The organism is Pseudomonas sp. B19(2017), from assembly GCF_002113165.1.
GTDB lineage: Bacteria > Pseudomonadota > Gammaproteobacteria > Pseudomonadales > Pseudomonadaceae > Aquipseudomonas.
Genome location: NZ_NEJR01000008.1, coordinates 171,037 through 213,860, shown reverse-complemented (window position 1 = coordinate 213,860; position 42,824 = coordinate 171,037). Strand labels below are relative to the sequence as shown.

39 protein-coding genes, 1 tRNA gene and 1 pseudogene (1 of these 41 running past the window's edge) are annotated in these 42,824 nt (G+C 63.4%); 32 read left to right on the top strand and 9 right to left on the bottom strand.

Features of this window, described 5'->3' with window-relative positions; translation table 11 throughout:
* Positions 1-441 precede the first annotated feature (441 nt).
* Positions 442-2,889, bottom strand: coding sequence for an acyl-CoA dehydrogenase (locus tag CAF70_RS14045; protein WP_085625339.1), 2,448 nt, complete (start codon positions 2,887-2,889; stop codon positions 442-444).
* Between the two features lie 132 nt (positions 2,890-3,021).
* Positions 3,022-4,536 carry a hypothetical protein gene (locus CAF70_RS14040; protein ID WP_143491602.1) on the bottom strand — a complete coding sequence of 505 codons (1,515 nt, stop codon included), beginning with the start codon at positions 4,534-4,536 and terminating at the stop codon, positions 3,022-3,024.
* Between the two features lie 171 nt (positions 4,537-4,707).
* Between CAF70_RS14040 and CAF70_RS14035 the strand changes: the two genes are divergently transcribed.
* The 3 genes from CAF70_RS14035 (at position 4,708) to CAF70_RS14025 (ending at position 7,185) form a co-directional block, all read left to right on the top strand.
* Positions 4,708-5,331, top strand: coding sequence for a glutathione S-transferase (locus tag CAF70_RS14035; protein ID WP_085625337.1), 624 nt, complete (start codon positions 4,708-4,710; stop codon positions 5,329-5,331).
* Between the two features lie 145 nt (positions 5,332-5,476).
* Positions 5,477-6,409 carry an ABC transporter ATP-binding protein gene (locus tag CAF70_RS14030; protein ID WP_085625336.1) on the top strand — a complete coding sequence of 311 codons (933 nt, stop codon included), beginning with the start codon at positions 5,477-5,479 and terminating at the stop codon, positions 6,407-6,409.
* Complete coding sequence (locus tag CAF70_RS14025; RefSeq protein WP_085625335.1) at positions 6,406-7,185, top strand: ABC transporter permease; 780 nt, start codon at positions 6,406-6,408, stop codon at positions 7,183-7,185. Before CAF70_RS14030 ends, CAF70_RS14025 begins: the two co-directional genes overlap by 4 nt.
* A 9-nt stretch (positions 7,186-7,194) precedes the next feature.
* Here CAF70_RS14025 and CAF70_RS14020 read toward each other — a convergent pair.
* A pseudogene (locus tag CAF70_RS14020) lies at positions 7,195-7,701 on the bottom strand (DUF2062 domain-containing protein); the annotation flags it as partial.
* A gap of 142 nt (positions 7,702-7,843) precedes the next feature.
* Here CAF70_RS14020 and CAF70_RS14015 point away from each other — a divergent pair.
* From CAF70_RS14015 to murB, 8 genes are all read left to right on the top strand, one after another.
* Positions 7,844-10,060 carry a DNA internalization-related competence protein ComEC/Rec2 gene (locus CAF70_RS14015; protein ID WP_085625334.1) on the top strand — a complete coding sequence of 739 codons (2,217 nt, stop codon included), beginning with the start codon at positions 7,844-7,846 and terminating at the stop codon, positions 10,058-10,060.
* 198 nt (positions 10,061-10,258) lie between these two features.
* On the top strand, positions 10,259-10,894 hold the full coding sequence (locus CAF70_RS14010) for a MotA/TolQ/ExbB proton channel family protein (protein WP_085625333.1): 636 nt from the start codon (positions 10,259-10,261) through the stop codon (positions 10,892-10,894).
* On the top strand, positions 10,891-11,325 hold the full coding sequence (locus tag CAF70_RS14005; protein WP_085625332.1) for a biopolymer transporter ExbD: 435 nt from the start codon (positions 10,891-10,893) through the stop codon (positions 11,323-11,325). The genes CAF70_RS14010 and CAF70_RS14005 overlap by 4 nt, the downstream gene beginning before the upstream one ends.
* Positions 11,325-12,326 (top strand): tetraacyldisaccharide 4'-kinase, encoded by a 1,002-nt coding sequence (gene lpxK, locus CAF70_RS14000; protein ID WP_085625331.1) that lies wholly within the window; start codon positions 11,325-11,327, stop codon positions 12,324-12,326. Before CAF70_RS14005 ends, lpxK begins: the two co-directional genes overlap by 1 nt.
* A 44-nt stretch (positions 12,327-12,370) precedes the next feature.
* Positions 12,371-12,556, top strand: coding sequence for a Trm112 family protein (locus tag CAF70_RS13995; RefSeq protein WP_003247142.1), 186 nt, complete (start codon positions 12,371-12,373; stop codon positions 12,554-12,556).
* Entirely contained in the window at positions 12,553-13,317 is a 765-nt protein-coding gene (kdsB, locus tag CAF70_RS13990) for a 3-deoxy-manno-octulosonate cytidylyltransferase (protein ID WP_085625330.1), read from the top strand. Before CAF70_RS13995 ends, kdsB begins: the two co-directional genes overlap by 4 nt.
* Entirely contained in the window at positions 13,317-13,781 is a 465-nt protein-coding gene (locus CAF70_RS13985; RefSeq protein WP_085625329.1) for a low molecular weight protein-tyrosine-phosphatase, read from the top strand. The genes kdsB and CAF70_RS13985 overlap by 1 nt, the downstream gene beginning before the upstream one ends.
* Positions 13,778-14,797: a UDP-N-acetylmuramate dehydrogenase gene (gene murB / locus CAF70_RS13980; protein ID WP_085625328.1), complete on the top strand. Its 1,020-nt coding sequence runs from the start codon at positions 13,778-13,780 to the stop codon at positions 14,795-14,797. Before CAF70_RS13985 ends, murB begins: the two co-directional genes overlap by 4 nt.
* A gap of 213 nt (positions 14,798-15,010) precedes the next feature.
* On the opposite strand, the gene rne is transcribed toward murB, so the two are convergent.
* A complete protein-coding gene (rne, locus tag CAF70_RS13975; RefSeq protein ID WP_178076384.1) occupies positions 15,011-18,295 on the bottom strand; it encodes a ribonuclease E in 3,285 nt (1,094 codons plus the stop codon).
* A 799-nt stretch (positions 18,296-19,094) separates the two neighbouring features.
* On the opposite strand from rne, the gene rluC reads away from it, so the two are divergent.
* Genes rluC through sppA form a run of 3 tightly spaced genes read left to right on the top strand, consistent with a single transcriptional unit; the run spans position 19,095 to position 21,725 of the window.
* Positions 19,095-20,051, top strand: coding sequence for a 23S rRNA pseudouridine(955/2504/2580) synthase RluC (rluC, locus tag CAF70_RS13965; RefSeq protein WP_013971570.1), 957 nt, complete (start codon positions 19,095-19,097; stop codon positions 20,049-20,051).
* A gap of 3 nt (positions 20,052-20,054) precedes the next feature.
* Positions 20,055-20,729, top strand: coding sequence for an HAD family hydrolase (locus CAF70_RS13960; RefSeq protein WP_085625326.1), 675 nt, complete (start codon positions 20,055-20,057; stop codon positions 20,727-20,729).
* 6 nt (positions 20,730-20,735) lie between these two features.
* Complete coding sequence (sppA, locus tag CAF70_RS13955; protein ID WP_085625325.1) at positions 20,736-21,725, top strand: signal peptide peptidase SppA; 990 nt, start codon at positions 20,736-20,738, stop codon at positions 21,723-21,725.
* A gap of 73 nt (positions 21,726-21,798) precedes the next feature.
* Here the strand turns inward: sppA and CAF70_RS13950 are convergent, their stop codons facing one another.
* Entirely contained in the window at positions 21,799-22,377 is a 579-nt protein-coding gene (locus CAF70_RS13950) for a nucleoside triphosphate pyrophosphatase (protein ID WP_085625324.1), read from the bottom strand.
* Positions 22,378-22,472: 95 nt separating this feature from the next.
* Between CAF70_RS13950 and CAF70_RS13945 the strand changes: the two genes are divergently transcribed.
* The 17 genes from CAF70_RS13945 (at position 22,473) to CAF70_RS13865 (ending at position 36,560) form a co-directional block, all read left to right on the top strand.
* Positions 22,473-23,000 (top strand): YceD family protein, encoded by a 528-nt coding sequence (locus tag CAF70_RS13945; RefSeq protein ID WP_012313431.1) that lies wholly within the window; start codon positions 22,473-22,475, stop codon positions 22,998-23,000.
* A gap of 13 nt (positions 23,001-23,013) precedes the next feature.
* The gene (gene rpmF / locus CAF70_RS13940) at positions 23,014-23,196 is read left to right on the top strand and encodes a 50S ribosomal protein L32 (RefSeq protein WP_003247154.1); all 183 of its coding nucleotides are present in this window, start codon (positions 23,014-23,016) and stop codon (positions 23,194-23,196) included.
* A 3-nt stretch (positions 23,197-23,199) separates the two neighbouring features.
* Positions 23,200-24,210 carry a phosphate acyltransferase PlsX gene (plsX, locus tag CAF70_RS13935; protein WP_085625323.1) on the top strand — a complete coding sequence of 337 codons (1,011 nt, stop codon included), beginning with the start codon at positions 23,200-23,202 and terminating at the stop codon, positions 24,208-24,210.
* A gap of 251 nt (positions 24,211-24,461) precedes the next feature.
* Positions 24,462-25,400, top strand: coding sequence for an ACP S-malonyltransferase (fabD, locus tag CAF70_RS13930; protein WP_085625322.1), 939 nt, complete (start codon positions 24,462-24,464; stop codon positions 25,398-25,400).
* A 15-nt stretch (positions 25,401-25,415) separates the two neighbouring features.
* Positions 25,416-26,156: a 3-oxoacyl-ACP reductase FabG gene (fabG, locus tag CAF70_RS13925; protein ID WP_003247160.1), complete on the top strand. Its 741-nt coding sequence runs from the start codon at positions 25,416-25,418 to the stop codon at positions 26,154-26,156.
* A gap of 202 nt (positions 26,157-26,358) precedes the next feature.
* On the top strand, positions 26,359-26,595 hold the full coding sequence (acpP, locus tag CAF70_RS13920) for an acyl carrier protein (RefSeq protein WP_016715141.1): 237 nt from the start codon (positions 26,359-26,361) through the stop codon (positions 26,593-26,595).
* A gap of 189 nt (positions 26,596-26,784) precedes the next feature.
* Positions 26,785-28,029: a beta-ketoacyl-ACP synthase II gene (gene fabF / locus CAF70_RS13915; protein ID WP_015269411.1), complete on the top strand. Its 1,245-nt coding sequence runs from the start codon at positions 26,785-26,787 to the stop codon at positions 28,027-28,029.
* Positions 28,029-28,844, top strand: a complete 816-nt coding sequence (gene pabC / locus CAF70_RS13910) for an aminodeoxychorismate lyase (RefSeq protein ID WP_085625321.1) — start codon at positions 28,029-28,031, stop codon at positions 28,842-28,844. Before fabF ends, pabC begins: the two co-directional genes overlap by 1 nt.
* A gap of 4 nt (positions 28,845-28,848) precedes the next feature.
* Positions 28,849-30,051: an endolytic transglycosylase MltG gene (mltG, locus tag CAF70_RS13905; protein WP_085625320.1), complete on the top strand. Its 1,203-nt coding sequence runs from the start codon at positions 28,849-28,851 to the stop codon at positions 30,049-30,051.
* A gap of 9 nt (positions 30,052-30,060) precedes the next feature.
* Positions 30,061-30,693, top strand: coding sequence for a dTMP kinase (gene tmk, locus CAF70_RS13900; protein WP_085625319.1), 633 nt, complete (start codon positions 30,061-30,063; stop codon positions 30,691-30,693).
* The gene (locus CAF70_RS13895) at positions 30,686-31,672 is read left to right on the top strand and encodes a DNA polymerase III subunit delta' (RefSeq protein ID WP_085625318.1); all 987 of its coding nucleotides are present in this window, start codon (positions 30,686-30,688) and stop codon (positions 31,670-31,672) included. Before tmk ends, CAF70_RS13895 begins: the two co-directional genes overlap by 8 nt.
* A 30-nt stretch (positions 31,673-31,702) precedes the next feature.
* Entirely contained in the window at positions 31,703-32,485 is a 783-nt protein-coding gene (locus CAF70_RS13890) for a TatD family hydrolase (protein ID WP_085625317.1), read from the top strand.
* Between the two features lie 399 nt (positions 32,486-32,884).
* Positions 32,885-33,520, top strand: coding sequence for a TetR/AcrR family transcriptional regulator (locus CAF70_RS13885; protein ID WP_003260720.1), 636 nt, complete (start codon positions 32,885-32,887; stop codon positions 33,518-33,520).
* Positions 33,521-33,728: 208 nt separating this feature from the next.
* Entirely contained in the window at positions 33,729-34,697 is a 969-nt protein-coding gene (locus tag CAF70_RS13880; protein WP_085625316.1) for a GTP 3',8-cyclase MoaA, read from the top strand.
* Between the two features lie 66 nt (positions 34,698-34,763).
* Positions 34,764-35,369, top strand: coding sequence for a DUF4823 domain-containing protein (locus CAF70_RS13875; protein ID WP_085625315.1), 606 nt, complete (start codon positions 34,764-34,766; stop codon positions 35,367-35,369).
* Positions 35,370-35,379: 10 nt separating this feature from the next.
* Positions 35,380-35,940, top strand: coding sequence for a DUF1285 domain-containing protein (locus tag CAF70_RS13870; RefSeq protein ID WP_085625314.1), 561 nt, complete (start codon positions 35,380-35,382; stop codon positions 35,938-35,940).
* A gap of 218 nt (positions 35,941-36,158) precedes the next feature.
* A complete protein-coding gene (locus CAF70_RS13865) occupies positions 36,159-36,560 on the top strand; it encodes a cupin domain-containing protein (protein ID WP_085625313.1) in 402 nt (133 codons plus the stop codon).
* Between the two features lie 58 nt (positions 36,561-36,618).
* Here CAF70_RS13865 and CAF70_RS13860 read toward each other — a convergent pair.
* Positions 36,619-36,694, bottom strand: a tRNA-Asn gene (locus tag CAF70_RS13860).
* Between the two features lie 62 nt (positions 36,695-36,756).
* Positions 36,757-37,953, bottom strand: coding sequence for an amino acid aminotransferase (locus CAF70_RS13855; protein ID WP_085625312.1), 1,197 nt, complete (start codon positions 37,951-37,953; stop codon positions 36,757-36,759).
* 287 nt (positions 37,954-38,240) lie between these two features.
* On the opposite strand from CAF70_RS13855, the gene uvrB reads away from it, so the two are divergent.
* Positions 38,241-40,256: an excinuclease ABC subunit UvrB gene (gene uvrB / locus CAF70_RS13850; protein ID WP_085625311.1), complete on the top strand. Its 2,016-nt coding sequence runs from the start codon at positions 38,241-38,243 to the stop codon at positions 40,254-40,256.
* A gap of 127 nt (positions 40,257-40,383) precedes the next feature.
* On the opposite strand, the gene CAF70_RS13845 is transcribed toward uvrB, so the two are convergent.
* Complete coding sequence (locus CAF70_RS13845) at positions 40,384-41,934, bottom strand: MDR family MFS transporter (protein ID WP_085625310.1); 1,551 nt, start codon at positions 41,932-41,934, stop codon at positions 40,384-40,386.
* Positions 41,924-42,824 carry the 3' portion of an HlyD family secretion protein gene (locus tag CAF70_RS13840; RefSeq protein WP_085625309.1) on the bottom strand. 155 nt of this gene lie beyond the right edge of the window, so only the last 901 of its 1,056 coding nucleotides appear in the window; its start codon lies beyond the right edge, outside the window; it ends in the stop codon at positions 41,924-41,926. The genes CAF70_RS13845 and CAF70_RS13840 overlap by 11 nt, the downstream gene beginning before the upstream one ends.

Genomic DNA, 42,824 nt, shown 5'->3' with positions numbered 1-42,824 from the left:
GGGTGGTTGGAACAGGGGCGGAGTATACGCCGGTTGGGGGCGGGTTGGGGAACGCCATACACCGTGCCGGCCTCTTCGCGGGCTCGCCCGCTCCCACAGGGATAGCACCAGCGCCAGGCCTGTGCGATACCTGTGGGAGATCACCCAGCCCTTCGGGCTGCGCTGTCGCGCAGAGAGCTGAGTAGGCAGGCGCTCCGCTTACCCTGTGGGAGCGGGCGCGCCCGCGAAGAATCCAACGCGATGCATGGCACCGGCTGCGCCGGTGTTCGCGGGCACGCCCGCTCCCACAGGGTCCCTGCTAAATCAGCAAGTTATGTGAAGTTCTATGGGAGCTGGCTTGCCTGCGATGGGCCGCGAAGCGGCCCCGGCGATCTCGGATCAGAACCCCTGAACACTCTTGGCCTGCGCTGCAGCACCAAGTCGCGCATGGCAATCAGCGGATCAGCGCACCTTGCCTTGTTCTGGCAGTAACTGTTCCTTGTCGAAGGCATCTACATCGATCACTGCCCGACGCGCTTGTTCCGCGGCATGCAGCCGTTGCCCTTCATCAGGCTGCAATACGCCGCTTTCGATTGCCGCAGCAATGGCCGACTGCCCGGGGGCCGGCTGCACCTTGCCCTCCTTGATCGCCTGGTGCAGGGCCTTGTGCAGCGGCGCTGCCTCGTTCAGCAGGTCGCAGGCCCGCTGCAGTGCCGCCACCGGGTCACCGTCAGCCTGTGGCCTGAAGCAACCGGCAAGCAGCTCTTCCAGTGCCGGGTCACCCTTGCAGCGGCCGATAAGCCCCGCCACCTCGGCATCGAGTTCGTCGCTTGGCCCGCTATGGCGGCGGCCGAAGGGGAATACCAGCACCCGCAATACGCACCCGACAAAGCGGTTGGGGAAGTTGTCGAGCAGTTGGTCCAGGGCCTTTTCCGCCTCACCCAGGCTTTCTTCCATCGCCCAGCGCAGCAAGGGCTGCATGTGCTCTGGTGAACCCAGATCGTGGTAGCGCTTCAGCGCGGCACTGGCCAGGTACAGGTAGCTCAGCACATCCCCCAGCCTTGCGCTGAGGCGCTCGCGGCGCTTGAGCGCACCACCCAGCAGCATCATCGACAGGTCAGCCAGCAGGGCGAAGGCGGCGACCTGGCGGTTGAGGGCGCGGAAGTAGCCTTGGCTCAGGGCATCGCCCGGCACGCTTTCCAGGTGGCCCAGCCCGAGGTTGAATACCAATGTGCTGGCCGCGTTGCCGGCGGCGAACATGATGTGCTTCATCAGCAGATCGTCGAACTCGCGCAGCGCCTGGTCGCGGTCCTCGCGACCGGCCAGGGCCATTTCCTTGAGCACGAACGGGTGGCAGCGAATGGCGCCCTGGCCGAAGATCATCAGGTTGCGCGTAAGGATATTGGCACCTTCCACCGTGATGAAGATTGGCGCCCCCTGCCAATTACGCCCCAAATAGTTGTTCGGGCCCATGATGATGCCCTTGCCGCCATGCACATCCATGGCGTGCTGGATGCACTCGCGGCCGCGCTCCGTGAGGTGGTACTTGAGGATCGCCGACAGCACCGAAGGCTTCTCGCCCAGGTCGACGGCCTTGGCCGTCAGCAGGCGGGCACTGTCCATCAGCCAGGCATTGCCGCCGATGCGCGCCAGTGACTGCTGGATGCCTTCGAAGGCCGCCAGCGGCACATTGAACTGTTCGCGGATATTGGCGTACTGGCCGGTGACCAGGCTGGTGTACTTGGCGGCGCCGGTGCCCACGGCAGGCAGGGAGATGGAGCGGCCCACCGACAGGCAGTTCATCAGCATCATCCAGCCCTTGCCGAGCATGGCCTGGCCGCCGATGAGGAAACTCAGCGGGACGAATACGTCCTTGCCGCTGTTGGGGCCATTCATGAAGGCTGCACCCAGCGGCAGGTGGCGCTTGCCGATGTCCACGCCGGGGGTGTCGGTGGGGATCAGCGCCAGGCTGATGCCCAGTTCTTCCTGCTCGCCCAGCAGCTGGTCCGGGTCGTAGGCCTTGAATGCCAGGCCCAGCAGGGTAGCGACCGGGCCCAGGGTGATGTAGCGCTTTTCCCAGTTCAGGCGCAGACCGATGACTTCCTCGCCTTGCCACTGACCCTTGCACACCACGCCGGTGTCGGGCATGGCACCCGCATCCGAGCCAGCAAGTGGGCCAGTAAGTGCGAAACAAGGGATCTCCTCGCCGCGGGCCAGGCGTGGCAAGTAGTGGTCACGTTGTTCATCGGTGCCGTAGTGCAGCAACAGTTCGGCTGGCCCAAGTGAGTTTGGCACCATCACTGTGGAGGCCAGGTCGCCACTCCGGGTGGCCAGCTTCATCGCTACCTGGGAATGGGCGTAGGCAGAGAAGCCCTTGCCGCCATATTGCTTTGGAATGATCAGGGCAAAGAAACCATTTTGCTTGATATGCGCCCAGGCTTCGGGCGGCAGGTCCATGTCCTGGCCGATCTGCCAGTCGCTGACCATGGCGCATAGCTCTTCGGTAGGGCCGTCGATGAATGCCTGCTCTTCTTCGGTCAGCTTCGCTGCCGGGTAGGCCAGCAAGGTGCGCCAGTCGGGCCGGCCGCTGAACAACTCACCGTCCCACCACACCGTGCCCGCATCGATTGCCTCGCGCTCGGTTTGCGACATGGGTGGCAAGGTGCGAAGGAACCAGTTGAACACTGGGTCGGTGAATACCTTGCGCCGCCAGTCAGGCAACGCCACCAGGGCGATTTTCAGCGCCAGTACCCCCCATATCAGCGTCAGCAGCCAGCCGGGGACATGGCTGAATATGCCCATCAGCAGCACATAGGCCGCCATCATGCCCAGTATCTGCAAAGGTGCCAGGCGTTGATGCGTCAGGTACGCCGCGCCAATCACCAAACCCACCAACCACAACAGCCACATAGTCTTTCCTCCATGGAACCGGTGTTCGAAACCTTTGCCAAGAGCTTAGACGGCGGCTTGGCAAAGGCTTGACCTGAACAGTGACAAGGTGTGGCTGGAGGAGTTCGCTGCAAGGTGCCCGGCCCCGGGCAGTCAACCCTTGTTCCAGTGGGCCACGAAGGTTTCGGCGGTCATCAACGGCACGGGCACGATGATGTAGGCCCAGTACCATTTGATCGGGTCGTCCATCACGGCCTGGATTACGGTGAAGCGGCTGAGCAGGCCGGGTGTAAAGATACCGGTCTGGTCGACTTTGCCGTCCCCTGCCAGTACTTTCCATTCCGTCTTGCTGGCCGGTGCTTCTGTTTCTTTCCCGGTTTCAGAGTCGATATAACAGAAACGTAATTTCAATCGGCCCTGAACCAGTTCGGTCTTGAAGAAAAAGTTGGGGGCGGTGTTCAGTACCACGAAGGTTGAAATAAGGGGTACCAAGGCAAAACCGGTAATTACCCGGTCTATTCGCACCGGCTCTTCAAATGATGTTCTGGTTGCTGTTGGCTCTTGGGTCAGGCTGTTGTCGGCCAGGCAAACTTCCGGTTTGGCTGGCGCTGAGTATTCGCATGTGTAGCCATTGGGTTTCAATGAGCCGTGACCGCCACCATCCAGTTCCCAGCGAGGAGTAGCAGTACCTTGCGGCTTCACCTCTACCTTGTGGGCAGTGCTGCCGGCGCTGACCGCTGCGACCAGTGGGTCGGCATGGAAGCTCAGCGGTGCCTGGGGTTGTGCCTGCTGCGCATTGGCGTACAGGAACTTGTACGACATTTTGTGAACATGGTTTTCAATTACGTCAATTTTGTCACACAGCACATAGGATGGCGGTAGCAAGAGGTGCGCCAGGTCGGTGAAGTCGTTGTAGTAAATCGGGTCTGGCATTTCGGCATAGGGCATGTAGACCGCCAATTTATCCCAAGGCGTGCTGTCTTGCGCGGGGAAGCTCCCTTTGTCGCTGCTCCCGTTCACGATGTACAGAACGTGAGCGCCTGAAGTCGGGTGCTTGCGCAGGTAGAAACGCAACTGGGACAACAGCCAGCTGCTTTGTGCAGCGGCTTCAACGTTGTAGGGCTGAATGATGCGTTGCTCGTCTGATAACCCATCGAAACGTTGGCGAAAAATGTCTGCCAGTTCTACGTCAGGCTGCTCCGAACCCGTGGCCTGTATATAGAAGCTGGATTTTTTTTTATCCACTTTCAGCGTCAACTTTGCGCCAGGCCCTGCACAGTGGCCCACAAAACCATCCAGAGGGAATTCCTGGTAGAGGAACTGTGGTTCGTTCTTGGTAAACGCAACCACCCGGTCGAGGCTTGCCCTGGGCTTGCCACCAAATGTCGGTGCGGACCAGATGAAGTTGATATAGAACATCATGCGTGAGGTGACGCGCACACGGTCCTGAAGATACTGCACAAATGGCGTCGCAAGGTCGCAGATGACCTGCTCTCTGTTTGTGCTCCTGAGCCGCTCGTACTGAATGGTCTCGTGAAGCACGGGTGGCTTCGATCCGATCAGTCGCTCGCGCGCGGTATTGATTGTGGCCGCGTCGAATATGACGTGAATGCGCCAGCCGCGCATGTCGTGATCGGGTTGTATGGGGACCTGAGTATCCTCTTCCATGGTGAGGCCTCGCTGCGCAGATAAGTGAGGTAAGTGCAACACATGTAAAGCACCCTCACTACTGGCAGATTTGTCAGGTAGGCGGTGCCCGGTTGTAGCTGCGCGGTTTCGGCTGCAACCTGGAAGCTGTAGGGGTAGACTCTCCCTTCGTGTTCATTCAGGGATGTCGACATGCTGAAGATCTGGGGCCGCAAGAATTCGAGCAATGTGCGCAAGGCGCTGTGGATCGCCCACGAACTGGGCCTGGACTTCGAGTCGATCGACGCCGGCGGCGCCTTCGGAGTGGTCAACGAGCCGCACTACCGCGCCCGCAACCCTAACGGCCTGGTGCCAATGCTCGAAGACGGTGAACTTACCCTGTGGGAATCCAACACCATCGTCCGCTACCTGTGCGCCGAATACGGTGCAGAGCAGGGCTGGTACCAGGAAGACCCACGCCAGCGCGCCCTGGCCGACAAGTGGATGGACTGGACCACCTCATCTTTCGCTGCGCCATTCCGCCCGCTGTTCTGGGGCCTGCTGCGCACCCCGGAAGACCAGCGCGACTGGGTGGCGATCAACGCTGCGCACAAGCAGTGCGCGCAGTTGCTGGCCATCGCCGACGAAACCCTGGCCAGGCAACCGTACCTTTCCGGTGACCAGATCGGCATGGGCGACATCCCACTGGGTAGCTTCATCTATGCCTGGTTCGAAATGCCCATCGAGCGCCCGGCCATGCACCACCTGGAAGCCTGGTACGAGCGCCTCAAGGCGCGCCCGGCCTACCAGGCTGCAGTGATGACGGCGCTGACCTGATCGAACACCACGGCTGTTTCGATAGTCACTATCAATACACATGACTGTACTTGTGTGGCCGGGCCTTGCACCATTGGCCGCACTCACTGCGCCAGTGACGTTATCTGGCGTGTCCTGCACCTTATTCTTCGGTAAGTGACCCGCTATGAGTTCTGCCCTGTCCATCCGACAGCTGACCAAAACCTACGGCAACGGCTTCCAGGCCCTCAAGGGCATCGACCTCGATGTTGCCGAAGGCGACTTCTTCGCCTTGCTCGGCCCCAACGGCGCCGGCAAGTCCACCACTATCGGCATCCTCTCCACCCTGGTGAACAAGACCAGCGGCACGGTGAACGTGTTCGGTCATGACCTGGACCGCGAGCCTTCGGCACTCAAACGTTGCCTGGGCGTGGTACCGCAGGAATTCAACTTCAACCAGTTCGAGAAAACCTTCGACATCGTCGTGACCCAGGCCGGCTACTACGGTATCCCACCCAAGCTGGCCAAGGAACGCGCCGAGCAGTACCTGACCCAGCTGGGCCTGTGGGACAAGCGTGATGTGCAGTCGCGTTCGCTGTCCGGCGGCATGAAGCGCCGTTTGATGATTGCCCGCGCGCTGATCCACGAGCCGCGTCTGCTGATCCTCGACGAACCCACCGCAGGTGTGGACATCGAACTGCGCCGCTCGATGTGGAGCTTTCTCACCGAGCTGAACCAGAAAGGCATCACCATCATCCTCACCACCCACTACCTGGAAGAGGCTGAGCAGCTGTGCCGCAACATCGGCATCATCGACCACGGCACCATCGTCGAGAACACCAGCATGCGCCAGCTGCTGGGCAAGCTGCATGTCGAAACCTTTGTCCTCGATATCAAGCAGGACCTGGCCGCTGCACCGGTGTTGCAGGGCTACCCGTGCCGGCTGCTGACCCCGCACACCCTGGAAGTTCAGGTGGAGAAGGACATCGGCATCACCGCGCTGTTTGGCCAGCTGGCGCTGCAGAACATCGAGGTGCAGAGCCTGCGCAACAAGACCAACCGACTCGAGGAGCTGTTCGTGTCCCTGGTGGAAAAAAACCTGTCGAAGGTGGCCGTATGAGTGTGGAACTGCGCACCAACTGGGTCGCCCTGAACACCATCGTCTACCGCGAAGTGCGGCGCTTCTTGCGCATCTGGCCGCAGACCCTGCTGCCGCCGGCGATCACCATGGTCCTGTACTTCGTCATTTTCGGTAACCTGATCGGCCGGCAGATCGGCGACATGGGTGGCTTCACCTACATGGAATACATCGTGCCGGGGCTGATCATGATGTCGGTGATCACCAACTCCTACGGCAACGTGGTATCGAGCTTCTTCGGCAGCAAGTTCCAGCGTTCGATCGAGGAACTGATGGTGTCGCCGGTATCGCCGCACACCATCCTCGTCGGCTATGTGCTGGGCGGCGTGCTGCGGGGCCTGGCGGTGGGCGTGATCGTGACCTTCCTGTCGCTGTTCTTCACCCACTTGCAGGTGCACCACCTGGGCGTGACCGTGGCCGTGGTGCTGCTGACCGCCACCATCTTCTCGTTGCTGGGCTTCGTCAATGCGGTGTTCGCGCGCAACTTCGACGACATTTCGATCATTCCGACCTTCGTCCTGACGCCACTGACCTACCTGGGCGGGGTGTTCTACTCGATCAACCTGCTGCCGCCGTTCTGGCAGACCGTGTCGCTGGCCAACCCGGTGCTGCACATGGTCAACTCGTTCCGCTACGGCATCCTAGGGGTGTCGGATATCAGCATTGGCACGGCGATCACCTTCATGCTGGTCGCCACCGCGGTGCTCTACCTGGTGTGCGTGCGGCTGCTGGTCAGTGGCCGCGGCATGCGCGCCTGAGGCCTTGCACCGGCATTGGCGGCGACGCCATTGCCGGCCCACCCACCAGCGCCAATAAAGCATGGTGACGAAGTAGCCAAGAAGGCCCAGCACCACGCCGCACACCACCGAGCCGAGCAGGAAGGGTTGCCACAGCGTCGACAGCTGGTCGGTGATCCACTGGAAGGTCAGTTCGTCGGGCAGGGTACGCGGCGGCACTTGCATCAGCCAGGCGCCGGTCATGTAGGTGACGAAGAACACGGGTGGCATGGTCAGTGGGTTGGTCAGCCATACCAGGCTGACCGCAATTGGCAGGTTGCCGCGCACCGGAATGGCCAGCGCGGCGGCCAGCAACATCTGCGCCGGCATCGGGATCAACGCCGCGAACAGGCCCACACCCATGGCCCGCGCCACCGAATGGCGGTTCAGGTGCCAGAGGTTCGGGTCGTGCAGCAGCTTGCCGAAAAAGCGTAAGGACTTGTGTTCCCGAATAGTGGTCGGGTCCGGCATGTAGCGTTTGAACATTCGGCGCGGCATGTAGGCTCCCGGAGCGTTGATCCGGGCAGTATGCCCTTATTCCCGCTCAGCCTCGTTTAGAGTTTGTGACAATTGTTGAGCAAGCGCTGCCGGCAATTGGGCTATGCCTCAGAAGGTAATTCGCCTTCTGGAGCTCTACCTCATGCGCACAAGGATGTTTGCGCTCGCGCTCGGGCTGTTGTGCCTGGTTTTTCTCCCCGCATTGCCATCGGTCGGATGGCTGATTCTGCTGGCTGTAGTTGCTGTTTGTGGCCTGTTCGCCCGGGTGTGGCCGCTGGGTTGGTTTCTGCTGGGCCTGTGTTGGGCTTGCTGGTCTGCGCAGCAGGCGCTGGATGATCGCCTGGCCCCTGCGCTGGATGGCCGCACGGTGTGGCTGGAAGGCCGGGTGGTTGGACTGCCGACTCGCACGGCGCAGGGTGTGCGTTTCGAGCTGGAAGGCGCCCGCTCGCGGCGGGCCGAACTGCCGCAACGTCTGCAACTGAGCTGGTTTGACGGGCCACCACTGCGGGCGGGCGAGCAGTGGCGGCTGGCGGTGACCTTGCAGCGCCCGGCCGGGCTGCTCAACCCGCATGGGCCGGATCGTGAGGCGCAATTGCTGGCGCGACGGGTGGGCGCTGCCGGCACGGTCAAGGCCGGACAGATGCTGGCGCCGGTTGCCGGTGGATGGCGCGACACGCTGCGCCAGCGTCTGCTGGCTGTCGAGGCCAATGACCGGCAAGCAGCGCTGGTGGCACTGGTGCTTGGCGACGGGGCTGGCCTGGCCAGGGAGGACTGGCAGACCTTGCAGGCTACCGGCACGGTGCACCTGCTGGTGATTTCTGGCCAGCACATTGGCCTGGTCGCCGGCTTGTTGTATGGCTTGGTCGCCGGGTTGGCGCGCTGGGGGGTGTGGCCCGTGCGGCTACCGTGGTTGCCATGGGCGTGTGGGCTGGCCATGGCGGCGGCGCTGGCTTATGGCTGGCTGGCCGGTGCTGGTGTACCGGTGCAGCGGGCCTGCCTGATGCTGGCGGTGGTGTTGCTCTGGCGCCTGCGTTATCGCCATCTTGGGGCTTTTCTACCGTTGCTGCTGGCGTTGGTTGCCGTATTGCTGGTCGAACCGTTGGCGGCACTGCTACCCGGGTTCTGGCTGTCGTTTGCCGCTGTGGCCACGCTCATCTATTGCTTCAGCGCCCGGCTGGGCGGCTGGCGGCCCTGGCAGGCCTGGACGCGGGCGCAATGGGTGATCGCCATCGGCTTGCTGCCGGTGCTGCTGGCTACCGGCCTGCCGGTGAGCCTGAGTGCGCCGCTGGCGAACCTTGTTGCGGTGCCCTGGATCAGCCTGGCGGTGCTGCCGTTGGCGCTGTTGGGCACGTTGCTGCTGCCGCTGGGCGGGGCAGGTGAGGCGCTGTTGTGGTTGGCGGGTGGGCTGCTGGACGTGCTGTTCCGTGGGCTGGCGCTGGTGGCGCAGCAGCGCCCGGCCTGGGTACCGCCAGCCTTGCCGTTGTGGGCCTGGTTGCTGGTCTGCCTGGGAGCTTTGCTGCTGTTGCTGCCCCGTGGCGTGCCGCTGCGTGGGTTGGGTGGAGTAATGCTTCTGGCGCTGTGGATACCCCGGGAGACGGTGCCGTTCGGCCAGGTCGAGGTCTGGCAGCTGGACGTCGGCCAAGGATTGGCGGTGCTGTTGCGCACCCGCCATCACAACATGCTGTACGACGCCGGGCCGGTCAAGGGCGAGAGCGACCTGGGCGAGCGGGTGGTGTTGCCGACCTTGCGCAAGCTGGGGGTGAGCAGCCTGGACCTGATGCTGATCAGCCACGCCCATGCCGACCATGCCGGTGGCGCTGGAGCGATCCAGCGTGGTCTGCCGGTCAAACGGATGATCGGCGGCGAAGTGCTGGATGACGTGCAACTGCAACCTTGTGCCAGTGGCGAGCAATGGGTGTGGGATGGCGTGCGCTTTTCGCTGTGGCGCTGGGCTGATGGACAGAGCAGCAATGACCGCTCTTGTGTGTTGCTGGTGGAGGCGCAGGGTGAGCGATTGTTGCTGGCGGGGGACATAGAGGCCGGTGCCGAGCGGGCCTGGTTGTCTGCCACCGAGGCGCCGCGTATCGACTGGTTGCAGGCGCCGCACCATGGCAGCCGCAGCTCGTCCAGCGAGGCCTTCATCCGCGCCACGGCGCCGCGCGGGGTTTTGATTTCGAGGGGGCGCTACAACAGCTTCGAGCACCCGCATTTGCAGGTTGTGGAGCGTTATCGGCGGCATGGGGTGGTGATGCATGATACGGCGGTCGAGGGGGCGTTGCGGTTGGTGCTGGGTGGGGGCGGGGAGGTTGAGAGTGTGCGCCGACAGAGGAGGTTCTGGCGTGATGTCGCGGGTGGCTGAGCTGGCCTTTTCGCGGGTAAACCCGCTCCCACAGAGCGGCGCAATACCTTTGGGAGCGGGTATACCCGCGAAGAGGCCAGCCCAGACACCCCAAAGCCCAAGCTGGAAACTGGCCCGGTCAATTCCCTGACCTCCGGCAGATGAGCCCCCGGCGCGCCTATGGTAGAGTGGCGGCCTTTTTCCGAAGGGGCGTTTACTGTGTGGGAATTGGTCAAGTCCGGTGGTTGGATGATGCTGCCGATCATTCTGAGTTCCATCGCTGCCATGGCTATCGTTGTCGAGCGCCTGTGGACCCTGCGCGTCAGCCGCGTGACCCCGCCGCACCTGTTGGGCCAGGTGTGGATGTGGATCAAGGACAAGCAACTGACCAGTGACAAGCTCAAGGCCCTGCGCGCCGATTCGCCACTGGGCGAGATCCTCGCTGCCGGCCTGGCCAATTCGCGCCATGGCCGCGAAATCATGAAGGAATGCATCGAGGAGGCCGCCTCGCGCGTCATCCACGAGCTGGAGCGCTATATCAGTACCCTTGGCACCATCGCCGCCATGGCCCCGCTGCTGGGCCTGCTGGGTACCGTGCTGGGCATGATCGACATCTTCAGCGCCTTCATGGGCTCGCAGATGACCGCCAACGCCGCAGTGCTGGCCGGTGGTATCTCCAAGGCCCTGGTTACCACGGCGGCCGGCCTGATGGTCGGTATTCCGGCGGTGTTCTTCCACCGTTTCCTGCTGCGCCGCATCGATGAGCTGGTGGTGGGCATGGAGCAGGAAGCAATCAAGCTGGTGGAAGTGCTGCAGGGCGACCGTGAAGTGGAAGTGGCCGGAGGCAAGGCGTGAAGTTCCGGCGCAATCGCCAGCGGGAGAACGTCGACATCAACCTGGCGTCGCTGATCGACGTGGTGTTCGTCCTGCTGTTGTTCTTTGTGGTTACCACCACCTTCACCCGCGAAACCCAGCTGCGTGTGGAACTACCCGAGGCCGCCAGCGCCGAACAGGTGCCGGCCGACCAGGGCAAGCTGGTGGAGATTACCATCAGCGCCGAAGGTGTGTACTCGGTGAACAACCACCTGCTGCCCAAGAGCGACCTGGCCACCCTGAGCGAAGCGATCGAGCGTGAGTCGGGCGGCGACAACAAGCTGCCGCTGGCCATCAGCGCCGACGGCAAGACCCCGCACCAGGCTGTGGTCACTGCAATGGATGCCGCCGGCAAGCTCGGTTTCAGCCAGTTGCGCATGACCACCGTCGAGGCGGCCCAGGGCACGCCTTGATGGCCTTCGCCGACCGCTTGCTCGCCGCCTGGTACGCCGGGCACCCGGCGCTGGCGCTGCTGCGCCCGCTGGAGGCGTTGTACCGCCGCGTGGTCATGCGCAAGCGGGCGCGTTTTCTCAGTGGCGAAAGCGCCAGCTACCGGGCCCCGGTGCCAATCATCGTGGTGGGTAACATCACCGTGGGTGGTACCGGCAAGACGCCGATGATCCTCTGGCTGATCGAGCATTGCCGCCAGCAGGGGCTGAAGGTGGGCGTGGTCAGCCGTGGCTATGGCGCCAAGCCGCCGCAGCTACCCTGGCGCGTGCAGGCCGACCAGGCTGCCGGGCAGGCCGGCGACGAACCGCTGCTGATCGTGCAGCGCACTGGCGTGCCGCTGATGATCGACCCCGACCGCTCCCGCGCCGTGCAGGCACTGCTGGCCAGCGAACCCCTCGACCTGATCCTGTGCGACGACGGCATGCAGCACTACCGCCTGGCACGTGACCTGGAGCTGGTGCTGATCGATGCCGCCCGCGGCCTGGGCAATGGCCGCTGCCTGCCGGCGGGGCCACTGCGTGAGCCGGCCGAGCGCCTGCATGAGGCTGACGCGGTGCTGTACAACGGCGCCAGCGCAGACCGCGCCGATGGCTTCGGCTTCCGCCTGCAGCCGTCCGCCCTGGTCAATTTGCGCAGTGGCGAGCGCCGAGCGCTTGAGCATTTCCCCGCTGGCCAGCGCCTGCATGCGGTGGCCGGTATCGGCAACCCGCAACGTTTCTTCAACACCCTGCTGGGGCTAAACTGGCAGCCGGTGCCGCATCCTTTTGCCGACCATGCACAGTTCAACGCCCGGAGCCTGGCCTTCAGCCCGCCGCTGCCGCTGGTCATGACCGAAAAGGATGCGGTGAAATGCCGGGCCTTCGCCGCTGACGACTGGTGGTACCTGGCCGTCGAGGCGCAGCCCACGCCGGCCTTCAGCGCCTGGTTCGACAACCAGCTGAACCGGCTGCTGCGCAAGCCCTGAGCCCTTTTTCAATTCCCGGCCACCTGGCCTAAAGGAAGCCTCCAATGGACACCAAACTGCTCGATATCCTGGCCTGCCCGATCACCAAGGGCCCGCTCAAGCTCAGTGCCGACAAGACCGAGCTGATCAGCAAGGGCGCTGGCCTGGCCTACCCGATCCGCGACGGCATCCCGGTCATGCTGGAAAGCGAAGCGCGCACCCTGACTGACGATGAGCGCCTGGACAAATGAGCCTGGATTTCACCGTGGTAATCCCCGCCCGGCTGCGCTCCACGCGCCTGCCAGGCAAACCATTGCTGCCGATCGCCGGCAAGCCGATGGTGCAGCATGTGTGGGAACAGGCCCGCAAGAGCGGCGCCAGCCGTGTGGTCATCGCCACCGACGACGCCAGCATTGTCGAGGCCTGCCAGGCCTTCGGCGGCGAAGTGCTGCTGACCCGTGCCGACCATGAATCAGGCACCGACCGCCTGGCCGAAGTGGCCGCGCACCTGGGGCTGCCGGCCGACGCCATCGTGGTCAACGTGCAGGGGGATGAACCGCTGATCCCGCCGGTGATCATCGACCAGGTGGCCGCCAACCTGGCGTCGCATCCGGAAGCCGGCATCGCCACCCTGGCAGAGCGGATCCATGCGCCGGAAACCCTGTTCAACCCCAATGCGGTCAAGGTGGTCAGCGACAAGAACGGCCTGGCCCTGACCTTCAGCCGTGCGCCGCTGCCCTGGGCCCGCGATGCATTTGCCAAGGACCGCAACGTGTTGCCCGAAGGCGTGCCGTATCGCCGCCACATCGGCATGTACGCCTACCGCGTCGGCTTCCTGCAGGACTTCGTCAGCTGGGGCCCGTGCTGGCTCGAGCAGACCGAGGCGCTGGAGCAGCTGCGTGCCCTGTGGCATGGCGTACGCATCCACGTCGAAGACGCCATCGAGGCGCCTGCCGTGGGCGTGGACACCCCTGAAGACCTGGCGCGCGTACGGCGCTTGCTGGAGGCTTGATGCGCGTTCTGTTCGTCTGCCTTGGCAATATCTGTCGCTCGCCCACCGCCGAAGGCGTGCTGCGCCATCAATTGCAGGCTGCAGGGCTTGCCGACCGGGTACATGTGGCCTCGGCCGGCACCGGCGACTGGCACGTCGGCAAGGCGCCTGACAGCCGTACCTGCAAGGCAGCGCTGGCGCGTGGCTATGACCTGTCGCAGCAACGCGCCCAGCAGGTCAAGGCGGCGCACTTTGCCGAATATGACCTGATCCTGGCCATGGACGAGAGCAACCTTGGCCACTTGCGAGCGATGCGCCCGAACACGGCAGTGGCGGAGCTCGACCTGTTCCTGCGCCGCTATGGCGCAGCGCTGGATGAAGTGCCAGACCCGTACTACGGTGGCGCCGACGGCTTCGAGCAGGTGCTTGATCTGGTTGAAGCAGCGTGCCAGGCGCTGGTGGTGGAAATCAAGGGGCGGCTATGACAGTGCAGTGGCAGGAGCAGGTATCGCTCAAGCCTTACAACACCTTTGGCATCGACGTGAAGGCGCGGTATTTCACCCAGGCACACGATGACCAGGAGGTGCGCCAGGCGCTGGCCCAGGCGCAGCAAGGCGGCTTACCGGTGCTAGTGATCGGCGGTGGCAGCAACCTGCTGCTGACCCGCGATATCGATGCGCTGGTGCTGCATATGGCCAGCCGTGGGCGGCGCGTGCTCAGCGACGATGGCGAACGTATCGTGGTCGAGGGCGAGGCCGGCGAGCCATGGCACCCGTTTGTGCAGTGGACACTGGCGCAGGGATATTGCGGCCTGGAGAACCTCAGCCTGATCCCCGGGACCGTGGGCGCCGCGCCAATGCAGAACGTGGGCGCCTATGGCGTGGAAATCAAGGACGTGTTCGTCGGCCTGACCGCCCTGGACCGCGAGACCGGCGAGTTGCATGACTTTGGCCTGGCGGAATGTGCCTTCGGGTATCGCGACAGCCTGTTCAAGCGCAACCCCAGGCGCTGGTTGATCCTGCGTGTGCGCTTTGCCTTGAGCCGCACGCTGCAGGCCCGCCTGGACTATGGCCCGGTGCGCCAGCGCCTGGCAGAGCAGGGCGTGACCGAGCCGACTGCGCAGGCGATCAGCGAGGCAATCTGCAGCATTCGTCGCGAGAAGCTGCCAGACCCGGCAGAGCTGGGTAACGCCGGGAGTTTCTTCAAGAACCCCGTGGTCTCGGCGGAGCAGGTCGAGCGTATCCGTGCGCAGCACCCGGGGGTGGTGGCTTATCCGCAGGCCGACGGCCAGGTGAAGCTGGCGGCAGGCTGGTTGATCGAGCAGGCAGGCTGGAAGGGCCATCGCGAAGGGGATGCCGGGGTGCATCGTTTGCAGTCGTTGGTGCTGGTCAATTACGGCCAGGCGAGCGGGGCGCAGATGCATGCGCTGGCGCGACGGATCCAGGCCGACATCCTGGAGCGGTTCGGGGTGGCACTGGAGATGGAGCCTAACCTCTACTGATTCATTGCCTGTACGCAGGTATCAGGCTCATGCGGTACCTGTGGGAGCGGGCGTGCCCGCGAAGAACCCAACGCGGTAGCTGGCACCGGCTGCGCCGGTGTTCGCGGGCACGCCCGCTCCCACAAGAGCAACAGCGCTGCCAATATTTCACAGCAACCAAGAAAAAGCCCCGCCAGTTCGCACTGGCGGGGCTTTTTCATTCAGCCTTGGCTATCAACCGTGATGAGGCTTTTGCTCATCGGTGGCTTCCAGGGCTGGTTCCTCGGCGGCTGCAGCAGCTTCCTGCGCGGCTTTGGCGGCAGCCTCGGCCTCACGCTTGCGGCGACGCACTTCACGCGGGTCGTTCGGCGCACGGCCGTTGGCCAGCATGACAGTGGCAGGTTCCACCGCCGCAGGGGCTTCGACCGGTGCAGGCTCGACGGCCACTGGGGCTGGCTCGGCCACCACTTCTGGTTGGGCTTCGACAACCGGGGCAGGTTGCTCGGCAACCGGAGCGGTTTCGATCTCGGCCGGGGCCTGCTCGATTTCACCAGCCTCCACGGCAGGCGCTTCTACCGGTGCCTCGGCAACCACTACCGGTTCGGCGGCAGGTGCTTCATCGACCACTGGCTGCGGGGCGACTTCGACCACGGGCTCGGCAGTTGCCTCGACCACGGCTACAGGCTCGCTGACCGGCTGCTCGACGACTGGGGCCACGGCTACTTCTTCAGCCTTGGCGGCAGCTTCGACCTGCTCGGCCTTCTCAGCCTGCTCGACCGGCTGGGCGACTTCGCTGTTGTCGGTTTCGACAGCGGCGACTTCCGCGGTGGCAAGCTCGGCCTGCTGGTTGGCCTGGGCTTCGGCGTCGGCACTGATGTTGCTGCTGGCGACAGCGGCAGTCACGGCCAGGCCAGCGGCCAGTTCGGCACCCAGTTCGGTGGCCTGGTGCGGTTGTGGCTGCTCTTCGCTGCCTTCTTCCTCGCTGCCATCGATCAGCTCGCCGTTGGCATTGCGCTGACGCTCACGACGGTTGCTGCGGCGACGCTGGCCACGAGAACGGCGGCGTGGGCGCTCGCCATCGGTGCCTTCCTGCTCGTCCTGCAGCAACTCTTCGTTCGGCAGTTGTTCTTCGGCCAGTTCGGCTGCCTGCTCAGCGGCTTCCTCGGCTACGCGTGGCTGACGTTCTTCGCGTGGTGGGCGTGGGGCACGCTCTTCACGAGGAGCACGTTCTTCGCGAGGTGCGCGCTCTTCACGCGGAGCACGTTCTTCGCGCGGAGCACGTTCCTCACGCGGGGCACGTTCTTCACGAGGTGCGCGCTCTTCACGCGGAGCACGTTCTTCGCGCGGTGCGCGCTCTTCACGCGGGGTACGTTCTTCGCGTGGAGCGCGTTCTTCACGTGCGACACGTTCTTCACGCGGCTGGCGTTCCTCACGCTCGGCAGGGGTAGCGTCCAGTGGCTCACGCAGTTCGCGCACGCGCTCTTCGCCACGGTTGCCGCGGCGGTCTTCGCGTGGCTGGCGCGGTGCGCGTTCTTCACGCGGTGCGCGCTCTTCGCGTGGGGCGCGTTCCTCACGTGGCGCACGCTCTTCGCGCGGCGCACGTTCCTCACGTGGAGCACGTTCTTCACGCGGTGCGCGCTCGGCACGCTCTTCACGCGGTTTGCGTTCTTCGTCGCGGCGGCCGTTGCGGTTGCGGCTCTGCTGGCGGCCGTTGCGGCGTTCTTCGTTGCGTGGGCTGCGCTCGGCGGCCGGTTTCTCGGCGGCAGTGACAACTGGCGCTGCGGCAGGCTCTTCCTTGCCGGCGAACAGGCTTACCAGCGACTTCACCAGGCCCTTGAACAGGCTTGGCTCCGGAGCGACCGGGGCAGGGGCGACCGGTGCGGCAGGCTGTGGCTCTTCGGCAGTGGCCGGTACTGGCGCGTTGGCGCGGGCCGGTGCGGTCTTGACCGCGGCTTCCTGGCGAACCAGGGTGCGGGTGGCGGTCGGCTGCGGCGCTTCTTCGGTTTCGGCGGCGGCGATCTCGTAGCTGGACTGGTTGTTCAGCACTTCCGGGTTGTCGTCGCGCAGGCGCTGGACTTCGAAGTGCGGGGTTTCCAGGTGATCGTTCGGCAGGATGATGATGCGCGCACGGGTGCGCAGTTCGATCTTGGTGATCGAGTTGCGCTTCTCGTTGAGCAGGAAGGCAGCCACCGGGATCGGCACCTGGGCGCGAACTTCGGCGGTGCGGTCCTTCAGGGCTTCTTCTTCGATCAGGCGCAGGATGGCCAGCGACAGCGATTCGACGTCACGGATGATGCCGGTGCCGGAGCAGCGTGGGCAAACGATGCCGCTGCTTTCGCCCAGCGACGGACGCAGGCGCTGACGGGACATTTCCAGCAGGCCGAAGCGCGAGATGCGGCCGACCTGAACGCGGGCGCGGTCGGCTTCCAGGCACTCGCGAACACGTTCTTCAACGGCGCGCTGGTTTTTTGCCGGGGTCATGTCGATGAAGTCGATGACGATCAGGCCGCCGATGTCGCGCAGGCGCAGCTGGCGGGCGATTTCCTCGGCCGCTTCCAGGTTGGTCTGCAGGGCGGTTTCTTCGATGTCGCTGCCTTTGGTGGCCCGCGCCGAGTTGATGTCGATGGACACCAGGGCTTCGGTCGGGTCGATCACGATCGAGCCGCCGGAGGGCAGGTCGACCACGCGCTGGAAGGCGGTTTCGATCTGGCTTTCGATCTGGAAGCGGTTAAACAGCGGCACGCTGTCTTCGTACAGCTTGACCTTGCTGGCGTACTGCGGCATCACCTGGCGGATGAAGGTCAGGGCTTCTTCCTGGGCATCGATGCTGTCGATCAGCACTTCGCCGATGTCCTGGCGCAGGTAGTCGCGGATGGCACGGATGATGACGTTGCTTTCCTGGTAGATCAGGAAGGGCGCGGCGCGGTCCTGGGACGCTTCCTTGATGGCGGTCCACAGTTGCAGCAGGTAGTCGAGGTCCCACTGCATTTCTTCGCTGCTGCGGCCCAGGCCGGCAGTGCGCACGATCAGGCCCATGTCGCCTGGCACGGTCAGGCCGTTCAGGGCTTCACGCAGTTCGTTGCGTTCTTCGCCTTCGATACGGCGAGAGATGCCACCGGCGCGCGGGTTGTTCGGCATCAGCACCAGGTAGCGGCCGGCCAGGCTGATGAAGGTGGTGAGGGCGGCGCCCTTGTTGCCGCGCTCTTCCTTCTCGACCTGGACGATGACTTCCTGGCCTTCGCTCAGCACTTCCTTGATATTGACCCGCCCTTCGGGGGTTTTCTTGAAGTATTCGCGGGAGATTTCTTTCAGCGGCAGAAAGCCGTGACGTTCGGAACCGAAGTCGACGAAGGCGGCTTCGAGGCTGGGTTCGATGCGGGTGATCTTGCCTTTGTAGATGTTGGCCTTTTTCTGCTCACGTGCGCCGGACTCGATGTCCAGGTCGTAGAGACGTTGGCCGTCCACCAGGGCTACACGCAACTCTTCGGGTTGAGTCGCGTTAATCAGCATTCTTTTCATGTTGTACCGTCGGTTTCCGGGCTGCCGGAAACGGCGTTCGGCACACACGACGTCTCATGGTCGGTGCCAAGGTGCGCAAAGGGTGGCCAGGCCACCCCCGTGTCGAGCGACGTTCGGCACCAGCCGGTTGCCCAGCCTGCCGTTGTCGCGACGACGCGTCCTGTTTGCTGCGGTGCCAACAAGGCCCCGGTGGCTTCGAATTGGAATCCGAATCAACCAAGCGGGCCTTGTGCACTCAGTCAGGAGGAGGAATCAACCGTCAGCCGTGGACGCCCGGGGGCATCTGTTCAGGACCTTATCCGCTCGCCAGCCGTTCAGTGGGCTGGTGGGCCGGACGCGGTGCTACACGGTCCGAGGGCTGTGCATCTCCACCCTGCACGTATCCCTGATAATTCGGGTGCTGCCGCGCGCTGAATCCGCAACGGGTTGCATTTTTCGCCAGCGCAGATTCTGCGCTGGCGCCATTCATGTCCAAGGCAGGTATTTCCGAAGCATTCGCCGGGCGTTGCGTGGAAGCGACGGGGCGGGCAGAGGTGCAGCGAAAAGAATCGGGTAAGCAGGTGAAACACCGCACTTGTCGTTTTTTTTCGGTCTTCTCTACACGGCGCTGGTGGCGATTCCAGGCAATTCGGTAAACTGGCGAACACCCCGTAGGACGGCCTCGCGTCCTGGAGAATTGCGTTGGTCAGGGGCCGGCTAGGAGCCTGGTGCCGCTGGCCTGCCGCTTTTGGCGGCGTTCGCGACTATAGCAGCAATGATTAAGTGCTTCAATTCCATAAAAAATTGTTATGATCCCGCCATGACGACCAATACCCCTCCGACTTCCGGCGTTCAGCTGATCGAAGTCGCGCCGGAGCTTGCCGGCCAACGCATCGACAATTTCCTTATCACGGCCCTCAAGGGCGTGCCCAAGACCTTGGTCTACCGCATCCTGCGCAAGGGTGAAGTACGGGTCAACAAGGGGCGCGTCAAGCCAGAGTACAAGATCCAGGCCGGCGATATCGTGCGGGTCCCGCCCGTTCGTCTGCCGGAACGTGACGAACCGGCACCGGTGGCCCAGGGCCTGCTGCAGCGTCTGGAAGCGGCCATCGTCTACGAAGACAAGGCGCTGATCGTGATGAACAAGCCGGCCGGCATCGCCGTGCATGGCGGCAGCGGCCTGAGCTTCGGCGTGATCGAGGCGCTGCGCCAGTTGCGCCCGGACGCCAAGGAGCTGGAGCTGGTGCACCGCCTGGACCGTGACACCTCTGGCCTGCTGATGATCGCCAAGAAGCGCAGCATGCTGCGCCACCTGCACGCCGCGCTGCGCGGTGATGGTGTCGACAAGCGCTACATGGCGCTGGTTCGCGGCCACTGGCCGACTTCGAAGAAGCAGGTCAGCGCGCCGTTGCTCAAGAGCAACCTGCGCTCCGGCGAGCGCATGGTCGAGGTGAATGACGAGGGCAAGGAGGCGCTGACCCTGTTCCGCGTGCTGCGCCGCTTTGGCGAGTTCGCCACCATTGTCGAGGCGCGCCCGATCACCGGTCGCACCCACCAGATCCGAGTGCACACCTTGCATGCCGGGCACATGATTGCCGGCGACAGCAAGTATGGCGACGAAGATTTCAGCCGCGAAATCCGCGACCTGGGCGGCAAGCGCCTGTTCCTGCATGCCTACGCGCTTACCGTGCCGCTGCCGGACGGTGGCGAGCTGAAGCTCGAGGCGCCGGTGGATGAAGTGTGGGCGAAAACCGTTGAACGGCTGAGTGCGTCCTGACCTATGAAAAAAGGCTATGAGCTACTGATCTTCGACTGGGACGGCACCTTGGCCGACTCGATCGGGCGTATCGTCGAGGCCATGAACGCCGCCGCCGAGCGTGCCGGTGAGGCGCAAAGCAGCGAGGGTGCGATCAAGGGCATCATCGGCCTGGCCCTGGGCGAGGCGATCCACACCCTGTACCCGCACCTGGCGCCTGCGCAGGTCGACAGCTTTCGTCAGCACTATGCCGATATCTATATGGCCCTGGACCAGCAGCCCTCACCGTTGTTCGAGGGTGTGGTCGAGTCGCTGGATGCGTTCCGTGCCGAGGGGTACCGCCTGGCGGTGGCCACCGGCAAGGCGCGCCGGGGGCTGGACCGGGTGCTCAAGGCCAATGGCTGGGAGCAGTTCTTCGACATCACTCGCGCCGCTGACGAGACCCGCGGCAAGCCGCACCCGCGGATGCTAGAGGAAATCCTTGGCCATTGCGGTGTCGAACCAGGGCGTGCGCTGATGGTTGGCGATTCGGCATTCGACTTGCAAATGGCCAGCAATGCCGGCATGCATTCGGTGGCCGTGGGCTATGGTGCCATGTCGCTACAGGCGTTGGCCGAATTTGGTCCACAGGTGTGCATCGATCATTTTTCCCAGTTGCGTGAGTGGCTGGGTGGTTCCGCAATTCCATTTCCAAGGTAGGTAAGCATGGCAGACGAATGGAAAGCCCCCGAGGCCGAACCCGAGGAGCGCGAAGAGCGCAAAAGCTGGAAGCTGCTGGAAAAGACCCTGCTGGCGGGTGTACAGGAGCAGCGCCGGGCGCGGCGCTGGGGGATCTTCTTCAAGTTGCTGACCTTCGTCTACCTGTTCGGCATCCTGGCCTTGTTCACACCCTTGATGGACATGGACAAGGCCGCATCGCGCAGTGTCAGCCATACCGCACTGGTCGAGGTGCGCGGAATGATTGCCGACCAGGAGCCCGCCAGCGCCGACAATATCATCAAGAGCTTGCGTGAGGCGTTCAAGGACAGCAAGACCAAGGCTGTGGTGATGCGCATCAACAGCCCGGGTGGCAGCCCGGTGCAGTCGGGTTACGTGTATGACGAAATCCGCCGCCTGCGCGCCGAATACCCGGCGATCAAGCTGTATGCGGTGATTGCTGACCTGGGTGCTTCCGGTGCCTATTACATCGCCAGTGCGGCGGACGAGATCTATGCCGACAAGGCCAGCCTGGTGGGCTCGATTGGCGTGACAGCGGCTGGTTATGGCTTTGTCGGTACCATGGAAAAGCTGGGTGTGGAGCGGCGTACCTACACTGCCGGCGAGCACAAGGCCTTCCTCGATCCGTTCTCGCCGCAGAAGCCGGAAGAGACGGCGTTCTGGCAGGGCGTACTGAATACCACGCACCAGCAGTTCATTGCCATGGTCAAGCAGGGGCGGGGCGAGCGCCTGAAGGACAAGGAGCACCCGGAACTGTTCAGTGGCCTGGTGTGGTCGGGTGAGCAGGCCAAGGAATTAGGCCTGGTGGATGGGTTGGGCAGTGCCAGCTACGTGGCGCGTGAAATTGTGGGCGAGAAGGACTTGGTGGACTTCACCGTGCAAGAGTCGGCACTGGATCGCTTCTCCAAGCGCGTAGGGGCCAGCGTGGCCGAGCGCCTGGCGATGTGGATGGGGTTCCAGGGGCCGCAGTTGCGCTGATCCGGGATTGCCGGGGGCGCTTTGCGCCCCTTCGCGGGCGTGCCCGCGAAGGGCCGCTGCGCGGTCCCAAAACTCACGGAATCACCACCCCTTCCTTAGTCAACATATCCACCAGTCTAATCAGCGGCAGCCCGATCAGGCTGGTCGCATCGCACCCATGCGTGCTCTGGAACAAACTCACCCCCAGTCCCTCCGCCTTGAAGCTGCCGGCGCAGTCCAGCGGCTGTTCTGCCGTCACATAGCGCTCCACTCGCTCCCGATCCAGCTCGCGCAAGGTCACGGTAAACGGCACGCAGTCCACCTGGCACTGCCCGGTGGCGCTGTTCAGCAATGCCAGCCCGGTCAGGAAGCTCACCTGCTGCCCGCTGCACTCCAGCAGCTGCTCGCAGGCCCGCTCGAAGGTGTGAGGCTTGCCCAGTACCTGCTCGCCCAGTACCGCAACCTGGTCCGAGCCGATAATCAGGTACCCGGCGTGGCTGCCCGCCAGGGCCTCGGCTTTTTGCCTGGCCAGCCGGCGCACCAGGTCCACCGCCGGTTCGTCATCCAGGCGCCGCTCGTCTATGTCGGGGCTTGCCCAGGTGAAGGGCAGGCGCAGGCGCGCGAGCAGTTCGCGGCGATAGGCAGAGCTGGAAGCCAGTAACAGAGGAAGCATGGTAGACTCCTGAATCAGTTGAACAAATTCTATCACGCACGATGCTGCCAATTTCCTTTGACAGGGGCGGGGGGCATCCCTAGAATGCTGCGCCTATGTTGAATGACCCGATTCCACCTCACGTTGACCCGCGCAAATTAGCCGATCGTGGCGTAACCCTTAACGGTTCGCTGCAACTCGCTGATTTGGAAAGACTCTGCGACCCGCTTTCCGACAATGTCGGTACGGTGCAGGCGAAGTTCGATTTTGAACGAGATGAACAGCACGTGGTGGTTATCCACAGCGAGCTGGACGTCGAGGTCAAGATGGTTTGCCAGCGTTGTCTTGAGCTGGTCACCCTGCCGATCCACAGCGAATGTACATACGCGGTGGTGAAGGAGGGTGCGAATACCCAGTCGTTGCCGAAAGGCTATGACGTGCTGGAACTGGGCGAAGATCCTTTGGATCTGCAGGCATTGATCGAGGAGGAGCTTCTGCTCGCCTTGCCAATCGTGCCTGCTCACCATCCGGAAGAATGCCAGCAGCCGGCGGGCGCAGACGAGCCCGAATCGAGCAAGGACGAGGTATCGCGGTCCAACCCGTTCAGTGTTTTGGCGCAGTTAAAGCGTGACCCAAACGTTTAGGAGTTAATCAATTATGGCTGTTCAGCAGAACAAAAAATCCCGCTCTGCCCGTGACATGCGCCGTTCGCACGACGCCCTGTCGGAAAACGCGCTGTCGGTAGAGAAAACCACCGGTGAAGTACACCTGCGCCACCACGTTTCGCCAGAAGGCGTATATCGTGGTCGCAAAGTGGTCGACAAGGGCGCTGACGAGTAATCCTTGTCCGCTCAGATCATCGCGATCGACGCAATGGGCGGGGACTTCGGTCCCCGCAGCATTGTTCAGGCTAGCATTGCCTGCCTTTCGGCTACCCCCTCGCTGCACCTGACCCTCGTCGGTCAACCCTCCCTCCTTGAAGATCTGGTCAGTGGCCTTGCAGCTGCGGATCGCGCGCGCCTGCAAATCGTGGCCGCCAGCGAGGTGGTCGGCATGGACGAGCGGCCATCCCAGGCGCTGCGCGGCAAGCCGGACTCGTCGATGCGCATCGCCCTCGAACTGGTACGCGACGGCAAGGCCCAGGCCTGCGTCAGTGCCGGCAATACCGGGGCCTTGATGGCGCTGTCGCGTTTCGTGCTGAAGACGCTGCCGGGTATCGACCGGCCGGCGATGGTGGCGGCGATCCCGACCCAGACCGGCTACTGCCAGTTGCTCGACCTGGGTGCCAATGTCGACTGCAGCGCCGAGAACCTCTACCAGTTCGCCGTGATGGGCTCGGTGGCCGCTCAGGCCCTGGGTGTGCAGCGGCCGCGTGTGGCGCTGTTGAATATCGGTACCGAAGACATCAAGGGCAACCAGCAGGTCAAGCTGGCGGCCAGCCTGTTGCAGAGCGCTCGCGGGCTCAACTACATAGGCTTCGTCGAAGGTGACGGGTTGTATCGCGGCGAAGCCGATGTGGTGGTGTGCGACGGGTTCGTCGGCAACATCCTGCTCAAGTCCAGCGAGGGGCTGGCGACCATGATCGGCGTGCGCATCGAGCAGTTGTTCAAGGGCGGCGTGTTGTCGCGGGTAGCCGGGGCCGTGGCCATGCCACTGCTCAAGCGCCTGCAGGCCGACCTGGCGCCGGCGCGGCACAATGGTGCGAGCTTCCTGGGGTTGCAGGGCATCGTCATCAAAAGCCATGGCTCGGCGGGGGTGCAGGGCTTCCAGAGTGCCATCCAGCGGGCGTTGATCGAGATTCAGGAGAACCTGCCGCAGCGTTTGCATGGGCGGTTGGAGGATTTGCTCCTGTAGCTGTGTCGGCCCCTTCGCGGGCTTGCCCGCTCCCACAGGATTGCCACAGGGCTGAAGATTGTGGGGTATCTGTGGGAGCGGGCAAGCCCGCGAAGGGGTCGGTACAGGTAAACAAAGACCTTAGGCATATCGCCGATGAAGTGCTTAAATGTGACCGCTTAGGTTCCGTCTCCATCCAAGCTTTCAGATTCCGCGCCTGGCTCAGGGCCTGGCGCACCCTATCCGACGACAAGATCATAAGGGCTTGTTCAATGTCTGCATCTCTCGCATTCGTCTTTCCCGGTCAAGGTTCCCAGTCGCTGGGCATGCTCGCCGAGCTCGGCGCCGAGAAGCCAGTGATCATCGAAACCTTCAAGGAAGCGTCCGAGGCGCTCGGTTACGACCTGTGGAAGCTGGTCCAGGAAGGCCCGGAAGAGCAACTCAACCAGACCGACAAGACCCAGCCGGCCATCCTCACCGCGTCCATCGCGCTGTGGCGCCTGTGGCTGGAAGAGGGTGGCGCCACGCCGGCCTTCGTGTCCGGTCACAGCCTGGGCGAATACAGCGCCCTGGTCGCTGCCGGCAGCATCAGCCTGAAGGACGCCGTCCGCCTGGTCGAGCGCCGCGGGCAACTGATGCAGGAGGCGGTCCCGGCAGGCCATGGCGCCATGGCTGCCATTCTCGGCCTGGACGACGCCGTAGTCGTTGAGATTTGCGCCGAAGCGGCTGAAGACCAGGTGGTCAGCGCCGTCAACTTCAACTCGCCTGGCCAGGTGGTCATCGCCGGCAACAAGGCTGCGGTAGACCGCGCCATCGAGCTGTGCAAGGCCAAGGGTGCCAAGCGCGCCCTGCCGCTGGCGGTCAGTGTGCCGTCGCACTGCGCGCTGATGAAGCCGGCTGCCGAGCGCTTTGCCGAGTCGGTCAATGCCATCGAATGGCACGCCCCGCAAATTCCTGTGGTGCAGAACGTCACCGCTGCCGTTGCCGCTGGCCTCGATGCCCTCAAGCACGACTTGCTGGCGCAGCTGTATCAGCCTGTGCGCTGGGTCGAATGCGTGCAGACCCTGGCCGCCAACGGTGCCGTCAACCTGGTCGAGTGCGGCCCGGGCAAGGTGCTGGCTGGCCTGAACAAGCGTTGCGCCGATGGCGTGACCACCTACAACCTCAATACCCCTGACGCCGTCGCCGCCGCCCGTGCGGCACTGGCCTGATTTGGAGAAGCTTGCATGAGCCTGCAAGGTAAAGTTGCACTGGTCACCGGCGCCAGCCGTGGCATTGGCCAGGCCATCGCCCTCGAACTGGGCCGCCAGGGCGCGACCGTGATCGGCACCGCCACTTCGGCTTCCGGCGCCGAGCGCATTGCTGCAACCCTGAAAGAACACGGCATCACTGGCACCGGCATGGAGCTGAACGTGACCAGCGCCGAATCGGTTGAAGCTGTACTGGCCGCCATCGGCGAGCAGTTCGGCGCGCCGGCCATCCTGGTCAACAACGCCGGTATCACCCGCGACAACCTCATGCTGCGCATGAAGGATGACGAGTGGTTCGATGTGATCGATACCAACCTGAACAGCCTCTACCGTCTGTCCAAGGGCGTGCTGCGTGGCATGACCAAGGCACGTTGGGGTCGTATCATCAGCATCGGCTCGGTCGTCGGCGCCATGGGTAACGCCGGCCAGGCCAACTACGCGGCCGCCAAGGCCGGCCTGGAAGGCTTCAGCCGCGCCCTGGCGCGTGAAGTTGGCTCGCGTGGCATCACCGTCAACTCGGTGACCCCGGGCTTCATCGACACCGATATGACCCGCGAGCTGCCGGAAGCGCAGCGCGAAGCCCTGCAGACCCAGATCCCGCTGGGCCGCCTGGGCCAGGCTGACGAAATCGCCAAGGTGGTTTCGTTCCTGGCATCCGACGGCGCAGCCTACGTAACCGGCGCCACCGTGCCGGTCAACGGCGGGATGTACATGTAACATTGCAACTCAATGTGACGGATTTCGTAAAAAAAGAGTCATACTGCGAGCCTAAAATCCGTTATAAAGCTGCAACCAGATTCCAGGCAGCGGGTGTGGTGACTGGTGGGAAGGTGCGTTTAGCTTGAAAAGCGAACGTCTTTCTATAAAATTAGCCACCGGCCAGCTGCCTGACATATATCCATTAGGAGTAAACCTAGGTATGAGCAACATCGAAGAACGCGTCAAGAAAATCGTCGCCGAGCAACTGGGCGTCAAGGAAGAGGAAGTGACTCTCGAGAAGTCCTTCGTCGATGACCTGGGTGCCGATTCGCTTGACACCGTTGAGCTGGTGATGGCTCTGGAAGAGGAATTCGAGACCGAAATCCCTGACGAAGAAGCCGAGAAGATCACTACCGTTCAAGCTGCCGTAGACTACGTCAAAGCCCACCAGGCCTAAGACGCTTTAGTCGACGCTTCTTGTCGGGAAAAACCGCACTGCCTTTGCCGGCGTGCGGTTTTTTCTTTGCGAGCGCCCTGTGTTTTGCAGTCGGCTCGTTGACCCGAGCTCCAAGAGCTTGTTGCCATTTCATTCCATTGCTTGTAATGCAATGGCAAGAAACTCTGTGATTAGAAAAAGGAGAGTACTGTGTCGCGTAGACGCGTCGTGGTCACCGGTATGGGTATGCTGTCGCCACTGGGTACCGATGTACCGAGCACCTGGCAGGGCATTCTGGCTGGCCGCAGTGGCATCGGTCCGATCGAACATACGGACCTGTCTGCCTACTCCACCCGTTTTGGCGGCTCGGTGAAAGGCTTCGAGGTCGAGCAATACCTGTCGGCCAAAGAGGCCCGCAAGCTCGACCTGTTCATCCAGTACGGCCTGGCGGCCGGTTTCCAGGCAGTGCGTAATGCCGGCCTGGAAGTTACCGACGCCAACCGCCAGCGTATTGGCGTGGCCATGGGCTCGGGTATCGGTGGCCTGACCAACATCGAAGAAACCAGCCGCACCCTGCACGATTCGGGGCCGCGTCGTATTTCGCCGTTCTTCGTGCCAGGCTCGATCATCAACATGATCTCCGGCTTCCTGTCGATCCACTTGGGGCTGCAAGGGCCGAACTACGCCATCGCCACTGCCTGCACCACGGGTACCCACTGCATCGGCATGGCCGCGCGCAACATCGCCTACGGTGAAGCCGATGTGATGATCGCTGGCGGCGCTGAAATGGCCGCCTGCGGCCTGGGCATGGGCGGCTTCGGTGCTTCTCGCGCCCTGTCCACCCGCAACGACGAGCCTACCCGGGCCAGCCGCCCGTGGGACAAGGGCCGCGACGGCTTCGTGCTGTCCGACGGTGCCGGTGCCCTGGTGCTCGAAGAGCTGGAGCATGCCAAGGCCCGCGGCGCAACCATCTATGCCGAGCTGGTCGGCTTCGGCATGAGCGGTGATGCCTATCATATGACCTCGCCACCGGACACCGGCGAAGGCGCTGCCCGCTGCATGGCCAACGCCCTGCGCGATGCCGGCATCCAGCCGGAAGAGGTCAGCTACATCAACGCCCACGGCACCTCGACCCCGGCGGGCGATGTGGCCGAAGTGGCCGCGATCAAGCGCGTATTCGGTGAGCATGCCTACAAGCTGGCGGTCAGCTCGACCAAGTCGATGACTGGCCACCTGCTGGGCGCCGCCGGTGCCGTGGAAGCGATCTTCAGCGTGCTGGCGATCAACAGCCAGATGGCGCCGCCCACCATCAACCTGGATGAGCCGGACGAAGGCTGCGACCTCGACTTCGTCCCGCACCAGGCTCGCAGCATGCCGATCGACGTGGTGCTGTCCAACTCGTTCGGCTTTGGCGGCACCAACGGTTCGCTGGTATTCCGCCGGTTCGCCGGTTGATGCACAGCTGGATCGATGGCCAGCCGGCGGCTGCAATCAACCTGCAGAACCGCGGGCTGGCCTACGGCGATGGCCTGTTCGAGACCATCGCCGTGCGCGGCGGCCGGCCCAGCCTGCTGGACGGCCATCTCGCACGCCTGGCGCTAGGGTGCCAGCGCCTGGCGATCAGCGCCGACCTGGCGCTGGTGCGCGACGAACTCCTGCGCTATGCCAGCCAGCTCGGTGATGGCGTAGCCAAACTCATCATTACCCGTGGCGACAGCCAGCGCGGTTACGCGCCGGTTGTCGGTGCCGCGCCGCGGCGTATCCTGCAGGGCAGCCCATTGCCCAGCTATCCTGTCGAACATGCCGAGCACGGTGTACGTCTGTTCCCTTGCCAGACGCGGCTTGGGGAACAACCGCTGTTGGCTGGCCTCAAACACCTCAACCGCCTGGAGCAGGTACTGGCCCGTGCCGAATGGCAGGACAGCGAACATGCCGAAGGCCTGATGCGTGACGGGCAGGGCAGGGTGATCGAAGGGGTGTACAGCAATCTGTTCCTGGTGCGCGATGGCGTGTTGTTCACGGCCGACCTCAGCCGCTGTGGCGTCGCTGGCGTGATGCGGGCTGCGTTGCTGGAACAGGCAGCGCTGCAGGGCATCCCGGTGCAGGTCGGCGACCTGCCGTTCGACGCGCTGGAGCAGGCAGATGAAGTATTTGTTTGCAATAGCGTCTACGGTGTCTGGCCCGTGCGTGGCGTTGCCGCGCTAAACTGGTCGGCGGGCCCGCTCACCCGTAAACTGCAGGCCGTTGCCCGTACGCTACTGGAAACCTGAATTCGTGAGACGTAAATTCCTGCTGCTGCTGGAAATGGGCTTGATCCTCGCCGGCCTTGCCGTGGGCTGGTCGGCCTGGAAGGTCAACTCGGTCCTGGAGCAGCCCCTGCACGTGACGCAGGAGCGCCTGCTCGACGTGCCCAATGGCACTACCCCCAACCGCATGTTCTATCGCATGCAGAGCGAAGGGCTGCTCGACGACGCCGTCTGGTTGCGCCTTTACTGGCGCTTCAACATGGCCGGCACCCCCCTGCACACCGGCGAGTACCGCCTGACCCCCGGCATGACCGTGGAGCAGCTGTTCGATGCCTGGCGTCGGGCCGATGTGGTGCAGTACAACCTGACCCTGGTCGAAGGCTGGACCTTCCGCCAGGTGCGCTCGGTCGTGGCCAAGCATGAAAAGATCAAGCACACCCTGGATGGCCTGTCCGATTCGGAAGTGATGGACAAGCTCGGCCATACCGGCGTGTTCCCTGAGGGCCGCTTTTTCCCGGACACCTACCGCTTCGTGCGCGGCATGAGCGACGTCGAGTTGCTGCAGCAGGCCTACATGCGCCTGGATGAAGTGCTGGCCAAGGAGTGGGCCGAGCGCACCACCGACCTGCCTTACCGTGACCCGTACCAGGCGTTGATCATGGCCTCGCTGGTGGAGAAGGAGACTGGCATTCCCCAGGAGCGTGGGCAGATTGCAGGCGTTTTCGTAAGGCGCCTGCGCCTGGGCATGATGCTGCAGACCGACCCGACGGTAATCTATGGCATGGGTGAGCGTTACAACGGCAGGATCACCCGCGCCGACCTGCGCGAACCGACGCCGTACAACACCTACACCATGACCGGTCTGCCGCCGACCCCGATTGCCATGGTCGGCCGCGAGGCGATTCACGCGGCGCTCAACCCGTCCGATGGCACCAGCCTGTATTTCGTCGCCCGTGGCGATGGCAGCCATGTGTTTTCCGACGACCTCGACGACCATAACTCTGCAGTGCGAGAGTTCCAGCTCAAGCGCCGTGCGGACTACCGCTCCAGCCCCGCGCCGCAATCGCAGCCAGAGACACAGCCACAACCAGATGCCGACGAGGCCGAGCAGCGCGAGGCGCCTGCCGATGAGTCTACTGCGCAGCCAGCGCCCGACCAGCCGCCTGTGCAGGACGCCCCTGCCGGCGGCGCGCAAGCGGCCGAGCGGCCGATGCCTGACGAACAACATTAAGGACTGCCTGTGAGCGGCTTGTTTATTACTTTGGAAGGCCCCGAAGGCGCGGGCAAGAGCACCAACCGCGACTACCTGGCTGCGCGCCTGCGCGAGCAGGGGCTGGACGTGGTGCTCACCCGAGAGCCCGGCGGTACGCCGCTGGCCGAGAAGGTGCGTGAGCTGCTGCTGGCGCCCAGCGATGAAAGCATGGCGGCCGACACCGAGCTGTTGCTGGTGTTCGCTGCGCGTGCCCAGCACCTGGCGCAGGTGATCCGGCCGGCGCTGGCCCGCGGGGCCGTTGTGTTGTGTGACAGGTTTACCGATGCCACATACGCCTACCAGGGCGGTGGGCGCGGTTTGCCGGTCGAACGTATCGCTACCCTTGAGCAATTCGTCCAGGGCGACCTGCGCCCGGACCTGACCCTGGTCTTCGACCTGCCGGTTGAAGTGGGCCTGGCCCGGGCCGCCGCCCGGGGCCGTCTGGACCGTTTCGAGCAGGAAGGCCAGGCGTTCTTCGAAGCGGTGCGCCAAGCCTACCTGCAGCGCGCCGGCCGCGAACCACAGCGCTATACCCTGCTCGATGCCGCCCAGCCGCTGCAGGCTGTGCAGCACGCCATCGACACGCTGCTGCCTGGCATTGTGGAGCGTTGCCGTGGCTGAGGCCTACCCCTGGCAGCAGGCCCTCTGGCAGCAACTGGCCGGCCGTAGCCAGCACGCTCACGCCTACCTGCTGCATGGCCCGCAGGGTATTGGCAAGCGGGCCCTGGCCGAGCGCCTGATGGCCCGCCTGCTGTGCCAGCACCCACAAGGCCTGGAGGCCTGTGGCGGGTGCAAGTCCTGCCTGCTGCTCAAGGCCGGTAGCCACCCGGACAACTTCGTCCTCGAGCCCGAAGAAGCCGATAAGCCGATCAAGGTCGACCAGGTGCGCGAGCTGGTGACTTTCGTGGTGCAGACCGCGCAGCTGGGTGGGCGCAAGGTGGTGCTGATCGAGCCGGTGGAGGCGATGAACATCAATGCCTCCAACGCCCTGCTCAAGAGCCTCGAAGAGCCTTCCGGCGATACCGTGTTGCTGCTGGTCACTCACCAGCCCAGCCGCCTGTTGCCGACCATCAAGAGCCGCTGCCAGCAGGTCGCCTGCCCGCAGCCCAGCCTGGCCCAGAGCCAGGCCTGGCTGGCCGGCGCGCTGCCCGACAGCGACGAAGCCGAGCGCGACGAGTTGCTGACCCTGGCTGCCGGTTCACCGCTGATGGCGCTCAGCTTGCGGGCGCAAGGCGTGCGCGAGCAGCGCGCACTGGTCACTGATGGGGTGAAGAAGCTGCTCAAGCAGCAGCAATCGCCCAGCCAGCTGGCCGATGCCTGGAGCGCTGTGCCGCTGTTGCTGCTGTTCGACTGGTTCTGCGATTGGGCGCACCTGATCCTGCGCTATCAATTGACCCAGGACGAGGAGGGGCTAGGCTTGGCCGATATGCGCAAGGTGGTGCAGTACCTGGCGCAGAAGAGTCGTCAGGCCAAGGTGCTGGAGGTGCAGGCGTGGATCCTGGAACAGCGCCAGAAGGTGCTGGGCAAGGCCAACCTCAACCGCGCCCTGCTGCTTGAATCGTTGCTGGCCCACTGGCTGCAACTGCCGGGCGCCCGCTGATTTTCATTTTTTCATGTGTGCCGTTATCCCATGCTCGTAGATTCCCATTGCCACCTCGACCGTCTGGACCTGAACGCCCACCAGGGCTCACTCGATGCTGCCTTGCAGGCGGCGCGTGAGCGCGGGGTCGGGCATTTCCTGTGTATTGGCGTCAGTGCCGAGAACGCTGGTGCGGTGAAGGCGCTGAGCGAGCGCTACGCCGATGTTGATTGCTCGGTGGGCGTGCACCCGCTGGACCTGGCGCCGGGCGAAACGCCGGCGCTGGAATGGCTGCTGCGCGAGCTGGCTCACCCGCATGTGGTGGCGATTGGTGAAACCGGGCTGGATTACCACTATGAGCCGGAAGCAGCCGAGTTACAGCAAGCCTCGTTCCGCCTGCACCTGGAGGCCTCGCGGCAGACCGGCAAGCCGGTGATCGTGCACACCCGTGCGGCGCGTGCCGATACCCTGGCGCTGCTGCGCGAGGCCAACCTGCCGCAGGCCGGCGTGCTGCACTGCTTCACCGAAGACTGGGACATGGCCAAGGCGGCGCTGGATCTGGGGTATTACATTTCGTTGTCTGGCATCGTTACCTTCCGCAATGCCGATGCCCTGCGTGAAGTGGCGCGGCAGGTGCCGGTCGATCGTTTGCTGGTGGAAACGGATTCGCCATATCTGGCGCCGATTCCGCATCGGGGCAAGCCGAATTTGCCGCAGTATGTGCGTGAGGTGGCAGAGTATGTGGCTTCGTTGCGAGGGGCCAGCTATGAGCAGTTGGCCGAACAGACCACTGCCAACTTCAAGCGCTTGTTCCCGTTGGCGCGGGTGGGCTGAGTCCGAAAGTGTAGGGGTTGTGTGACGGCTACCAGTGCCTGCCACAATCCATGCGGCGCCCTCGCCCTCCGAAACCCACAAAAAAAACCCGGGTTCTGGGGGGGGAATCCGGGTTAAGACCATTAGGAGTAAAACAAAGGTACGCGGTCCCTGAGCACCTTTATCGGCGCGCCACTTGGGGGGGATGCGCCGCGCCAACACTTCAAGTATTGGTCAGGTTTGGCGCAGTGCCAGTGCATATTGATCGTTTTTTAAACAGATTTGGAATACGCCAACGTTTCATTCCTCCCGCAGCGCATGGCCGTAAGCATCATGAAACACAGACATGCTTGGATGATCCGTGCAATTTCCCGCAAGTTAGGCATAATAAACCGCTTCGATTGTCATCCAGTCCTTCCTATGCAGAAAGAACCTCGTAAGGTCCGTGAGTTTCGCCGCCGCGAACAGGAAATCCTCGACACCGCGCTCAAACTGTTTCTCGAGCAGGGTGAAGACAGCGTCACCGTCGAGATGATCGCTGACGCCGTGGGCATCGGCAAAGGCACGATCTACAAGCACTTCAAGTCCAAGGCGGAGATCTACCTGCGCCTGATGCTCGACTATGAGCGTGACTTGAACGCGCTGTTGCATTCGGCCGACGTCGACCGCGACAAGGAAGCCCTGTCGCGAGCCTACTTCGAGTTCCGCATGCGCGACCCGCAGCGTTACCGGCTGTTCGACCGCCTGGAAGAAAAGGTGGTCAAGGGCAACCAGGTACCGGAAATGGTCGAACAGCTGCACAGTATCCGTGCCTCCAACTTCGACCGCCTGACCCAGCTGATCAAGGGCCGTATCAGCGAAGGCAAGCTCGAAGACGTACCGCCGTACTTCCACTATTGCGCCGCCTGGGCGCTGGTGCATGGTGCCGTGGCGCTGTACCACTCGCCGTTCTGGAGCAATGTGCTGGAGGATCAGGAAGGCTTCTTCCAGTTCCTGATGGACATTGGTGTGCGCATGGGCAACAAGCGCAAGCGCGACCCGGAACCTTCGAACTGAAGCATCCGCGTTCAGGCAATACGCAGTACCTGTAGGAGCAGCCTTGTGCTGCGGAAGTGCCAGTACCGCCAGCACACGTCTGCATGGTTGTACCGGCCCTTTCGCAGCACGAGGCTGCTCCTAGCTGTCTCGGCGATGTACAGGGCTTGCAAAAACCTGATTTATGAGTCAGGTTTTGCCAGCCCCATCATCCATGCCGGAGTCATTCATGATCGTCGATCGTCAAGGCAGGCGTTTTCGCAACCTGCGCGTCAGCCTGACGGCTGCCTGTAATTATGCCTGCACCTATTGCGTGCCAGACGGCAAGCGCCTGGTGGCAGCACAGGACGAACTGCCAGCGGATGCCCTGGCTCGTGGCGTGGCCTACCTGATCGAAGCCGCTGGCATCGAGCGCTTGCGCATCACCGGCGGTGAGCCATTGGTCAGTCCGCGCCTGGATGCCTTCCTGGCCGCCGTGGCCAGGCTCGACCTTGACGATATCTCGCTGACTACCAATGGTCAGCTGCTGGCGCGGAAGTTGCCCCAGTTGCAGGTGGCAGGTATCCGCCGATTGAACGTTTCCCTCGACACCCTCGACTCACAAGCCTTCCGTCGTATCGCCCGGGGCGGCGACCTGGCCAGCGTGCTGGAGGGTATGGCGCAGGCCAGCGCCATGGGCATGCAGATCAAGGTGAACATGGTGCCTATGCGCGGGCACAACCTGGATCAGGTGCTGCCGCTGCTGGATTATTGCCTTGAGCGCGGCTTCGAACTGCGCTTCATCGAACTCATGCGCATGGGCCATCTTGCCCGTGACCAAAACGCCTTCCTGCAGCAGTTCGTCGGCCTCGACCAACTGCTCGCACTGATCGCTGGCAAGTATGCCTACGTTCAGGTCGATGCTCCGCTGGACGCCACCGCCTTGCGTTATCAGGTACCCGGCAAAGGCCACTTCGGCGTGATCGCCAACGAAAGCGCGCCGTTCTGCCGCACCTGTTCGCGGCTGCGCCTGTCTTCCACGGGCTGGCTGCATGGCTGCCTGTCGTCGGGCAATCGCCATTTCGTCGGCGACCTGCTGGAAAAACCGCGCCATCAGGCACTGCCGGCCCTGCAGCGCTTGCTGGTCAAGGCCTTGGCAGACAAGCAGGACATGGCGTTTTCCGGCGATGTGATGGTGATGAAGGTGATCGGCGGCTGAAGCTGGCGCAAAAGCTGCATCCGCCGGCTATTCGCCGGTTTTTCGTCGCCGGCCACTGGAGGAAAGATGCGTAGCCTGGTTTTGCTGCTGGCGCTGATGGCGCTGGGCGGTTGCATGAATGTCAGCGACATGGGCGAGGGCGTTCGTTATCACCTGAGCGATGCTGGCCTGCTGGACCACAGCGATACCCGTCGCACCCTGTCGATCCGCCTGCAGCCTGATTCGTTCATCTTCATCGGCCAGGGCGCATTCGTGCCCCCGGGCAAGGGGCCGGTGCCGCGGCAGAACGCGGTGGCCGAGCAGGCCTACAAGAGCTTCGTCGAGTATTTCCCGCTGGTACGCCGCGCCCAAGGGCCACTCGGCCTCGAAGAGGCCATCGCCCAGGCGCGTTCGGTGGGTGCCGACTACGTGCTGTACACCCGCTTCGCGCGCACCGACGACCGTATCGGCAATGGCGACGAGTGGTATGACGAACAGGCAGTCGACCGCCTGGGCTGGGACACCGGCGTAGTGCAGATGATGCTCATCGAAACCAGCACCCGCTACCTGATCGACACTGCGCGTATCAAGAGCCGTGGCGGTTTGTTGACGTTCCACGATAACACCCCGGAGGATTTGCTTGGCGCGCCAATGCGCGAGTACGCTCGTAGCCTTCTGGGTATGAGTGAATGAGGCAAGGGTGATGAGCGATTCCGCCAAGGCCAGTGATCTTCTGGCGCAGATCCCCAAGGCCAAGGGCCTGCCGCCGGTGCATCTGTGGAACCCGGACTTCTGCGGTGACATCGACATGCGCATCGCCCGTGATGGCACCTGGTACTACCTGGGTACCCCGATCGGTCGCAAGCCGATGGTGCGGCTGTTTTCCACCATCATCCGCCGCGATGGCGATGACTACTTCCTGATCACTCCGGTAGAGAAGGTGGGCATCCGCGTCGACGATGCGCCGTTCGTTGCGGTAACGCTGGATGTGGTGGGGGAAGGTGAGCAGCAGGTGCTGCGTTTCACCAGCAATGTCGAGGACCAGGTCGAGGCCGGGCCGGCCAACCCGCTGCGCGTGATGATCGACCCGGTCACGCAGGAGCCATCGCCGTATGTGCTGATGCGCAGCAACCTTGAGGCGCTGATTCATCGCAATGTGTTCTACCAGTTGGCGGAGCTGGCGGTGCCGCGCGAGATCGAAGGGGAAGAGTGGCTTGGGGTGTGGAGCCAGGGCGAGTTTTACCCGATCGGGCGTAGCAGCTGAAATTGTGTTGCCAGTGCTGGCCTCTTCGCGGGTGAACCCGCTCCCACAGGGTTCTCCGCAGGTTTCAACGGCTGCGCTGTTCCTTGTGGGAGCGGGTTTACCCGCGAAAGAGCCGGCACAGGCAATGATCGGCCTCTTGGTTTTTCCCCGAATTGGTCATTTGTCTCTCTGCCCCACAGGCCTAACCTGCAGGCAATTGCCATCCAGGAGAGGCCCCCATGAAACCCTTTAGCATCATCCTTTTCGCCCTGTTCGCCGCTCAAACCCCTGCCTGGGCGCACGGCGATGCTGCCGACCAAGTCAAGGTGCTGCAGCAGCAACAACCCTCGAACGCCCCCGGCAAGAACGCCGTTATGCTCACCGTAAGCTATGCCCCTGGCCAGGCATCACCCGCACATCGGCACCCAGGCGCGGTAATGGCCTACGTACTGGAAGGGGCAGTGGTATCGAAGCTCAACGATGAGCAGGAAAACACCTACAAGGCAGGCGAATACTGGTACGAAGCGCCGGGTACCGTACACAGCGTGTCACGCAACGCCAGCAAGGCCCGGCCGGCCAAGCTGCTGGTCTGGAGTCTGGTGGACGAGGGCAGGCCGGTGACCGAGCCGCTGGCTCAATAAGCCCGACGCAACGAAAAAGCCCCCGGTTGCTTGCGCATCCGGGGGCTTTCTCAGTGTTTGGCTCCGCGACCTGGACTCGAACCAGGGACCCAATGATTAACAGTCATTTGCTCTACCGACTGAGCTATCGCGGAATCTGTGCGTATCTTACTGATTGCCCAGGGGAAGTCAAGCCACCCCTAGGCAAAACAATGAGTTACAGCACCTGCACGATAGCTTTGGTCACTACGTGGATGTTGCTCTGGTTCAGCGCGGCCACGGCGATGCGGCCGGTGTCCAGGGCATAGATGCCGAACTCGTTTTTCAGGCGGGCGACCTGTTCAACGGTCAGGCCCGAGTACGAGAACATGCCGACCTGGCGGCCAACGAAGCTGAAATCGCGGTTGGCGCCATATTCGGCCAGCAGCGAAACCATCTGCTTGCGCATGCCGTGGATGCGCTCGCGCATTTCGGCCAGCTCGGTTTCCCACATCTGGCGCAGTTCGGCGCTGTTCAGCACGGTGGCAACGATGGTTGCACCGTGGGTCGGCGGGTTGGAGTAGGTGGTGCGGATCACGCGCTTGACCTGCGACAGCACGCGGGTGCTCTCGTCCTTGGAGGCGGTGACGATCGACAGCGCACCGACGCGCTCGCCGTACAGCGAGAACGACTTGGAGAACGAGCTGGACACGAAGAACTCCAGGCCCGACTCGGCGAACAGGCGCACGGCGAAGGCGTCTTCGGCAATGCCGTCACCGAAGCCCTGGTAGGCCATGTCGAGGAACGGCACGTGGCCCTTGGCCTTGACCACTTCCAGGACGTTTTTCCAGTCATCCAGGCTCAGGTCGACGCCGGTCGGGTTGTGGCAGCAGGCGTGCAGTACCACGATCGAGCCGGACGGGAGGTTGTTCAGGTCTTCGAGCATGCCGGCGCGGTTGACGTCGTTGGTCGGCGCGTCGTAGTAGCGGTAGTTCTGCACCGGGAAGCCGGCCGATTCGAACAGCGCGCGGTGGTTTTCCCAGCTCGGGTCGCTGATCGCAACCACTGCATTAGGCGAAATGCGCTTGAGGAAGTCGGCGCCGATCTTCAGTGCGCCGGTACCGCCGACGGCCTGCACGGTAACCACGCGGCCGGCGGCCAGCAGTGGCGACTCGGCGCCGAACAGCAGTTTTTGTACAGCCTGGTCGTAAGTGGCGATACCGTCGATCGGCAAGTAGCCGCGCGAGGCGTGCTGGGCGGCACGCTGGGTCTCGGCTTCGATCACGGCGCGCAGCAGCGGAATGCGGCCTTCCTCATTGCAGTACACGCCCACGCCCAGGTTGACCTTGTCGGTACGTGGGTCGGCGTTGAATGCTTCGTTGAGGCCCAGGATAGGGTCGCGGGGTGCCAGCTCGACAGCGGAAAACAGGCTCATTGTTACTTCGGCTCTGATTGGAGAGTGATAGGACGTACACGCTCCAGCCGAATGCACTGAAGCGGTGCACAAACGGGGAGTCAGTATAGTGATACCGACCGGTCACGGCGACACTCTGACGCGCCTTTTCCGGCTATTTGCGCAAATATTTTTCGACCATTGGTCTAATTGGCGGGTCCACCGTAACAAGCGCTCACAGCCGTGCCTTGAAAGGGCCACCCGACAAGCGCATTTGGGTATAGACTACTGGCTAAATTTACAGTTGCTGCAGCACCGCGAGGTCCGTCATGTCCGAGTTCCAGCTCGTCACCCGTTTCCAGCCGGCCGGCGACCAGCCCGAAGCCATCCGCCAGATGGTCGAAGGTATCGAGGCAGGGCTGTCGCACCAGACACTGCTCGGGGTGACCGGCTCGGGCAAGACCTTCAGCATCGCCAACGTCATCCAGCAGGTGCAACGCCCGACCCTGGTGCTGGCGCCGAACAAAACCCTCGCCGCGCAGCTGTATGGCGAATTCAAGGCGTTCTTCCCCAACAATGCGGTGGAGTATTTCGTTTCCTACTACGACTACTACCAGCCTGAAGCCTACGTACCGTCGTCCGACACCTTCATCGAGAAGGACGCTTCGATCAACGACCACATCGAGCAGATGCGCCTGTCAGCGACCAAGGCGCTGCTGGAGCGGCGTGACGCGATCATCGTCACCACCGTGTCGTGCATCTACGGCCTGGGTAGCCCCGAGACCTACCTGAAAATGGTCCTGCACGTGGACCGTGGCGACAAGCTCGACCAGCGCGCGCTGCTGCGCCGCCTGGCCGACCTGCAATACACGCGCAACGAGATGGACTTCGCCCGTGCCACCTTCCGCGTGCGCGGCGATGTGATCGACATATTCCCGGCCGAATCGGACCTCGAGGCCATTCGCATCGAGCTGTTCGATGATGAAGTAGAGAACATCGCCGCCTTCGACCCGCTGACCGGCGAGGTCTTCCGTAAGCTGCCGCGTTTCACGTTCTACCCCAAGAGCCACTACGTCACCCCGCGGGAGACCCTGCTGGAGGCGGTGGAGGGGATCAAGGAGGAACTCAAGGACCGCCTGGAATACCTGCAGAAGGCCAACAAGCTGGTCGAAGCCCAGCGTCTGGAGCAACGCACCCGCTTCGATCTGGAGATGATCCTGGAGCTGGGCTACTGCAACGGCATCGAGAACTACTCGCGCTACCTGTCGGGGCGCCCGGCCGGGGCGCCGCCGCCCACCCTGTACGACTACCTGCCGCCCGATGCGCTGCTGGTGATCGACGAATCGCACGTCAGCGTTCCGCAGGTCGGCGCCATGTACAAGGGCGACCGCTCGCGCAAGGAAACCCTGGTCGAATATGGCTTCCGCCTGCCTTCGGCACTGGATAACCGGCCGATGCGTTTCGACGAGTGGGAAGATGTCAGCCCGCAGACCATCTTCGTGTCCGCCACCCCGGGCCCCTACGAGGCTGAGCACGCCGGGCGCGTGGTGGAGCAGGTAGTGCGCCCGACCGGGCTGGTAGACCCTCAGGTAGAAGTGCGCCCGGCACTTACCCAGGTGGACGATCTGCTGTCGGAAATCCGCAAGCGCGTGGCCGAGGGCGAGCGGGTGCTGGCGACCACGCTGACCAAGCGCATGGCCGAAGACCTCACCGACTACCTGGCGGACCACGATGTGCGGGTGCGCTACCTGCACTCGGATATCGATACCGTCGAGCGGGTGGAGATCATCCGCGACCTGCGCCTGGGCACCTTCGACGTGCTGGTGGGTATCAACCTGCTGCGTGAGGGCCTGGACATGCCGGAGGTGTCGCTGGTGGCGATCCTCGATGCCGACAAGGAAGGCTTCCTGCGTTCCGAGCGCTCGCTGATCCAGACTATCGGCCGTGCGGCGCGTAACCTCAATGGCCGGGCCATCCTGTATGCCGACAACATCACCGGCTCCATGCAGCGCGCCATCGACGAGACCGAGCGCCGTCGGGAGAAGCAGATCGCGTTCAACCAGGCCAATGGCATCGTGCCCAAAGGTGTGGTCAAGGACATTACCGACATCATGGAAGGCGCCACCGTGCCTGGCGCGCGCAGCAAGAAGCGCAAGGGCATGGCCAAGGCCGCAGAGGAGAGCGCCCGTTACGAGGCCGAGCTGCGTACGCCGGGCGAGATCACCAAGCGCATCAAGCAGCTGGAAGAGAAAATGATGCAGTTCGCCCGCGACCTGGAGTTCGAAGCCGCGGCGCAGTTGCGCGACGAAATTGCCCAGCTGCGCGAGCGGTTGATAACCAGCTGAGGCCTGGCACCGGCCCTGTGGGAGCGGGCGTGCCCGCGAAAAATTTAGCGCGGTGGCTAGCACCGGCTGCGCCGGTGTTCGCGGGCGCGCCCGCTCCCACAGGGATCGCGTGCAGTCTGAAATAGCCTCAATGTGCTTCTCCCGCTTTCAGCCCCTCTGGCAACTTGCGGGTCAACAACACCGCCACCATGCTCACCGCCAACCCGATCCCCACAAAGTGGAACGCATCGTTGTAGGCCATTATCAACGCCTGCTGGTGAGTGATCTCGCTCAACTTGCCCAGCGCCGCATTGTCATTGCCCAGCCGCTCCGCCAGTTGCGCCAGCCGCTCCGCCACCTGCGGGTTGCTCGGCACCACCGACTCCCTCAGGTAATCGAAATACACCTTGGTCCGTGCATCCAGCAGGGTAGCCAGCAGTGCAATGCCGATCGCACCGCCCAGATTGCGCAGAATATTGAACAGGCTCGACGCCGAACCCGCATCCTGCGGCTGAATATACGCCGTGGCGATCAGCGAGATTGTCACCATGATCATTGGCTGGCCAATGGCACGGATGATCTGGATATGGTTGAACTGCGGTCCGGCAAAATCCGGGTTGAGCACCCCCGAGCCGAAACTGGCGGCGCCGAACAGGCAGAAGCCCAGGGCGCACAACACCTTGGGCGATACCACTTTCATCAGTAGCGGCACCAGCGGGATCAGGAACAGCTGCGGGATGCCCATCCACATGATCACCTCGCCGATCTGCAAGGCGTTGTAGCCCTGCACCTGCGCCAGGTACAGCGGCAACAGGTAGATCGACCCGTACAAGCCCACCCCCATGCCCAGGCTGGCGATGCTCGACAGGCCAAAGTTGCGATTGCCAAGGATGCGCAGGTTGATCAGCGGATGTGGCTTGGAAAACTGCAGGATCACGAAGGTGATCAGGCTGACCAGGGCGATGCTGCCCAGGCTGACGATCAGCTGCGATTCCAGCCAGTCCTTGCGGTGGCCTTCTTCCAGGAACACCTGCAGGCAGCCCAGCCCCAGGCCCAGGGTGACGATGCCGGCGTAATCGGTACTTTTCAGCAGCTCCCAATGCGCATCCTTCTTCTCCAGCCCGTACAGCAGGCCGGCGATCATCACCAGGCCCGGTGGGATATTGATGTAGAAAATGTATTCCCAGCCCCAGTTCTCGGTCAGCCAGCCGCCCAGGGTCGGGCCGATGGACGGCGCGAAGGTGGCGGTCATGGCGAACATGGCCATGCCCTTGGCGCGGTGGTGTTCGGGCAGTTTGATCAGGGTCAGGGTGAAGGCCAGCGGGATCAGTGCACCGCCGGTAAAACCCTGCAGGGCGCGGAACAGGATCATGCTCTCCAGGTTCCAGGCCATCGAGCACAACAGCGACGACAGCAGGAAACCGCCGGAAACCCACACCGCCAGGCGCCGCGCCGACAACAGCTGTACCAGCCAGGCGGTGAGCGGGATCATGATGATTTCCGCGACCAGATAAGAGGTGGAAATCCACGAGCCTTCCTCCAGCGTCGCCGACAGTGCGCCCTGGATATCCTTGAGCGACGAGTTGGTGATCTGGATGTCCAGCACGGCCATGAAGGCGCCGAGCATCACGCTCATTACCGCTATCCAGTCCCGTCGGGTTGGCTCCGCGGTGGGCCTGAGCAGCTGGTCACCGGCCATTGTGGCCTTCGTTCTCGCTGCGCAGGTCGACGGTGGCGGTCACCGACATGCCGGGGCGGATGCGCCCGTGCAGCGGGTTGTCGGCACGGAAGGTCAGCTTGACCGGAATGCGCTGTACCACCTTGGTGAAATTGCCGGTGGCGTTATCGGGCGGCAGCAGGCTGAACTGCGCGCCGGAGGCGGCGAACAGGCTGTCGACCCGGCCTTCGATCGGCGTGTCGGGGTAGCTGTCGAACAGCAGTTCGGCACGCTGGCCGGCCTGCATGCGGCCGATCTGGGTTTCCTTGAAATTGGCCTGCACCCAGATGTCTTCATCCGGCACGATCGACAGCAGGTAGGCACCGGCCTGTACTACCTGGCCATTGCGCGCGTTGCGCTGGCCGATGCTGCCGCTGATCGGTGCACGGATTTCGCAGCGGGTCAGGTTCAGTTCGGCCTGGGCCAGGTCGGCGCGGGCGTTGCTGATTTGCGCGTCGAGGCGTTTGAGCTCGGCGGTCAGTGCATTGACCTGCTGGCGCTGGCTTTGCAGGTCGGCACGGGCCTTGTCGACCTGCGAGCCGGCGACGTGGCTGTCCGCAGACAGCGTGGTGACCCGTTCTTCCGATATGAACCCTGGCTTGCGCAGCTTCTCGGCACGGTTCAGGTCCAGGCGTGAGCGGTCGAAGGTGGCCTGGTTGGCCGCCACCTGGGCCTGGCCGGCAGCGATCAGGCTGGCTTGCTGGGTCAGGCGGCTTTGCGCCTGCACGTGTTCGGCTTCGCGGGTGGCCAGGGCGGCACGGGCGCGCTGCACGGCCAGTTCGAAGTCGGCGGCCTCCAGGCGCACCAGCAGGTCGCCTTTGCTGACGTGCTGGTTGTCCTCGACCCGGACCTCGTCTATGCGCGCGCTCAAC

Coding starts and splice junctions, on each gene's coding strand:
- CAF70_RS14045 (WP_085625339.1), bottom strand. CDS start 2,889: ATGTGGCTGTTGTGGTTGGTGGGTTTGGTGATTGGCGCGGCGTACCTG.
- CAF70_RS14040 (WP_143491602.1), bottom strand. CDS start 4,536: ATGGAAGAGGATACTCAGGTCCCCATACAACCCGATCACGACATGCGC.
- CAF70_RS14035 (WP_085625337.1), top strand. CDS start 4,708: ATGCTGAAGATCTGGGGCCGCAAGAATTCGAGCAATGTGCGCAAGGCG.
- CAF70_RS14030 (WP_085625336.1), top strand. CDS start 5,477: ATGAGTTCTGCCCTGTCCATCCGACAGCTGACCAAAACCTACGGCAAC.
- CAF70_RS14025 (WP_085625335.1), top strand. CDS start 6,406: ATGAGTGTGGAACTGCGCACCAACTGGGTCGCCCTGAACACCATCGTC.
- CAF70_RS14015 (WP_085625334.1), top strand. CDS start 7,844: ATGCGCACAAGGATGTTTGCGCTCGCGCTCGGGCTGTTGTGCCTGGTT.
- lpxK (WP_085625331.1), top strand. CDS start 11,325: ATGGCCTTCGCCGACCGCTTGCTCGCCGCCTGGTACGCCGGGCACCCG.
- CAF70_RS13995 (WP_003247142.1), top strand. CDS start 12,371: ATGGACACCAAACTGCTCGATATCCTGGCCTGCCCGATCACCAAGGGC.
- kdsB (WP_085625330.1), top strand. CDS start 12,553: ATGAGCCTGGATTTCACCGTGGTAATCCCCGCCCGGCTGCGCTCCACG.
- CAF70_RS13985 (WP_085625329.1), top strand. CDS start 13,317: ATGCGCGTTCTGTTCGTCTGCCTTGGCAATATCTGTCGCTCGCCCACC.
- murB (WP_085625328.1), top strand. CDS start 13,778: ATGACAGTGCAGTGGCAGGAGCAGGTATCGCTCAAGCCTTACAACACC.
- rne (WP_178076384.1), bottom strand. CDS start 18,295: ATGAAAAGAATGCTGATTAACGCGACTCAACCCGAAGAGTTGCGTGTA.
- rluC (WP_013971570.1), top strand. CDS start 19,095: ATGACGACCAATACCCCTCCGACTTCCGGCGTTCAGCTGATCGAAGTC.
- CAF70_RS13960 (WP_085625326.1), top strand. CDS start 20,055: ATGAAAAAAGGCTATGAGCTACTGATCTTCGACTGGGACGGCACCTTG.
- sppA (WP_085625325.1), top strand. CDS start 20,736: ATGGCAGACGAATGGAAAGCCCCCGAGGCCGAACCCGAGGAGCGCGAA.
- CAF70_RS13950 (WP_085625324.1), bottom strand. CDS start 22,377: ATGCTTCCTCTGTTACTGGCTTCCAGCTCTGCCTATCGCCGCGAACTG.
- CAF70_RS13945 (WP_012313431.1), top strand. CDS start 22,473: ATGTTGAATGACCCGATTCCACCTCACGTTGACCCGCGCAAATTAGCC.
- rpmF (WP_003247154.1), top strand. CDS start 23,014: ATGGCTGTTCAGCAGAACAAAAAATCCCGCTCTGCCCGTGACATGCGC.
- fabD (WP_085625322.1), top strand. CDS start 24,462: ATGTCTGCATCTCTCGCATTCGTCTTTCCCGGTCAAGGTTCCCAGTCG.
- fabG (WP_003247160.1), top strand. CDS start 25,416: ATGAGCCTGCAAGGTAAAGTTGCACTGGTCACCGGCGCCAGCCGTGGC.
- acpP (WP_016715141.1), top strand. CDS start 26,359: ATGAGCAACATCGAAGAACGCGTCAAGAAAATCGTCGCCGAGCAACTG.
- pabC (WP_085625321.1), top strand. CDS start 28,029: ATGCACAGCTGGATCGATGGCCAGCCGGCGGCTGCAATCAACCTGCAG.
- CAF70_RS13890 (WP_085625317.1), top strand. CDS start 31,703: ATGCTCGTAGATTCCCATTGCCACCTCGACCGTCTGGACCTGAACGCC.
- CAF70_RS13885 (WP_003260720.1), top strand. CDS start 32,885: ATGCAGAAAGAACCTCGTAAGGTCCGTGAGTTTCGCCGCCGCGAACAG.
- CAF70_RS13880 (WP_085625316.1), top strand. CDS start 33,729: ATGATCGTCGATCGTCAAGGCAGGCGTTTTCGCAACCTGCGCGTCAGC.
- CAF70_RS13875 (WP_085625315.1), top strand. CDS start 34,764: ATGCGTAGCCTGGTTTTGCTGCTGGCGCTGATGGCGCTGGGCGGTTGC.
- CAF70_RS13870 (WP_085625314.1), top strand. CDS start 35,380: ATGAGCGATTCCGCCAAGGCCAGTGATCTTCTGGCGCAGATCCCCAAG.
- CAF70_RS13865 (WP_085625313.1), top strand. CDS start 36,159: ATGAAACCCTTTAGCATCATCCTTTTCGCCCTGTTCGCCGCTCAAACC.
- CAF70_RS13855 (WP_085625312.1), bottom strand. CDS start 37,953: ATGAGCCTGTTTTCCGCTGTCGAGCTGGCACCCCGCGACCCTATCCTG.
- uvrB (WP_085625311.1), top strand. CDS start 38,241: ATGTCCGAGTTCCAGCTCGTCACCCGTTTCCAGCCGGCCGGCGACCAG.
- CAF70_RS13845 (WP_085625310.1), bottom strand. CDS start 41,934: ATGGCCGGTGACCAGCTGCTCAGGCCCACCGCGGAGCCAACCCGACGG.